The following is a 57,671-nucleotide window of genomic DNA, read 5'->3' as shown; positions in this document are numbered from 1 at the left end:
GTTTTAGCCGTAAAACTAAGCAGCAGTATGTTGCGGCAGAGAAAGAGGGTAAAGCGACCGGATGGTCAGCCTTCTTTGTCGATGGCAAATGGGTTGAAGGCAAGAAATAATCTTTCCTAACCGTAACTTACCTGTAAAAGGGCCGGATTTCCGGCCCTTTTTTATTACCTTGTTATTATTTTTTGTTCCGTACTATACAGTCAGGCTATAAATGATATAGTGGTTATAGTTAACCTGTTTCTTATTATTAAATCGTCTTAAGCGAATGACCGCATGCGCTAAATCGGATGGTCTGGCATGAAATTACAGCAGCTTCGTTATATCGTTGAGGTGGTGAATCATAACCTTAACGTCTCTTCTACCGCCGAGGGGCTATATACCTCGCAACCGGGCATCAGCAAACAAGTTCGTATGCTGGAGGATGAGTTAGGCATTCAGATCTTCGCCCGCAGCGGTAAGCATCTCACTCAGGTGACGCCTGCAGGGCAGGAAATCATCCGCATTGCGCGTGAAGTCCTCTCTAAAGTCGATGCGATCAAGTCTGTGGCGGGGGAGCATACCTGGCCGGATAAAGGCTCGCTGTATATTGCTACGACGCATACTCAGGCGCGCTATGCGCTACCCGGCGTGATCAAAGGCTTTATCGAGCGTTATCCTCGCGTCTCGTTGCATATGCACCAGGGCTCGCCAACGCAAATCGCTGAAGCCGTCTCTAAGGGGAATGCAGACTTTGCCATCGCCACCGAAGCGCTTCACCTGTATGACGATCTGGTGATGCTCCCGTGCTACCACTGGAACCGCTCTATTGTGGTGACCCCCGATCATCCCCTGGCGGGTAAAGGGTCGGTCACTATCGAAGAGTTGGCCCAGTATCCTCTGGTGACCTATACGTTTGGCTTTACCGGCCGGTCCGAGCTTGATACGGCATTTAACCGGGCAGGGTTAACGCCGCGCATTGTCTTTACCGCGACCGATGCCGACGTGATTAAGACCTATGTCCGGCTTGGATTGGGCGTGGGCGTCATCGCCAGCATGGCGGTCGATCCGGTGTCAGACCCTGACCTGGTGCGTCTTGATGCGCACGACGTTTTCAGCCATAGCACCACAAAAATTGGGTTCCGCCGCAGCACCTTCCTGCGCAGCTATATGTATGATTTTATTCAGCGCTTTGCCCCTCATTTAACGCGTGACGTGGTGGATACCGCCGTGGCATTACGCTCAAATGAAGATATTGAAGAGATGTTTAAAGACATCAAACTCCCCGAAAAATAATCACACCCGGTATCTTTCCCCCAGGGAAAGATACCGAAATAACGCCTCAAAGCTAAATTAGAATTATCATCATCTGCTTTCCCTGCCATATAATGTCATTAGCCATTTGCTTTGTAAGGTTTTAATGTCGTGAATTGGCGACAAAAGTAGAAACTAATTTACGCCTCCGCAAATTTTTCTTTTCAATAATTTATTTCTGGTCAAAAGATTGAATATTTCATACCTCCCGGTGCGTAAATTCACTGGCTTTTCGGCTAAAGTTTCTTTAGGATTTATCTCAACAGATGATTAATTGTACCAATTGTTTGGTCCTAAATGATAAGCGATGTCGATTGTATGAGGTTAGCAATGCCTTCAGGAAGTGAAGAACCGCAAAGGGATCCTGCGCTCAAGCGTAAAGCCTGGCTGGCGGTCTTTCTCGTCTCCGCCTTGTTTTGGGTGGCTGTTGCTCTCCTGGCCTGGAGATATTGGGGTTAAATATGGCAGTGACGGTACGTACCGCTTCGGTAAAACAGATGTGTCAGCATCGTGACAACGGCCACAGAGGGCGTAAAGCACCTGCAACTGTTGTACCTGCGTCCTGGAAACTGACGCCGCAGCAGCAAGCGTTTATTGATGTGTTCGCAGAAGACGAACCCAAAAAACAATAATTTAGTTTATTGCGTAATGATGCAAATAGTCTGAATATCGACTCTGCACTTTTGTACTCTTTAATAAATACACATCAGCAATATAGCACTGAGGAACAACCTCGGAATTTTTATAAATAATGCCTGGTGTCCCTATGATGAATAACATGACGTCTCACAAATACTGGTCGTGGATCGGCGTTTTTACCGTGTCGATTCTGTTCTGGAGTCAGCTCATCTGGCTGGCGCTCCACTAAATTGTAAAACCTCGCTACGGCGGGGTTTTTTGTTTCCCCCTTGTGGACCAATCCGAAATTTATCAATTTGGGTTGTTATCAAAACGTTACGACATCTTTGTGTTATCTTTAATTACAGCCCTGATGATTGTCGGGACATCTCTGTGATTAAGGAGGAGCTTATGTCGTTAACCCTACGCGAAGCCAGTAAGGACACATTACAGGCAGAAAATAAAACCTGGCATTACTACAGCCTGCCGCTGGCTGCCAGAACGCTTGGGGACACTTCGCGTTTACCCAAGTCCTTGAAAGTTTTACTTGAAAATCTCTTGCGCTGGCAGGACGGTGAATCCGTCACGCTCGATGATATACAGGCGCTGGCAGGGTGGCTTGAGAAGGCCCATGCCGACAGAGAAATCGCCTACCGCCCGGCAAGGGTGCTGATGCAGGACTTTACCGGTGTTCCGGCCGTGGTTGATTTAGCCGCGATGCGCGAAGCCGTGAAGCGTCTCGGCGGAGATACGGCAAAGGTTAACCCGCTTTCCCCCGTTGACCTCGTCATTGACCACTCCGTGACCGTTGACCACTTCGGTGATGACGATGCCTTTGGTGAAAACGTTCGTCTCGAGATGGAGCGTAACCACGAGCGCTACGTCTTCCTGAAGTGGGGACAGCAGGCGTTCAGCCGATTTAGCGTGGTACCGCCAGGCACCGGCATTTGTCACCAGGTAAACCTTGAATATCTAGGTAAAGCCGTCTGGAGCGAATTGCAGGATAAAGAGTGGGTGGCTTATCCGGACACGCTGGTGGGCACGGATTCACATACCACCATGATCAACGGTCTGGGCGTGCTGGGCTGGGGCGTCGGCGGTATTGAAGCGGAAGCCGCCATGCTCGGCCAGCCGGTATCCATGCTTATTCCGGATGTGGTGGGCTTCAAGCTGACCGGAAAGCTCTCTGAAGGCATTACCGCCACCGACCTGGTGCTGACCGTCACCCAGATGCTGCGCAAGCATGGTGTGGTAGGCAAGTTTGTCGAATTCTACGGTGACGGACTGGATTCACTGCCGCTGGCCGACCGCGCCACCATTGCCAATATGGCGCCGGAATACGGTGCCACCTGCGGCTTTTTCCCCATTGACGACGTCACGCTGGAGTACATGCGCCTCAGCGGCCGCAGCGAAGAGCAGGTCGCGCTGGTGGAAGCGTACACCAAAGCGCAGGGCATGTGGCGCAATCCGGGCGATGAGCCTGTTTTCACCAGCACGCTTGAACTCGATATGGGAAGCGTCGAAGCGAGCCTCGCGGGGCCGAAACGCCCGCAGGACAGGGTTGCGCTGACCGACGTGCCAAAAGCGTTTGCCGACAGCAATGCCCTTGAAGTGAACGTGGCGCAGAAAGACCATCGTCCCGTCGACTATGTTCTGAACGGACATCAGTATCAGCTTCCGGACGGCGCGGTTGTGATTGCCGCCATCACCTCCTGCACCAATACTTCCAACCCCAGCGTATTAATGGCGGCCGGTCTGCTGGCTAAGAAAGCGGTAGAGCTTGGGCTAAAACCTCAACCGTGGGTTAAGGCCTCGCTGGCACCGGGATCCAAAGTGGTGTCGGATTACCTGGCTCAGGCCAAACTGACGTCGTACCTGGACGAGCTGGGCTTTAATCTCGTGGGCTACGGCTGTACGACCTGTATTGGTAATTCCGGGCCACTGCCTGAACCTATCGAAACGGCGATCAAGCAGGGTGACCTGACGGTCGGCGCCGTCCTTTCAGGTAACCGAAACTTTGAAGGGCGCATTCACCCGCTGGTGAAAACCAACTGGCTTGCTTCGCCGCCGCTGGTGGTGGCTTATGCCCTAGCCGGGAACATGAATATCAACCTGGTGACCGATCCGATTGGTCACGATCGTAAGAATGATCCTGTCTATCTGAAAGATATCTGGCCTTCTTCACGTGAAATCGCGCTGGCCGTTGAGAAGGTCTCTACCGAGATGTTCCGCAAAGAGTACGCGGAAGTCTTTGAAGGCACGCCGGAATGGAAAGCCATCAACGTTGCAGGTTCGGATACCTATGGCTGGCAGGATGACTCGACCTATATTCGTCTGTCGCCGTTCTTTGATGAGATGCAGGCCGAGCCGGCGCCGCTTAAGGATATCCATGGCGCGCGTATCCTGGCCATGCTGGGGGATTCCGTCACGACGGATCATATCTCTCCGGCGGGGAGCATCAAAGCCGATAGCCCGGCAGGCCGTTACCTGCAAAGCCGGGGTGTCGAACGCCGCGATTTTAACTCCTACGGTTCGCGCCGCGGTAACCATGAAGTCATGATGCGCGGGACCTTTGCCAACATCCGCATTCGTAACGAAATGGTGCCGGGCGTGGAAGGGGGCATGACGCGCCATCTGCCGGGGACGGAAGTCGTGTCGATTTATGATGCGGCGGTCAAATACCAACAGGAAGGGACGCCGCTGGCGGTGATTGCCGGGAAAGAGTACGGTTCCGGCTCCAGCCGCGACTGGGCGGCGAAAGGCCCGCGCCTGCTTGGCGTTCGGGTGGTCATTGCCGAATCGTTCGAACGTATTCACCGTTCGAATCTGATCGGCATGGGGATCCTGCCGCTTGAGTTCCCGCAGGGCGTGACGCGTAAAACGCTGGGTCTGACCGGGGAAGAGCAGATTGATATTAGCGGCCTGCAAAACCTGCAGCCGGGTAAAACGGTGCCGGTAACGTTAACGCGGGCAGACGGGAAAACCGAGGTGCTGGATTGTCGGTGCCGTATTGACACGGCAACCGAGCTGACCTACTACCAGAACGACGGCATTTTACATTACGTGATTCGTAAGATGCTGGATTGATGAAACGAGCCCGGCACGCATGCCGGGCTCAGACTGCTGACAAAGTGCTTGATGTACGTTTCGCCCGGCGGCGCTACGCTTGCACGGGCCTACAAATTATAGTAGGCCGGGTAAGCGCAGCGACACCCGGCAAAAAACGGCTAAGTTGTCGATAACAGGGTTTGTCATCAATTTCAGGTAGCATCACTCTTTCAGCAGATGGCCCATTTTGGCGGCTTTGGTATCAAGGTAGTGGGCGTTTTTCGGGTTACGGCCGACAATCAGCGGTACACGTTCTACGATGTTGATCCCGGCTTCGGTCAGGATTTCCACTTTTTTCGGGTTATTGGTCAGCAGACGAACTTCGTCTACGCCCAGCAGCTTGAACATATCGGCGCATAAGGTGAAATCACGTTCGTCAGCGGCAAAACCGAGCTGATGGTTGGCTTCAACCGTATCGTAGCCCTGGTCCTGAAGCGCGTAGGCGCGGATTTTATTCAGCAAACCAATGTTACGCCCTTCCTGACGGTGATAAAGCAGCACGCCGCGGCCTTCTTCAGCAATGTGAGAAAGGGCCGCTTCCAGCTGGAAACCGCAATCACAGCGCAGGCTGAACAGCGCGTCGCCGGTGAGACACTCTGAATGGACGCGGGACAGCACCGGCGTCTGCCCTGAAATGTCGCCATACACCAGTGCGACATGATCCTGTCCGGTTGCCAGTTCTTCAAAACCCACCATCAGGAAATCGCCCCATGGGGTTGGCAGTTTGGCTTCTGCCACACGTTTAAGCTGCATGTGATTCTCCAGAGTAGGCTGACACGTTTCGTGCCTGTGCCCTGTTTTGCTTTCTGTATCAGTTTATTTTGCCACAAGCTCAGCAGGTTCGCCTAATGGGCACCATGCGATATGACCGTTAAAAGCACGATCCGACATCTCCACCCAGCGAACAAATTTCAGTTATGATTGTGGCGCTTAGCAAAAAGGAGAAGACATGCATTCAATCGCCAGACGTACGGCAGCAGGTGCGGCCATTTTACTGATTATGCCTTTGGCCGTATGGCTTTCAGGGTGGATGTGGCAGCCCGGGCAGAACGCCACGTGGCTGAAAACGTTATACTGGATTACGGAAACGGTCACCCAGCCCTGGGGAATTATCACCCACGTCCTCCTGTGCGCCTGGTTTCTGTGGTGCCTGCGCTTTCGTCTGCGCGCGGCGCTAATGCTCTTTGCGATCCTCGGTGGCGCTATCCTTATCGGTCAGGGCGTAAAATCCTGGGTGAAAGATCGCGTTCAGGAGCCGCGTCCTTTTGTCGTCTGGCTGGAAAAAACGCACCATGTTCCGGTGGATGAGTTCTACACTTTAAAGCGTAAAGATCGCGGCGCGCTGGTCAAAGAACAGCTTGCGGAACAGCAGGATATCCCGAAATTCTTGCGAAAACACTGGCAGAAAGAGACCGGGTTCGCGTTTCCTTCTGGCCATACCATGTTTGCCGCCAGCTGGGCGCTGCTGGGGGTTGGGCTGCTTTGGCCTAGACGTCGAACGGTCACCATCGTGATTTTACTGGTCTGGGCGACGGGAGTGATGGGCAGCCGCTTACTGCTGGGGATGCACTGGCCACGGGACCTGGTCGTCGCCACGCTCATCTCGTGGATGCTGGTGATGCTGGCGACCTGGCTGGCTGAACGATTCTGCGGCCCGCTAACGCCACCGCCGGAAGAGAAAGAAGAAATAGCCGAAAGGGACCAAACGGACGCCTGAAGGTTGATATTGCGCATTTTGCCCATAGATCCATGACTGGCGCGTCACTTTTTCCGTTTCGCGCCCGTCACTAAAATGGTAGTTTATAAGGCTGATTGCGGTAAGTTGAACATACTTTATTCGCTTGAACCACATAACGGGAAGTAATGTGAAATATTTACTCATTTTCTTACTGGTATTGGCGATTTTTGTCATTTCAGTCACATTGGGTGCACAAAACGATCAGCAGGTGACGTTTAACTATCTGCTGGCACAGGGCGAGTATCGCGTGTCGAGCCTGCTCGCGGTCTTATTTGCTGCAGGCTTTGCCATTGGCTGGCTGGTTTGCGGTTTGTTCTGGTTAAAAGTCCGTGTTTCGCTTGCGCGCGCTGAACGTAAAATCAAACGACTCGAACATCACATTGCGCCTGCGTCCGACATGCCGGAAAGCTCTGGCGTGCCGGTCGTGAAGGAATAATCGACGATGCTGGAGTTGTTGTTTCTGCTTTTGCCTGTCGCCGCAGCCTATGGCTGGTATATGGGCCGCAGAAGTGCGCAACAAACAAAACAGGATGAGGCCAACCGGCTCTCCCGCGACTACGTTGCGGGGGTGAACTTCCTCCTGAGCAATCAGCAGGACAAAGCGGTAGACCTGTTCCTCGACATGCTGAAAGAGGACACGGGGACCGTTGAAGCCCATCTTACCCTGGGGAACCTGTTCCGCTCGCGCGGCGAGGTTGACCGCGCCATTCGTATTCACCAGACCCTGATGGAAAGCGCCTCGCTGACCTACGATCAACGACTGCTGGCCGTACAGCAGTTGGGACGAGATTACATGGCTGCGGGGCTGTACGATCGCGCGGAAGATATGTTCGCACAGTTGGTGGATGAAACAGATTTCCGCATCGGCGCGCTGCAGCAGCTCCTGCAGATATATCAGGCCACCAGCGACTGGCAGAAAGCCATTGATACGGCTGAACGTCTGGTAAAGCTGGGTAAAGATAAGCAGCGCGTTGAGATCGCCCATTTCTACTGTGAGCTTGCCCTTCAGCAGATGGGCAATGACGACATGGACAAAGCCATGGCGTTGCTGAAGAAAGGTGCCGCCGCGGACCGCAACAGCGCCCGTATCTCCATCATGATGGGGCGCGTTTTTATGGCGAATGGCGACTACGCCAAAGCCGTTGAAAGCCTGCTGCGGGTTATCGACCAGGACAAAGAGCTGGTCAGTGAAACGCTGGAAATGCTGCAAACCTGCTATCAACAGCTGGACAAGCGGGAAGAGTGGGTGGCATTTCTGCGTCGCTGCGTGGAAGAGAATACCGGCGCAACCGCGGAACTGATGCTTGCTGACGTTGTTGAGCAGTATGAGGGGGGCGACACCGCGCAGGTCTATATCACCCGACAGCTTCAGCGTCATCCGACCATGCGGGTCTTCCATAAGCTGATGGATTACCACCTGAACGATGCGGAAGAAGGGCGCGCGAAAGAGAGCCTGATGGTGCTGCGCGACATGGTTGGCGAGCAGGTGCGCAGCAAACCGCGCTACCGTTGCCAGAAGTGTGGTTTTACCGCCTACACGCTCTACTGGCATTGTCCGTCCTGCCGGGCCTGGTCCACCATCAAGCCCATCCGCGGCCTGGACGGGCAGTAATTTTTTAAAAGCCTTTATTTTAGTTACAACATGCTGATGGTATTTAACGTTTTCTGAGCACCGTGCGGTTTGCCGGCCTGGCAGGCAGATAAATGGATTCTGTCAATTTGCGGCGTCGGCAGGTAGAATGCTGGCCGTTTATCTGTTCCGCGCCGCTGCGCGCCCATAGACGAAAAGGGCTGGTCATGACGTCTGTTACATCCTCCACTTCCCGCGTAATTACGGATTCTCCTGTTGTTGTTGCGCTTGATTACAATAAGCGTGACGCTGCACTGGCGTTCGTCGACGGTATCGACCCTCGCGATTGCCGCCTGAAAGTTGGCAAAGAGATGTTCACGCTGTTTGGACCGCAAATCGTTCGCGATCTGCAACAGCGCGGCTTTGACGTTTTCCTCGACCTCAAATTCCATGATATTCCGAACACCACGGCCCACGCCGTTGCTGCAGCCGCCGAGCTGGGCGTATGGATGGTCAACGTCCATGCGTCGGGTGGGGCAAGAATGATGACCGCTGCCCGTGAGGCGCTCCTGCCGTTCGGTAACGACGCGCCGCTGCTTATCGCCGTCACCGTGCTGACCAGTATGGACGAAAATGATTTACGCGACCTTGGCGTGACGTTGTCACCTGCGGAACATGCCGAACGTCTCGCGCGTCTGACGCAGCAGTGCGGCCTGGATGGCGTAGTCTGCTCCGCGCAGGAAGCGGTACGTTTCAAATCAGCGCTGGGCCAGGATTTTAAACTCGTTACGCCGGGGATCCGTCCTGCGGGCAGCGACGTGGGCGATCAGCGTCGCATCATGACGCCTGAGCAGGCGCTGGCGGCGGGCGTTGACTATATGGTTATCGGGCGTCCGGTGACGCAGTCTGCAAACCCGGCAGAGACGCTTAAGGCTATCAACGCATCGCTGAAAAAGGGGGCGTAATGACCGATTCCAACAGCCGTCTGGTCTACTCAACCGAGAGCGGGCGTATCGATGAACCGAAAACGAAAGTGGAACGTCCTAAGGGGGACGGTATCGTGCGCATTCAGCGTCAGACCAGCGGACGTAAGGGGAAAGGGGTCTGCCTTATTTCCGGTATTGATCTGGATGATGCTGAACTGACAAAGCTGGCTGCCGAGCTGAAAAAGAAATGTGGATGCGGCGGGGCCGTGAAGGACGGCATTATCGAAATCCAGGGTGATAAACGTGATTTAATTAAATCACTGCTCGAAGCCAAAGGCATGAAAGTCAAACTGGCAGGCGGCTAAAATAAATGAGCCACGGCAATTGCCGTGGCTCGTGTTATATACGTGCGTATGTCAGACCTGAAATGCGTTTAAATATCGCAATATCGAGGAAGGCTTAGATAATAGTTATTTGCCAACCTGGTGACCGATAATACCACCGACAGCAGCGCCACCTAATGTACCCAGCGTACTACCATCCGTTAATACTGCACCACCGAGAGCACCGGCACCGGCACCAATCGCGGTGTTACGGTCACGTTTAGACCAGTTAGAGCATGCGCTCAGGGACATAGCGACAGTGATTGCCAGAACAGCGGCGGCTAATTTTTTGCTGGTTAAGGTCATAATACTTTCTCCTGAATTATCGATTCACGGAAAGATGTACACGTTAAGTATAGACTAATCGAATACTTAATTCTTTTCCCCGTGAAAGCTGGTCGCGCAGGCGTTACTTCATCACGCAGGTGATAGTCACTTCCTGTTATATCGCTAATAGTAATTTTACGACTTTAGGGCAGGTTAAACAGGTAAAAACTCTTAAAGCAGGGTTAAGAATCATCTCAGAGAAAGACATGTGCGCCCGAAATACGGGCGCGGAGGGAAATCAGGCGCTGGCTTTAATAATATTGACGATCAAACCGCTCTCTTCGAGTTTATTGCGATGCGCTTCGCTCAAACGGTCATCGGTAATCACGCGGCTAAAGCGTGAAGCGGGACCCATCGTGTAAGGGTGAACGGCACCAAATTTAGAGCTGTCGGTGAGCACAATGGCTTCGCACTCTTTTTCCAGTACGGCATTCACCACGTCAGAGCGCATCATATCCCGGCCGGTAAAGCCTGTCTCCGGCTGCCAGCCGTCAATCCCGATAAAGGCCTTACTGAAATGAACCTGCTGGACGTACTGACGGGTCAGCGGGCCAACCATGCTTTCACTTTTTTTCTGATAGATGCCGCCCAGCAGAATCACCTCGCAGCGCGTCTCTTTAAGTAAATGCGCGATATAGCTGCTGACGGTGATAATGGTAACGTCTTTTTGATCGGCAAGCGTTCGCGCCAGAAGGGCATTACTGCTGCCGTTTTCAATAAAGACGGTCTCGCCGTTGTTCACCAGGGACGCAGCAAATTCCGCCAGTTCACGTTTGAGCGCGTAGTTGTTCATCATGCGCGTCTCAACGTCATCACTGTCCAGCGGGACCGCATAGCCGTGCGCGCGACGCAGGTAGCTCTGTTTTTCCAGCAGATTAAGATCCTGACGGATGGTGACTTCAGAAACGCCAGTGGTTTTAGCGAGATCGACTACGCTTACGCGTCCCTGATCGATGACCATCTGCAAAATGAGTTGTTGTCGGGAATTCATAGCATCCATTTAATAAAGCGAAACGAGGTCGGAAACGGTGGGGGTTAAACTTCCCACGGCGCTTTTGGCTGTCTGTTTTCGGGCGCATCGTCAGCGCCATTCTGAGCAAGAAGTTCAGACTTCAGGATCTCAAGATTACGGATAGCAGAGTGATAATCGCCCGCCACCAGGATATCCAGCACGGTATCAATTCGTTGTGCTACAGCTTGTGCGTCAATAGTTGACATAATCTCACCCCAGGCGCGAAAAGTTAATATTTTCAATGATGCAGAAATTGGCTTCAAAAGAGAAGGGAAAAAATGCAATAACCAAATTACATAAACGGAAGTGATAAAATTATTCCCCCTCATGCTGCGGGCTTATTGAGTGGATTAGTCTAAAACTGCGCGCAACGCGCTTTTTTATAAGAGGAATTAGACTATGACAGTTATCAATCAGCCTACCTGCACACTGTTTACCGATACTGAACGGTTCACCCAGCTGTCAGGCTATTACGAGGCAGAGCGACATACAGTCTGGATGATGTTGCGGGCTCAGCCACGTCCTTGCTTCAACCATGCGTTAATAGAGGAGATCATGAACCTTTCATGGCTCGTCCGCCAGTCTGGTTTTGCGGTCGATTTTTGGGTGACCGGATCGCTGGTGCCTGAGATGTACAATGTGGGCGGTGACCTGCAGTTTTTCGTCGAGTGCATTCAGCACGGTCGACGTGAAGCGTTACGGGCCTATGCGCGCGCCTGTGTCGATTGCGTGCATGCGGCCTCCCGGGGGTTTGATACGGGGGCCATCTCGCTGGCCATGGTCGAAGGCAGCGCGTTAGGGGGCGGGTTTGAGGCCGCTCTTGCGCACCATTTCGTTCTGGCGCAGCGCGATGCACGTTTAGGTTTTCCCGAGATTGCTTTCAACCTGTTCCCGGGCATGGGGGGATATTCCCTGGTAGCTCGCCGTTCAGGAATGAAGCTGGCTGAAGAACTCATCTACAAGGGGGAATCCCATACGGCGGAATGGTACGAACAGCATGGCCTGGTGGATCTCCTGTTTGAACCCGGACAAAGCTATGTCTCCACACGAACCTTCATCGACACGCTACGGCCAAAACTGAATGGCGTAAGAGCGATGCTGCGCGCCCGTACGCGCGTTCTGCAATTGCCGCGCAGTGAATTGATGGACATCACGGAAGACTGGGTTGACGCGGCTTTCTGCCTGGAACCGAAAGATATCGCCTACATGGAGCGTCTGGTGATGCTGCAAAACCGCCATCACGCGGCGGGGTTGCGTAAAGCCAGTTAATGCTGTTTTCGCGCCTGATATCGTTTTAGCCATCGCTCGAATGCGGCAGCGGGCATCGGCTTAGCAAACAGAAAACCCTGCCGTTCGTTGACGCCGTTCTTGGTCAGAAAGGCGTCTTCTTTTGCATTTTCGACCCCTTCGGCAATCACCTGCAGGTTTAACGCCTGCGCCACCGCGACGATGGCGCGCACCAGAGACTGGGAGATGGACTGCTTATGAATATCCCTGACGAACGATTGATCGAGTTTTATGGCGTCAATAGGGAAGCGGGCCAGCTGAGAAAGGGAGGAGTAGCCGGTACCAAAATCGTCGAGATGAATTTGCGCCCCCAGCCTGCTGAACTGCTGGATCACGGAGAGCGCCAGCTCTTCGTTCTCGATGAGACAGCTTTCGGTTAATTCAACGTCGACCGGGCAGTATTCAAAATTCAGATCCTTCAGCGCCTGCTTTAAGTCGCTAAAGATAGTCTGGTCGGCCAGCTGACGCGCAGAGACGTTCACGGCCACGCGCAGGTTAATTCCCTTATCGCGCCATTTCGCCACCTGGCGAACCACATCCAGCATCACCCAGCGGCCCAGCGGCACAATCAACCCTGACTCCTCGGCATAAGAGATAAACTCCAGCGGTGGGATCAACCCGCGTTCGGGCGATTGCCAGCGGACCAACGCTTCAAGACTTCTGACCTCGCCGCGCCAGGTGATTTTAGGCTGGTAGTGGATCAGGAGCTGGTCGTTATCCAGCGCCTTACGCAGGTTGGTATCCAGCCAGAGATACTCAAACACGCGCTGGTTCATCTCGGGCGAGAAGACGCAGAACTTGCCCCGGCCGTTCTCTTTAGCGGTGTACATGGCGGTATCGGCGTTACGAATGACGCTTTCCCGGTCGTTACCGTGCTGCGGGGCGAGGGCGATGCCCAGGGAACAGCCGGTGTAAATTTCGATCAGGCCGATTCGGAACGGCTGGCGCAGGCGGGTTAAAATGCGCGACGCCATCGCTTCCAGAGAGCCCTGAGAGGTATGGGTGGCCATGACGATAAACTCATCTCCGCCAAGTCGTGCCAGCACCTGTCCCTCATCAAGACAGCTCAAAATGGCGAGCGCGACAGCCTGTAACAGCTGATCGCCAAACATATGCCCGTAAGCGTCGTTGACCTTTTTAAAGTTATCCAGGTCGAGATACACCACGCCAACCTGCGTGTCGCCGCGGTGACTGATGGCGTCAGAGATCAGGTCGTGGATTGCATTGCGGTTTGGTAAGCCGGTGATGGTATCGGTATTGGCCAGCACGCGCAGCCGCTCCTGAGCGCGGCGTTCCTCGGTAATATCAGTACCGGAACAGATAAGGAAAATTTCATTTTTACCGCTGCCGCTGTGAACGAATTTGTTTCTGAACAGAAACAGTCGTTGCCCTTTACGCGTTTTGATCCAGCGTTCGACTTCGTAGGAGCTGCCGTTGCGGAAGAAACCGGTAATATTGCGTTTTGAGGCAGCCGCTTCGCTGCGGCTCATAAAGAGCTTAAACACGTTCTGGCCAATCACTTCTTGCTCTTTGAGGCCGGTATACTCTTCGCTCAATCGGTTAAAACGCTGAATATTGCCGTTCTGATCGAGAATAACAATCACGGAGTTAGCCTCTGACACCACCTGTTCCGCAAAAGAGAGTCCCTGAGCCAGGTCGCGCGCCACGGAGGGCGTATCGTTCCAGGCGGAAGCCGTACCGGCCCACTCATTACGGGTAATTTTACGGCCCACAAGGTGAACCGGGACATCTTCCCCAAATAACGAGAGCGTCATGGAAATGCTGGAGGTAATAACGGTTAAATGACGGATGAGATCGGCCTGATCGTCGTCCAGCGCAATCACCTGAGTGACATCGGCATTTTCACTGGCGGCAAGGTGCAGAGCGTTGCTGTCAGCTGACAAGCGCCACCATGGGCTGTGGGTTCCCATGTAGCGAAACAGCAAATTCTGCTCCAGATCGTCCATCATGTTTTCTCCCGCAGCTGTTCAGTAGCGCACCAATTATTCATTTGCAGTCGACTTTTCCGTTGAGAAGCAGCGGCAAAACCGAAGTGAACTTATTGTTTTTCCCTGAATTCTTATAATAAAACGAGTCAGATTTAAAAGGATACTGAGCGTATAAAAATTCACGTAACCGAATATAACAACACTCTTTTACTGTAGATAATTATGGCGAATTTGGGCGAGGGGAGACTGAAAATAGTAAGAAAAAATAATGATTTTGTGGCGGGGATAAAAAGAAAAATTGTCGGCCTTTCCGGAAAGGAAATGACCGACAATTGAACAGGTTATCAGGCGACAGGACGCGCGATAATACTGCGGGTTTCCATACGGACTTCAGCGATAGTGACGTCAATCACGTCGGTGACTTTGTAAACTGTTTCACCTTTAATTTGCACCGTACCGTTTTCCTGACTACAGACCATTTCATCGCGAACAGCATGCAGGAATGGCGCCGGAATAAACGCGACAGCACCGTTATCGACCAGACGGACGCGCATCCCCCCGCGGCTGATATCAATGATCTCGGCGGCGAAACGGGTATCCGTACCGGCTTTATCCTGCAGGAAGCGTGCGTACAGCCAGTCGCCAACGTCACGTTCTGCCATGCGGTTCAGACGGCGACGATCGGCCATCTGCAGCGTGGTCTCCTCCTGAGGGCGGGCAACGGTTTCGCCTTTGATAATTGCTTTCAGCAGACGGTGGTTAACCATATCGCCATACTTACGGATCGGTGACGTCCAGGTCGCATAGGCTTCGAGGCCGAGACCAAAGTGCGGGCCAGGCTCGGTGCTGATTTCAGCGAAGGACTGGAAGCGACGAATGCGGCTGTCCAGGAAGCCCGATGGCTGCGCGTCCAGTTCGCGGCGAAGCTTGCAGAAGCCCGGCAGGGTCAGCACTTCTTCCGGATCGACGTGCACGTCGTGATTTTTCAGCAGGGCCGCCAGCGCTTCGGTATTCGCCGGATCGAAGCCGGTATGGACGTTGTAAATACCAAAGCCCAGCTTGTCGCGCAGCACGCGTGCGGCACAGATGTTGGCGGAAATCATCGCTTCTTCAACGATGCGGTTCGCAATGCGTCGCGGCTCGGCCACGATATCCAGCACTTCGCCTTTCTCACCCAGAACAAAGCGATAATCCGGGCGATCTTTGAACACCAGCGCATGGGTTTGACGCCACTCGCCGCGGTTCAGACAGATGCGATGCAGCAGACGGATCTGCGCGGCAATGGCGTCTGATTCTGGTTTCCAGCTACCGGTATTTTCCAGCCAGTCGGAGACGTTATCGTAGGCCAGCTTGGCTTTCGACTCGATGGTGGCAGCAAAGAACTCGATATCGTCTTCAATCGCGCCATCTGCGGCAATGGTCATGCGGCAGGCAAGGACCGGACGCACTTCATTTGGGCGCAGCGAGCAGAGATCGTCTGACAGTTCACGCGGCAGCATTGGGATGTTGAAGCCCGGCAGGTAGTTCGTGAACGCACGGATTTTCGCCGTTTCGTCAAGCTTGCTGCCTTCAACAATCCAGGCGGTGGGATCGGCAATGGCAACGGTGAGGTGCAGTTTGCCGTCGGCGCTCTCTTCAGCGTAGAGCGCATCGTCCATATCTTCGGTGCTGGCGCTGTCGATGGTGACAAACTCCAGCGCGGTGAGATCGCGACGCATCAGACCTTCGTCCTGCATCTCGGTTGCCACGCCGTTCGGCGCTTCTTTTTCAAGATTGTGGCGTGCCAGCGTAACCCACCATGGCACGAAATGATCGGCGCCAAAGGTAATGAACTGGGTCAGTTCCGCATAAAAACCGCGATCGCCCTTCAGAGGATGACGGCGCATTTCTGCTACGGCCCAGTCACCTTCTTTAAAATCATGCTCAACGCCACGGGCGGCGCGGCAGGGAATGGCATCTTTCAGCAGAGGATGATCCGGCACGATAGAAAGACGATCGTCTTTTCGCTGCACCTTGCCCACAAAGCGGGTCAGGAACGGTTCGATCAGTTCTTCCGGCTCGGCGGACTCACGTTCCTTTTCGGTATGAATGACGGCCATGACGCGGTCGCCATGCATCACTTTCTTCATCTGCGGTGGCGGAATGAAGTAGCTTTTCTGCGCGTCAACTTCAAGGAAGCCAAAGCCCTTTTCCGTGGCTTTTACGACCCCTTCTGCACGCGGCGTCTGGGAATGCAGTTGCTGTTTAAGCTGCGCTAGCAGCGGGTTGTCCTGAAACATAATGTTCTATTTTCGTAGCCATTGAGCGGCTGACAGTTTTACGCGATTCTCACTGTCTCAGCAAGCGGTCTTTGGGTAATGAGTGGGGTTATTCCTCTTTACCAAACGCCACTTTCAGACGATTAAGCCAGCCAACAAACGCACTTTGGGTAAGCAGCGTGATGGCATATTCGCCCTGGAATCCTTGATCCGTGAGCGGGGTAAACTGCGCGGCGCTGAAGCGGTCTGGCGAGCGGGTCAGCAGTTCGACCGCTGCCGAAAGTGCGGGTGACGTCTGCGGGATCTCCGCGCGGCTGTTTAACAGGATTTCTCCGGTCAGGTCGAGCAGCGTCGGCTCATGACAAAGCACCGGCGTCAACGCCTCGAGCGCGGGTTCGGCCTGCCAGCGGGAGAGGGACTCCAGCTGATGCGCATTCGCGTAGCGCAGCTCGACGACGGGTAAAAGCGGCATCCACGCATCGTGGCTCGCGGGAAGCGTGTGCGGCTGAATATGGTGCCCCGGCAACCAGCGAACAGGGTGTCCCAACAGCGCCTGAAAAATCGCGACCACGCGCGCCTGAAAACCGATAAAGCCGATAATCTGGTTAATCACCACGATGTCGTACGTGGACAGGCCCACCTCATCAAGCTGGTTCCGGGCTTTATCATCAATGACATCAGGTGAGCTGGCGAGCTGGCGGGCATACTGGGTGATCTGTGCCAGGCGGCGGTTGCTTTCGCGCGAGGAGTCCGGGCCGGGAAGCGGGGCGAGGAGGGCGGCGTAGTGGTTACAGAGCCGCTGAACGCCGCAGGCCTGAGCAACCGTTAGCGCGGTACTGAGCCGATCGTAAGCGCTGAGCGTATGCAGTCGGTTCACGGGAATTGAGAGCGGAAACAGCTGGTGGCATAAGGCTCTGGCAGGGGTAAGCCAGCCAGAACAGGCGGCGACAATCTCATCAGGCAGGGCTAAATCGAGCAAAAAACGATCGTCGACGTTAGCGGCTTCGGGCACCAGGGGCAGAACATCCGTCTGCGCGTGGTTTGACTGGGTTTCATGATACCAGTGGCCTTTGCCGGAAAAACGGCGTTGTTCCATGTGCGTTCCTTGATCTCAAAATGGCGATCAATATCCTGGCGTAAGGCAGATAAAGGGAAAAATATTGTTAGGTGATAACAAATAGCAGAACGGAATAACGAAGGGGTGACGCGGGGGGAAATACTCTCTTCCCGGGCGGGAAGAGAGTCACAGCTTATTTAATTTCCAGCTCGTTCATTGCAGCGATGTTGAAGCCGCCGTCAACGTGAACCACTTCGCCGGAGATACCCGCGGAAAGGTCAGAGCACAGGAATGCTGCAGAGTTACCCACATCTTCAATGGTAACAGTACGACGAATCGGGGTAACCGCTTCGCAGTGTGCCAGCATTTTACGGAAATCTTTAATACCGGAAGCGGCCAGGGTGCGAATTGGACCCGCAGAGATGGCGTTAACGCGCACGCCTTCAGGACCCATTGCGTTCGCCATGTAGCGTACGTTGGCTTCCAGAGACGCCTTAGCCAGACCCATTACGTTGTAGTTAGGGATCGCACGTTCTGCGCCCAGGTAGGACAGGGTCAGCAGGGCTGCGCCCGGGTTCAGCATCGCGCGGCAGGACTTCGCCATCGCAACGAAGCTGTAGGAGCTGATGTCGTGCGCGATTTTGAAGCCATCACGGGTTACCGCGTTCACGTAGTCGCCGTCCAGCTGGTCGCCAGGCGCGAAGCCGATGGAGTGAACGAAACCGTCGAATTTCGGCCATGCTTTTGCCAGTTCAGCAAACATGCCGTCGATGCTTTCGTCTTGTGCAACGTCACATTCCAGAACAATGCTGGAACCCAGCTGCGCGGCAAACTCTTCAACACGGCCTTTCAGCTTGTCGTTCTGGTAGGTGAACGCCAGCTCAGCGCCTTCGCGATGCATTGCCTGTGCGATGCCGTATGCGATGGACAGTTTGCTGGCAACGCCAGTCACCAGAATGCGCTTACCGGAAAGAAAACCCATAGCTTTAATCCTTATATTCATTGCTTATTTTGCCTTGTAATTCATAGCGTTACAGGCAGTATTTCAAAATCATTCGAAATTAGCTCGAAATTATAGCCCACTCACGGCCCTTTGTGTCACGATATTTCTCGCACTTCTCCGAAGTCGCATGCCCCGAAGAATGCGCCGCGGACTCGCGGGGGCGCGAAATTTCAGCATTCGTCCAGTATATCACCCGGCAACAGCTTCGCCTCATCCAACCAGCGAGGAGGCGCGATCCCGCAAGGGTGTTCACGCTTTCCTGATGTTGCCGATGAAGCGCGCAATAACGATAAAGAAAACCGGTACGAAGAAGATCGCGAGAAGCGTACCGCTAATCATGCCGCCAAATACGCCGGTACCGATGGCATGCTGCGTACTGTCGCTCGCACCGGTGGCCAGCATCAGAGGAACAACTCCTAAGGTAAAGGCTAACGATGTCATCAGAATGGGGCGCAGACGCTGACTGGCGGCATGAATGGTCGCCGCCAGCAGGGGTTGCCCTTCGCGATGCAGCTGCCTGGCAAACTCCACAATCAGAATGGCGTTCTTGGCCGACAGGCCGATGAGCGTAATCAGACCGACCTTAAAGAACACGTCATTGGTCATACCGGCGACAGACACCGCTACTACCGCGCCGATAAGACCCAGTGGAACGACCAGCATGACCGCGAATGGGATAGACCAGCTCTCATACAGCGCGGCGAGCACCATAAATACGACCAGTATCGACAGGACGATCAGGCCCGGAAGCTGAGATTCCGATTTTATCTCCTGTAGCGAACTCCCGGCCCACTCGCCAGCCATACCCTGAGGCAGGCTCCTGGATAAGCCTTCCATGACCTTCATTGCGGTGCCGCTGGACTCTCCCGACGCCGCATTGCCGGTAATGCGAATAGCAGAATATCCCTGATAACGCGTCAACTGCTGCGGCGCAACGTTCCAGGAGATCGTCGCAAACGTTGATACCGGCACCATCTCACCCATCCGGTTTTTCACTGATAGTTTCAGTATCTGCTCAGGCTGCATTCGATAGGGGGCATCGGCCTGCATAATCACCTGTTGAACGCGGCCGTTGTTCGTATAGTCGTTGACGTAATTTGAGCCCAGGGTGACGGAGAGCGTCTGGTTGATATCATCGAATGAGACGCCCATCGCTTCCGCCTTTTCCCGGTCAACCTGGAGCGCAAGGCTGGTTCCTTCCGGCAGACCGTCTATATAGACATCGCTGAGTTCAGGGCGTTGATTAGCCTGCTGAACCAGCGCGTCGGCGGCCCTCTTTAGAGCCTCATAGCCCGCTCCCGCTCTGTCCTGAACGTACCAGGTGAAGCCCGAGGAGGTGCCCATATCCGAAATGGCCGGCGGGAGCAGGCTCATTGTGACGGCATCAGTGACGTTCGTCATGCTGGCCTGTATGTGGTCGGCTTCATCCTGAGCCGTCGAGCCCTGCCGATTTTTCCAGTCCTTCAGCGTGGTGAAGGCCATAGCCGAATTCGGTCCTGAACCTGAAAAGCCAAACCCCAGGATCATAATGTTGCTTTCAATGTCCGGCCGGGCCGCAATTTCCGCTTCAAATTTTTTGACCACGTCGAGGGTGCGCTGCATCGTGGCATCAGAAGGCAGCTGGATAGAGGACATAAAGTAGCCCTGATCTTCATCCGGCAGAAAGGACGACGGTAGCGAAGACAATCCAACAAACAGCGCCGTGCAGAGCGCAACGTACAGGAGCAGCATACGCCCGGTTCGCTTCAGAACGGCACCCAGCCCGGCTTCGTAACAGACGGTGAGCAAACGGAAGCGCGCGTTAAACCTGGCCGCGAACCTTCCACTTCCGCTCTTTCCTGCCTTGTGCGGCTTGAGTAACGTTGCGCACAGGGCAGGCGTTAGCGTCAGGGCCAGAAACGCGGACAGCAGTATGGAGACCGCCATAGAAATACAAAATTGTCGATAGATAATCCCGACCGAACCCTCAGCAAACCCCATGGGGATAAAGACGGCAGTCAGCACCAGCGTGATCCCGATAATCGCCGGGGCGATCTCCTGCATGGCCTGCCGGGTAGCGTCTCGTGGGGAGAGGCTTTTTTCCGCCATCAGGCGTTCGACGTTCTCCACTACCACAATCGCATCATCAACGATAATCCCTATCGCCAGCACCATGCCGAACATCGTCAGAATATTGATGGAGTATCCGCTCAATAACATCACCGTGAAGGTGCCAAGAAGTGCGACGGGAGCAACAATCGCCGGGATAAGCGTACAGCGTATCTTGTGCAGAAACAGAAGCATCACCAGGAAGACCAGGACCATCGCTTCGACAAAGGTTTGAACCACCTTCATGATAGAAAGCTTCACAAACGGCGCGGTATCGAAGGGAACCGAAAACGCCATTCCTTCCGGTAACACCTGGGAAAGCTCGTCGATGCGCGCGCGTACGCCTGAAGCCGTACTCATTGCGTTGGCACCCGGCGAGAGCTGGATTGCCGCCGCCGTTGCGGGCACGCCATTTTCGCGGATACCGAAAGCGTAACTTTGCAGGCCGGACTCAACGCGCGCGACGTCGGACAGTTTCAGCCTCGCGCCCGATGCATCTGATTTCAGGGTAATGTTTCTGAACGCCTCTACCGAAGTGAGTTGCCCCTTCACGGTGATGGGATACGTTACGCCTTGTCCCGCAGATGCTGGCTCATCTCCCGTTTTGCCGGGCGAAACCAGGGCATTTTGCTGGCCAACAGCGGTGAGAACATCGCTCACCGAGAGGCCGTAGCTGTGGAGCTTCATCGGATCCAGCCAGATACGCAGCGCTTTTTCGCCGCCAAACAGCTGAACTTTCCCTACGCCGGGCACGCGACGAAGCTCGTCACTGACGTTTCGGGCAAAATAGTCGCTTAAGTCGGCTTCCTCGAATTGACCGCTGGTGGACTTCAACCCCACCATCATTAAAAATCCAGAATTAGCGGCCTCGACGTTAATGCCGTTTTGTCTTACCGCCTGAGGAAGACGAGGCTCGACGATCTTAATCTGGTTCTGCAGATCCATCTGTGCCAGCTTGATGTCCGTGCCGGGTTTAAACGTGACGGTAATGGACGCCGAACCGGTTGTGTCGCTGGATGATTCGAAGTAGAGCAAATTATCTACGCCAGAGATTTCGCGCTCGATTAACGAAATCACCGACGTATTCATGATATCGGGGCTGGCCCCCGGGTAACTAACGGAAATAATGATGCCCGGCGGTGCCACCGCCGGATACTGCGCAACCGGCAAACGAGGAATAGACAGGAGACCCGTCAGGACGATAAACAGCGCCACAACCCAGGCGAAAATGGGACGTTCGATAAAAAAATGAGGCATTGGGTTATTTTTGTGCAAAAGAGTGAGGCAGAGACTCTACCGCGCACCTGTTTAGCGGAAGTGGGCGGTTTATGGAGGCCGTGTGGAGCAAGGGCTCAGATCATTCTCATAATGAGGTACAGCGGTGCTCCACCAAAAAAAATGATCAAATAACATTCATAGTAAAAGATCAGATCCTCAATATCGGGCATCGCGTTTAACAGCACGGTGAACGTAATAATGAGATAAACAAAAATCACCATCAGCCAGAAGGCGATGATAAGTAGCTCAATGAACGCGCCGGCTTTATTTTGTATGACCAGAAAAACCACTGACAATGCGATGCAGCCATAGATAAGGGGTGAAGAGAGCAGTGTCGAGGCGACTTTCTCATCCATTCTGTGTACCAGCACCAGCCAGGTATAAAGTAATCCCCACGACAGCAGCAGAAACAGGAAATATATGCCCAGTTTTTTAGGGGAAAAATATTTAGAAAGTTCCATGTTCATTATTTCAGCCAACTTCATAAAATCTTTAAGAAACAGTGGTAATTTGCAGCCCGCAATGCACAACGCGTTATGCCTCATTAGCGATTTTGAACGGACATTGTCGAGTCTTTATTGACTGAATGTGTAGGCTGTGTGGAGAAATAACCGGGCATTTAAATCAACCGGGAAATTTTCGTGACTACGGCACTTTTTCCCGGAGGCTGTGTCTTATTGTGCTCAAGATATCTGATAGCGTGCTTAAAGGGATTTCACCCGCGGAGATAATATGAACAAAAATACGCTGATCCTTGTTGTTGAAGATGAAGACGAAATCGCCGATATACTGATGAGCTACTTAGAGCGTTCGGGAATGAAAACGCTCAGGGCCAGGCAGGGCGAGCAGGCGATAACGCTCAATCGCCTCCATAAACCGGATCTCATCTTGCTGGACATTCACCTGCCCGTGTGTGACGGCTGGAGCGTGCTTACCACGCTTCGCCATGAAAGCGCTGTCCCCGTCATTATGGTTTCCGCTCTCGATCAGGACGTCGATAAACTTATGGGTCTGAGGCTCGGCGCGGATGATTACGTCATCAAACCCTTCAACCCTTCGGAAGTTGTCGCACGGGTTGAGGCGGTGCTGCGTAGAACAAAGCCTGCGCTTCAGCAGGCGGGGGCCCTGCCGCTCAGAACGCCATTCATTACGGTCTATCCGGATGATTTCTACGTGGAGGTTACTGCGGGGCCCGAGGTTATCTCCCCGGTCTTAACGACGACCGAATTTAAGTTGCTTTCTTACCTGGTGCGGTATCCGCGCAAGGTCTGTTCCCGTGAAGAGTTGCTCAACGCGTGTTTGCCGGAAGGCGATACGCTCGACAGAACCGTCGACAGCCATATGAGCAAGCTGCGAAAAAAACTGGAGCTGGCCGGTCTTTATGGCGTTCCCGAGAGCATCAGGGGCATGGGTTACCGGCTTGGGGAAAAGAAATGAATAAAGAGTCTGTCCTGAGTCGTCAGATCTTAACGTATATGCTATTGCTGACGTTTACGATAATTGCCATCGCCATACTGGGCTCCTGGTTTTTTTACTCCTTTATTCTGGATCATCTTCCCGGCGGCCCTGCTGCGGGCGATGACGAGCAGATGACGATGTGGGACTGGGTATGGATTGGGACCGCGACAACGATCAGCCTGATCATTGCCGTATTCTTTACGGTCAAACTTTCATCGCGAATACTCACCCCGCTAAACGCGGTCGCGTCCAGCCTGAAAAAAATTTCTCAGGGCGATCTGGACGCCAGGGCATTCTGTGCCAGTTCCCGGCTGGGAGAGATCAATCACCTGGTTACGGATTTCAATGAAATGGCAGAAAAGCTGCAAACGCTGGATATCCAGCGGAAATCCTGGAATGCTGCGATTGCGCATGAACTCAGAACCCCGGTCACCATTTTACGCGGAAGGCTTCAGGGGCTGGTTGACGGGGTGTTTACCCCGGACCCGGTGCTGTTTACTAACCTCCTCAAACAGACGGAAGGATTAACCCGTCTGATTGAAGATCTCCGGGTTATCAGTTCGGATGGCGGGGCAGGATACACGTTATACCAGGCCAGAACGGATCTGAAAGGGACAATACAGGACGCGCTCGATACCTTCATGCCCGAGTTCAACCGTAAGGCATTTACCGTCCATACCGAACTGAGGGAGCAGCAGTGCGTATTCGATCCCTTACGCATCAATCAGTGTCTGACCGTTTTATTTGACAATGCCTTACACTATTCAACTTCGCGCAAGCTCACGGTTAAAAATGGTGTTTCGGATAAAGGCAATTTTATCCTGATTCAGGATGGGGGACCGGGTATCCCCAGGGAGTTTCATGACTTCCTGTTTCAGCCCTTTCAGCGCGATAACGGCGCCAGACAGTTGAACCCGGAAGGCTGTGGTTTGGGCTTGTCGGTGGTAAAAGCCATCATGCTGGCGCATGGTGGCGATGTTACCTATACCTTATCAACGCAAAACCACTCGATATTTAAACTCACCTGGCCCGACTCGTGAGCGTCAGCGGCAGGTCAAATGTGCCTGCCGGCGGTAAATGCCATATTTTTCCTAGCTTAGCATCCCATTCCTGCGGGGTAATCGACAGTTTACCGCGTCTCGGGCTTAAGGTTATTTCACTGAAATAGATTTCATCTTTTTTTAGCATGAGGTCAACGCGGCAGTAGTCAATGCTATCCGCCAGCTCCTGGGATGCCAGCAACGCTTGTCGGAACAAGGCCGGTTCGCCTGGCGCCAACGGTGTATTCGGATATTCCATCTGAAAGGGTTGTAAGTTCCAGTACCTGTCGTAAACGTTGATGAAACCTTTGCCGCTGTCATCGGTAAAATCCGCTTCAACATAGTGGGCAACGCCATGAAAGCAATGGAACCTCAGCATTTCGGGCGCTGTGTTCCTGTCTGCATCATCGAAGAGATCGACAAACGGTTCGCAAAGTATTTTTGGCGTAATGTTTTTGTACTGCCATTCGCGCGTGGTGTAGTACATATTTTTCTTTAACGCGAGACTGAGTTTTTTACACGCTTCCCTGACGTTAAATTGCGCTTTGTTCGTACATATTATTGTGCTGCCACTGTCATGGTTGCACTTAAGGACAAATTTTTCAGGGAGCGTCGAAAAATCAATCTGGGACACCTTGCTGTATACGCCAAGTAATGGCACCGTTTTCGCACGCGTTGTTCTGGAGATTACGTATTCCCGAACGGCGAGTTTATCGGCAAGCAGGGTATAGACGTTATTGTGGTCATAAACCAGACGATGACATATTTTTTCACTCAACGTCGTGGGTGATTTAATGTCAGGGTGCTTCCCCGATGTTTTCTTGAGCCTCACAGTATGAAAATACAGGTCCGTCATTAAAAATGAACGACATTTTCTGATGAGGTACTCGGTATATTTGAGAACGTAAGTGGCGTTGTTCATTTCTTCTCCTCCATAATGTCCGGATATTCTGGAGAAGAACTGTTGATGTATTTTGCTGAGAATATGGAGCAGCTATGGAGATGAAAAAGTTAAGGATTAAACAGCGTATTAAGGCTATTTAATCCTTATTAAGCGGTGCAACGTTTGTTTACCGGTCTTTGCGCCACGCATCGGCCGTCAGTGCTTCACCGAAATGCCCGGCTATCAGCCGCTTTGTCAGCTCGTGAAGCGGGGAGGCCATCACATCCGCCGTGCTGCCGCGTTCGACCACTTCACCCTGGTGCATAACCATCACCTGATCGCTGATGTGCTTCATCATCCCCAGATGCTGGGTGACGTAGATATACGAGATGCCCTGTTTTTCCTGCAGCTCCAGCATCAGGTTAATCAGCTGCGAACGCATCGACATATCCAGCGAGGCAAGCGCTTCGTCAGCAATGATCACTTTCGGGCGCAAAATCAACGCACGCGCCAGACCCAGACGCTGTTTCTGGCCGGGAGCCAGCATGTGCGGATAGTAGCTTTCGTGATCCGGTAACAGCCCAACCATGCGCAGGGTTTCGAAGATACGCTTGCGGCGCGCCTCGGGCTCCAGGTCGGTGTTCAGACGCAGCGGAAAATCGAGGATCTGCGAAATGCGCTGGCGTGGGTTGAGCGAGGTCGACGGATCCTGGAAGATCATGCGGATGCGCTGGCTGCGGAAAGAGTAATCCCCGAACGTGAGAGGGTGATCGTCAATCAATACTTCCCCAGCCGTAGGTTCAACCATGCCGGCGAGCATTTTCGCCAGGGTGGATTTTCCGGAACCGTTCTCGCCGATGATTGCCAGGGTCTGTTTTTCACGCAGGGTAAAGCTCAGCGGTTTTACCGCGTCGACAGTTTGACGATGAAACAGCCCCGTGCGGTAGCGAAAGGTCTTACTCAGGTTGCGGACTTCCAGCAAGGTTTCGACCATTTCACTCTCTCTCCATGTTCAGCGGGAAATGACAGGCGTAAAGATGATTTTTGGCCCCGGTCAGGCGTGGCGTCTCGATACATTTACGCTGCGCATACGGGCAACGCGGCCCCAGACGACAGCCTATCGGCAACGATTCCAGCAGCGGAATCGCTCCGGGCAGGGTATTCAGGCGGCTCTTATGCGGCATGGCGCTGCCAAAATCGGGAATAGCGCGGATTAGCGCCTGCGTATACGGGTGGTGCGGCGCGGTGATCAGGTCTTCACTCGGCGCGGTTTCGACCGTTTGTCCGCAGTACATCACATCAATTTTATCCGCCCATTTGCTGAGCATTTGCAGGTCATGGCTGATCAGCAAAATGGTGGTGTTGTTGTTCTGGTTAAGACGCGACAGCAGGCGGAAAATTTGCGCCTGCGTGGTGGGTTCCATCGCGTTCGTCGGTTCATCCGCAATCAGCAGTCGCGGCTGATTGGCTAGCGCGATGGCAATCATCACTTTCTGACATTCACCGTCGGTCAGCTCGTACGGGAAGCTGCGCATTGCATCTTTGTGATCTTTGATCCCGACGCGGTGTAAAAGCTCAATGGCGCGACGCTTGCGCCAGCCCACGCGCTGCCACCAGCGGCCTTTATAGGTCCAGCCGGGGATATTCTGCATCAGCTGTTTGCCCACGCGCTCGGACGGGTCGAGACAGGACTGCGGCTCCTGGAAAATCATGGAGACGTTGTGCCCGACCAGCTTACGCCGCTCGCGGGGAGAGAGGCGCAGCAGGTCGATATCATCAAACCGCATACGGTCTGCGGTGACGCGCCAGTTATCTTTCGCCACGCCGCAGATGGCTTTGGCGATCAGGCTTTTGCCTGAGCCGGATTCCCCCACCAGCCCGCGAATTTCACCCTCCGCGAGGGTGATGCTGATGCGATCGACGGCTTTAACCCAGCCTTCACCGGTTTTGAATTCAATGGTGAGGTTGCGAATATCAAGAAGCGGCATTATTGCACCCCCGCGTTAATTGCACGGCGAATACCGTCGCCCAGCAGGTTGATCAGCAGCACGCTCACCATGATGGCCGCACCCGGCAGCATAACCGTCCACGGCGCCACGTAAATTAACTCCAGCGCGTCACCGAGCATCGCGCCCCATTCAGGCGACGGCAGCTGCGCGCCGAGGTCGAGGAAGCCGAGCGCCGCGATGTCCAGAATCGCCATCGACAGGGCGCGGGTGATCTCGGTGACCAGCCCGGACGCGATGTTAGGCAGCACGGCAAACCACAGGATATTGAAGGTGGTCGCGCCGTCCAGACGCGCAGCGACGACATACTCTTTTTCCAGCTCGTCATGCACCATGCTGTAAACCGAGCGCACGATGCGGGGCAGGATAGCCAGCCAGACGGCGAACATGGCATGCGACAGGTGCGGACCGGCAAAGGCAACCACAACGATCGCCAGCAGCAGAGACGGAATCGACAGCAGCGTATCCAGAATGTGGTTAAGCACCGCCGAGCGCAGGCCATGCGTGGATCCCGCAAAAATACCCAGCGCCAGCCCGCAGATCGTGGCCGCGAGCGTCACCACAAACGCGCCGCCCACCGTCGGGGCCGCACCGCTCAGCAGGCGGCTCAACACGTCACGTCCGAGGTCGTCCGTTCCCAGGAAGAAAGAGACCTCTCCGTAGCGCGACCAGGACGGCGGCAGCAGCTGATAGCCAAGGAACTGCTGGTCAATGCCGTACGGCGCAAACCAGGAGCCAAAGACACAGAGCAACACCAGACCGGCGCAGCCATAAAGGCCGATCATTGCCGTGGTATCACCATAGAATTTACGCCACACGGTACGCAGCACACCGGGCGTGCGCTTTTCACTGTATACGTTATCGTAGGGCATACCATTCCTTATGCTTCAACGGGTTAGCCATGGCACCCAGAATATCGGACAACACGTTAACAATAATCACCAGCGAACCAATCACCATCACCCCTGCGGAAATCGCGGCGTAGTCCTGCTGGCGGATAGCGTTAATCAGCCACCGCCCCAGGCCCGGCCAGCTAAAGACCATCTCGGTGATCATGGCCAGCGTCAGCATGGTGGAAAACTGTAATCCCAGACGCGGAATAACCGGCGGCAGCGCGTTGTGCAGGACGTTGCGGCGCAGGATGGTCAGGCGCGACAGTCCGCGCGTGGCGGCGGCTTTGACATAGTTCTGGTCAAACACCTCGATGGTGCTCAGGCGCATCAGGCGGATCACTTCGGTTGTTGGCGCAACCGCCAGCGTCAGCACCGGCAATACCATATGGCGCAGGGCGCTGACGATCATCTCATGCCGCCACACGGAATCAGACAGCCACGCGTCGATAATGGCAAAGCCCGTCACCGATTTAACCGTATAGAGCAGGTCAAAACGGCCAGAAACCGGGAGCCAGCCCATTGTCAGCGAGAAGAAAAGCGTCAGCAGCAGCGCCAGCCAGAAAACCGGAATGGAGAAGCCGAGCAGGGCGAGGGCGCTGATAAACTTATCCTGCCATTTGTTGCGATATATCCCGGCCAGCATGCCCACGGGGATCCCGACCATCAGGGCAAACCCGAAGGCCAGAATGCACAGCTCCATCGTGGCCGGGAAAACCTCTTTCAACTGCTCGGAAATAAGCTGCCCGTTAATGCTGGACACGCCGAAATCCCAGTGCAGCAGCCCGTTAAACCAGAAGAGCCAGGCATCCCACAGCGACGATCCCTGGAGCGGGGCGTGGGGCGTGAAATAGCTCAGGCTAAAGCCGACAAAGTTCAGGAAAAAGAGCGTCACCAGCAGCAAAAGGAGCCGGCGCAAGGTAAAAATAATCATGGTTTTTTCACCTCTTGTACTTTTTCGCGCGACACGCCGGCGAACGAGGCGTTGCCGAACGGGCTCAGCACCAGGCCTTTAATATCATAGCGATACGCCTGAAGGCGCAGGGAAGAGGCCAGCGGCAGCACCGGCAGTTCCTGGGCAAGGATTTTCTGCGCTTCGTCATAGGCGTCGATGCGCGAGGCCAGCTGTTGGGAAGCCAGCGCTTTTTGCAGCACGGCGTCAAACTCCCGGTTACACCAGTGGGCGTAGTTGGTCTGTGAGTTTATCGCCGCACAGCTCAGCAGCGGCCGGAAGAAGCTGTCCGGATCGTTACTGTCGGTCGCCCAGCCGGTGAGGGTTAAATCATGATTCATGTCCATCAGGCGCGCCTCCTGGAAACGGCCTTCAACCGGTACGATGATCACTTTTACGCCCACCTGCGCCATATCCGCCTGCAGCAGTTCGGCGGTCTTGAGCGGGCTCGGGTTCCACGCCTGGGAGCTGGTCGGCACCCAAAGCTGCAGCGTAAGGTTTTCTGCGCCCAGCGCTTTCAGCTGTTCGCGCGCTTTTGCCGGATTGTATTCCGTAATTTTAGCCTCACCGTCGTAGGCCCACGAGGCGCGCGGTAAAATTGAGGCGGCAGTTTCCGCCGTACCGTAGTAAATCGACTGCATCAGGCGCTGGTTGTTGATGGCCAGCGCAAGGGCGTGACGAACGGCAGGGTTATTCAACGGCGGCTTATCGGTGTTAAAGGCCAGATACGCGATGTTCATCCCCGGGCGTAGCGTCAGACGCAGGCGCGGATCGTCGCGCAAAATCGTGAGCTGGCTGGCCGCGGGCCAGGCAAGCACATCACATTCCCCGGTGAGCAGTTTTGACAGACGTCCCGTCCCGCCGGAACCCAGATCGACCACCACCTGCGGCATCAGCGGCGTACCCCGCCAGAAATGTTCGTGGCGCTGCAGACGAATATATTGCCCGGCGCGGTATTCGGCCAGCTGGAACGGACCGGTGCCGACCGGCTGACGATCGAGCAGTTCCTGACGATCTTTTTTCGTCAGCTTCGCCGCGTATTCGGCCGACATGACGGACGCATAGTGGGTTGCCAGATGCCACAGGAATGAGGCATCCGGGCGCGTCAGCGTAAATTCAACCGTGCGGTTATCCAGCTTGCGCACGCTTTTCACGGTGTCGGCAAACTGCAGGCTGTCGAAATAGGGGAAATTGCTGCCGTTAACGTTATGCCACGGGTGATTGCGGTTGAAGATACGCTGGAAGGTGAAGACCACGTCATCCGCATTCAGCTTGCGCGAGGGGGTAAACCACGGCGTACGCTGAAACGCGACATCATCGCGCAGGTGAAAACGGTAGGTTGCGCCGTTATCCAGCACTTCCCAGCTTTCTGCAAGCTCGGGCACGAGACGGTAAGTGTACGGGTCAACATCAAGCAGACGATCGTAAAGCTGCGCGGCAAGGGTATCCACAATCAGGCCGCTGCCCGCTTTTTGCGGGTTGAAGGTATCCACCTGGCCGCTTACGCAATAGACGAAGCCGCTGTCACGAATGTCAGGCTGCGGCGTTTGCCCGGGCGCGGCAAAGGCCTGGCTGCTAAACAGACCAAGTGCAAAAAAGGACGATAAAACCAGACGCATAATTTTTAAGGTTTTTAGGTTCGATCTGCAAAGTGTATCGCACTTACGCCTGCTTCGTAAAAATGTCTATGGTAAGTGCTGATATTGTCAGCGCATTTGATGCTTTTTAAGCAATGCCCTTAACTGATGGTAGGTCAAACCCAGCAGTTCAGCCGCCCGTTTCTGGTTGTATTTCGCCATCTTCAGGCTTTGCTCCAGCAGCTGTTTCTCCTGGTCGTGCTGGAACTGGCGCAAATCAAGGGGAAGAGCAGGGGCGTCGCCTGGAGACGTTGGTGCGGACGACGGCGCGCTGCGCTGAAAAGGATCGATAATGATGTTGTCCAGCTCCGTCTCGCTGCTGCCGTGGCGATAGACGGAACGCTCCACGACGTTTTTCAGCTCGCGGATATTGCCCGGCCAGTGGTACGCGAGCAGCGTCTCCCGTGCATAATCGCTGAAGCCGGGGAACAGCGGCAGTCCGAGCTCGCGGCACATCTGAATCGCAAACTGGTCTGCAAGCAGCATAATGTCGCTTATTCGCTCGCGCAGCGGAGGAAGCTGCACGACGTCAAAGGCCAGGCGGTCAAGCAGGTCGGCACGGAATGTTTCCTCCGCCACCCTCTCCGGCAGGTTGGCATTCGTGGCGCACACCAGGCGCACGTTCACCTGGAGCGGCTGGCTACCGCCGACGCGCTCCAGCTCGCCGTACTCAATCACGCGCAGCAGTTTCTCCTGCACCAGCATGGGCGCGGTGGCCAGCTCATCAAGAAACAGCGTACCGCCGTCGGCGCGCTCAAACCGTCCCGGATGGCGCTTCTGGGCGCCGGTAAACGCGCCCGCTTCATGGCCGAAGAGCTCGGTATCGAGCAGGTTTTCATTCAGCGCCGCGCAGTTAAGGGAAATGAAGGGGCCGTCCCAGCGCCCGGATAAGTAGTGCAGACGGTTGGCGATGAGTTCCTTACCCGTACCCCGCTCGCCGATAATCAGCACCGGTTTGTTGAGCGGCGCCAGGCGAGACACCTGTTCCAGCACCTCAAGAAAACTGTTTGCTTCGCCGAGTAAATTGTCTTTGTATCCGGGCATGATGAAATTAACCACTCCTTAGCGATATTCACCAGGTAAGAATAGTTCTTTACTGCATAAAAATCAATCAGTTCTTGTTAAATCAATAAGATAAAAAGTTGGCATGAGATTTGTATTATCTGTACAGCAGGGCTTCGCCCGATAACAGAACTATGAGGAGTCAATTATGGGTATTTTTTCTCGTTTTGCCGACATCGTGAACGCCAACATCAACTCACTGCTGGAGAAAGCGGAAGATCCGCAGAAGCTGGTGCGTCTGATGATTCAGGAGATGGAAGACACGCTGGTTGAAGTCCGCTCTACCTCCGCCCGCGCGCTGGCTGAGAAAAAACAGCTTACGCGTCGTATTGAACAGGCCACCGTTCAACTGAACGAATGGCAGGAAAAAGCAGAACTCGCGCTGCGCAAAGACAAAGAGGATCTGGCCCGTGCGGCGCTGATCGAAAAACAGAAGCTGGCAGACATGGTCGCGACGCTCGAGCATGAAGTGACGCTGGTGGATGACACGCTCACCCGCATGAAGAAAGAGATTGGCGAGCTGGAAAACAAGCTGAGCGAAACCCGCGCGCGTCAGCAGGCGCTGACCCTGCGTCATCAGGCGGCAAGCTCTTCCCGCGACGTGCGTCGCCAGCTCGACAGCGGTAAGCTGGATGAAGCGATGGCCCGTTTTGAGTCATTTGAGCGTCGTATCGACCAGATGGAAGCGGAAGCCGAAAGTCACGGTATCGGTAAGCAGAAGTCGCTGGATCAGCAGTTTGCTGACCTCAAGGCCGATGATGAAATCAGCGAGCAGCTGGCGGCACTGAAAGCCAAAATGAAGCAAGACAACCAATAATAATGCCTGCGGCACCTGAACGTGCCGCATCGTAAGACAAGGAGTACACATGAGCGCGCTTTTTCTGGCTATTCCCCTGACGATTTTCGTGCTGTTCGTTTTGCCGATTTGGTTATGGCTGCACTACAGCAACCGTTCCTCACGGGGCGAACTTTCCCAGAGTGAACAACAGCGTCTGATACAGCTCTCCGATGAGGCGAACAAAATGCGTGAACGCATTCAGGCGCTGGAAGCCATCCTGGATGCTGAACATCCAAACTGGAGGGACCGTTAATGTCTGGACTGAATCTGAACAAAAAGCTGTGGCGAATTCCACAGCAGGGCATGGTGCGCGGCGTCTGTGCCGGGCTGGCTCACTATCTTGACGTCCCGGTTAAACTGGTACGCGTGGTGACGGTGCTGTCGATCTTCTTCGGTCTGGCATTTATTACCCTGGTTGCGTACATCGTGTTGTCGTTTGTGCTTGACCCGATGCCGGAAGGAGAACTGGCGGCGGAAGGCGCTCCCACCAGCAGCGATCTCCTCAATGCTGTGGATGCGCAACTCGCCGCAGGTGAGAAGCGGTTACGGGAAATGGAACGTTATGTCACATCCGATACCTTTACGCTGAGAAGTCGTTTCCGTCAGCTTTAAGAGAGAAAAGAGATGAAACAACACTGGCAACAGGCCGGTCAGAAGGTAAAACCCGGCCTGAAAATCGCAGGTAAGCTGGTCCTGATGACCGCGTTACGTTACGGTCCGGCTGGGGTAGCGGGGTGGGCGATTAAATCGGTTGCCCGCAAGCCGGTCAGAATGGTACTGGCCGTGGCGCTCGAACCGCTGTTGCAAAAGGTGGCGAAACGGCTGTCACGCCGCTACTTATCCCAGTAGTTTCCGCTCGCAGCAGCCCTTTCTCTTCAAGGAGAGGGGCTGGCGATGATGACCCGCACTTCCTCATTTCACCTGCTTTCTTTGCGGCAGCTCACAATATTGCGCTGAGCTGCTTTGCAATCGCATTTTTCTCCTGCCCGGTCCGTTGACAGATATTTTTCATGGGAGTAGATTGCCATTCCGTGGGACCGCTACCATGGAAAATCAAGTGAACGAAAAAATTAAAGCACTCATTAATCTTGTTTATGGAAAAACGTTTTCTGAAGCACATCTCCATATGCTGCTGGAAAATATTGAAAAGGCCGCCTCTGTTATTACGGAAAGGCGTAAAATGGGCTGGGATGAAAAAGATATCGTTCTGATAACCTATGCCGATCAGTTTTCCGCGAAAGGGGAGAAAGCACTCCCTGTTTTTACACGTTTTTATAACAAATGGCTTTCGCATTCTTTTTCTCATGTCCATCTTTTGCCTTTTTATCCGTGGTCTTCGGACGATGGATTTTCTGTAATTGATTATCATGAAGTTGCGCCTGAAACGGGAACATGGCGAGACGTTGCTGAATTAAAACAATCAACCAGTTTGATGTTTGATTTCGTCTGCAATCATATGTCGGCCAAAAGTGCCTGGTTTGCTAATTACCTGAAGCAAATGCCGGGGTATGATGATTTCTTTATTTCTGTCGATCCTGAAACAGATTTATCCGCGGTGACGCGTCCGCGTGCCTTACCGCTTCTTACGCCTTTCACACTTCATGATGGCAGCGTGCGACATCTGTGGACCACCTTCAGTGAGGACCAGATCGATCTCAACTTCGCCTCTCCGCAGGTACTGATTGCGATGGTCGACGTGCTGCTGCATTACCTTATTGAAGGGGCGCGGTATATTCGACTGGATGCCGTTGGGTTCATGTGGAAAATACCGGGAACGAGCTGCATTCACCTTGAGCAAACCCACCAGCTCATCCAGCTTTTCCGCGCCATTACCGAGGCGGTTGCCCCCGGCACGGTGATTATCACCGAGACGAACGTTCCGCATAAAGATAACGTCTCTTACTTCGGTAACGGCGAAAATGAAGCGCAGATGGTTTATCAGTTCTCGTTGCCTCCGCTGGTGCTGCATGCTGTGCACAGCCAGGATGTCAGCACGCTGAGACAGTGGGCTGCGTCGCTGGCGTTGCCTTCCACCAAAACCACCTGGTTCAACTTCCTGGCCTCGCATGACGGCATTGGTCTTAACCCATTGCGCGGAATTTTACCGGAGTCGGAGATCCTCTCGCTTGTAGAAAAGCTCCAGACCGAAGGTGCGTTGGTTAACTGGAAAAATAACCCGGATGGCACACGAAGCCCGTATGAAATTAACGTGACCTATCTGGATGCCTTAAGTACGCGAGAAAGTCATGATAGCGAACGCATTGCCCGGTTTATTCTGGCCCATGCTGTCCTGTTAAGCTTCCCCGGTGTGCCTGCGATTTATATTCAAAGTATTCTCGGCTCCCGTAATGATTATGATGGCGTAGAGCGTCTTGGATATAACCGTGCGATAAATCGTGAAAAATATGCCGCGGGTCAAATTGATTGCGCGCTTGAAGATAAAAATAGTCTCCGTTATCAGGTTTACAGTGCGTTAAGTCAGTTAATCGTATTGCGCCGGGCGGAAAAAGCATTCCATCCTGACAGTGAGGCTTATTTCAGTACGTCAGGGAAGCATATTTTAAAAATTGTCCGCGTGGCGGATTGTGGTGAGAAAATAACAGCGCTGTTTAATTTCAGTGATAATTCTCAAACGGTTGAGTCCGATATTCACTCGGGAAGAGAATTGATTAGCGGAAAAGATATTACCGACACGACTCTGATCCTAAATCCATGGCAGGTATTGTGGATTAAAGAAAACTAAAAAGGACCTTAAACATGAAAATACCCAGAATTGTGCTGATATCAGCACTGGTTTCGTGCGCCCTGTTATCAGGCTGTAAGGATGACAAAGCGTCCTCTGTCACCATTGAGTTTATGCACTCGTCGGTAGAGCAGGAGCGTCAGGCCGTTATTACGAAACTGATCGAAAAATTCGAGAAAGAGAACCCGGGCATCACGATAAAACAGGTACCGGTAGAAGAGGATGCCTACAACACCAAGGTGATTACGCTGGCGCGAACCGGCGCGCTGCCTGAAGTGATTGAGGTCAGCCATGACTATGCAAAAGTGATGGATAAAGAACAGCTTCTGGATCGTGACGCAATCGCTGAAGCAATTAAGGCGGTGGGGGAAAACACCTTCTATGACGGCATCTTGCGCGTTGTCCGCACGGAAGACGGCGCAGCCTGGACGGGCGTGCCGATCAGCGCCTGGCTCTCCGGCGTGTGGTACCACAAAGATGTGCTGGCCGCGGCGGGCATTGAGGAGCCGCATAATTGGGAACAGCTTCTGCAAGCCAGCCAGCGCCTGAACGACCCGGCTAAAAAACATTACGGCATCGCGTTACCGACTGCGGAAAGCGTGATGACCGAACAGTCGTTCTCTCAGTTTGCCCTTTCCGGTGGCGCGAACGTGTTTGATGCAAAAGGGAATGTCGACATCGATACCCCGGAAATGGCCAAAGCGCTGGCGTTTTATAAAGCGCTGGCTGCGACCACCATGCCGGGTTCGAACGATGTTATGGAGATCAAAGACGCCTTCATGAACGGTTCTGCGCCGATGGCGGTTTACTCCACCTACATCCTGCCCGCCGTCTACAAGGACGGAAACCCTGCCAACCTGGGCTTCGTTGTCCCGACTGAAAACTCATCGGCGGTGTACGGCATGATCACCTCGCTGACGATCACCACCGGACAAACCGAAGAGGAGACCAAAGCGGCCGAGAAGTTTGTTACCTGGATGGAACAGGCTCAAAACGCGACGGACTGGGTCATGATGTCGCCGGGCGCGGCGCTGCCGGTAAACAAAGGGGTGGTGGGCACGGATACCTGGAAAAACAACGACGTGATTAAAGCGTTTGGGCAGTTGCCTTATGAGCTGATTGCACAGTTCCCGAACGTGCAGGTGTTTGGCGCGGTTGGGGATAAAAACTTCACCCGCATGGGCGACGTGACGGGCTCCGGCATTATCAGCTCCATGGTGCATAACGTCACGGTGGGGCAGAAGGACCTTAACACAACGTTAAGCAGCAGCCAGAAGCGACTGACTGATCTCATTACACAACGATAGGAGCGCTCTGCGGAAGGAAATTATGAAGACGTTGTTTTCTGGTCGTTCAGATATGCCTTTCGCCATGCTGCTGTTGGCCCCCAGCCTGATTCTGCTGGGGGGCCTGGTGGCCTGGCCAATGATTTCCAATATTGAAATCAGTTTTTTACGCTTGCCGCTCAATCCGCGCATTAGCGCCGTGTTTGTCGGCCTGGACAATTACATTCGCATCCTCGGCGATGCCGCCTTCTGGCACTCGCTGTGGATGACCTTCTGGTACACCGCGCTGGTGGTGATTGGCAGCACGGTGCTGGGGCTGGCCGTCGCCATCTTCTTTAATCGCGAGTTTCGCCTGCGTAAGACGGCACGTTCTCTGGTGATTTTATCCTACGTCACGCCGTCTATTTCGCTGGTGTTTGCCTGGAAATACATGTTCAACAACGGCTACGGCATTGTGAACTATCTGGGCGTAGACCTGTTGCATCTGTATGACCAGGCGCCGCTGTGGTTCGACAACCCGAACAGCAGCTTCGTACTGGTGGTGCTGTTCGCGATCTGGCGTTACTTCCCGTACGCATTTATCTCATTCCTGGCGATTTTACAGACCATTGATAAATCCCTGTATGAAGCGGCGGAAATGGACGGCGCGAATGCCTGGCAACGTTTTCGGATCGTCACGCTGCCCGCGATTATGCCGGTGCTGGCCACGGTGGTCACGCTTCGCACCATCTGGATGTTCTACATGTTTGCTGACGTCTACCTGCTGACCACGAAGGTCGATATTTTGGGCGTCTATCTTTACAAAACCGCTTTCGCTTTCAACGACTTGGGTAAAGCAGCGGCCATCTCTGTGGTGCTGTTCGTGATCATCTTCGCTGTGATTCTGCTGACCAGAAAAAGGGTGAACCTCAATGGCAACAAATAAACGCGTACTGAGCCGTATTGGTTTTTATCTCGGGCTGGCGGTATTTCTGATCATCACGCTTTTCCCGTTCTTCGTGATGCTGATGACGTCATTCAAGAGCGCCAAAGAGGCGATCTCGCTCCATCCGACCATTCTGCCGCAGGCGTGGACGCTGCAGCATTACATCGACATCTTTAACCCGCTGATCTTCCCGTTCGTGGATTACTTCCGAAACAGCATGGTGGTGTCGCTGACCTCATCGGTGATTGCCGTGTTTCTCGGTACGCTGGGCGCTTACGCCTTGTCCAAGCTGCGTTTTAAGGGCCGTACGACGATCAATGCGAGTTTTTACACCGTCTACATGTTCTCCGGCATCTTGCTGGTGGTGCCGTTGTTCAAAATCATCACCGCGCTGGGGATCTACGACACCGAGCTGGCGCTGATTATCACCATGGTGACGCAGACGTTACCGACGGCGGTGTTCATGCTGCGCAGCTACTTCGACACCATCCCGGACGAAATAGAAGAAGCCGCAATGATGGACGGCCTTAACCGCCTGCAAATCATCTTCCGTATTACCGTTCCGCTGGCGATATCCGGGCTCGTATCGGTGTTTGTCTACTGCTTCATGGTGGCGTGGAACGACTATCTGTTTGCGTCCATTTTCCTGTCCAGCGCCAGCAACTTCACCTTGCCGGTCGGGCTGAACACGCTTTTTAGCACACCTGATTATATCTGGGGTCGCATGATGGCGGCATCGCTGGTGACGGCACTTCCGGTGGTCATCATGTACGCCCTGTCTGAACGTTTTATTAAAAGTGGTTTGACCGCCGGTGGCGTGAAGGGCTGAGGCGGCCAATTTTAACAAGGAGTCAATCATGAAAAAATTAGTTGCGACAGCGCCACGCGTGGCGGCGCTGGTGGAATATGAAGATCGTGCTGTGGAAGCACATGAAGTGAAAATTCGTGCCCGCTTTGGTGCCCCGAAGCACGGCACTGAAGTGGTCGATTTCCGCGCCGCAAGCCCGTTTATCGATGAAGAGTTTAACGCGGAGTGGCAGATGTTCACGCCGCGTGAAGAGGGCGCAGCGCGCGGTATCGAGTTCGGTAAGTTCCAGCTGGGCAACATGATTGTTGGCGACATCATCGAATGCGGTGCGGACGTCACGGAATACCAGACTGGCGATCGCGTCTGCTGCTACGGTCCGCTGCAGGAGACGGTTATCGTGAATGCCGTCAACAACTACAAGCTGCGCAAAATGCCGCAGGGCGCCTCGTGGAAGAACGCCGTCTGCTACGATCCGGCACAGTTTGCCATGAGCGGCGTGCGTGATGCCAACGTCCGCGTGGGCGACTTTGTTGTCGTGGTCGGCCTGGGAGCCATCGGACAGATTGCGATTCAGCTGGCGAAAAAAGCGGGCGCGTCAGTTGTTATCGGCGTTGATCCGATCGAACACCGCTGCGAGATCGCCCGTCGTCACGGTGCGGACCACTGCCTGAACCCAATCGGCACAGACGTTGGTCTGGAAATTAAAAAGCTGACTGGGAAGCAGGGCGCGGACGTGATCATCGAGACCAGCGGCTTTGCCGATGCGCTGCAGTCCGCGCTGCGCGGCCTCGCCTACGGCGGCACCATCTCCTACGTTGCGTTCGCTAAACCGTTCTCAGCAGGCTTTAACCTGGGGCGTGAAGCGCATTTCAACAACGCGAAGATTGTCTTCTCCCGCGCCTGCAGTGAGCCAAACCCGGATTACCCGCGCTGGAGCCGCAAGCGTATTGAAGAGACCTGCTGGGAACTGCTGATGAACGGTTATCTGAATTGTGAAGATCTGATCGACCCGGTTGTGACCTTTACCACCAGCGCTGAAAGCTACATGAAATATGTGGATCAGCATCCGGAACTGAGCATCAAAATGGGCGTCACTTTTTAAGCTAAGGAAAGCAACTCATGAAAATCGCAACACAAAATCAGGCCTTTTTCCCGTCCAACATCCTGGAAAAATTCGAGTACATCAAGGCGATGGGTTTTGATGGCTATGAGATTGACGGCAAGCTGCTGGTGGAAAATCTCGCCGAGGTGAAAGCGGCGATTAAGGCCACCGGCCTGCCGGTCACGACCGCCTGCGGCGGATACGATGGCTGGATTGGTGACTTTATCGAAGAGCGTCGTCTGAACGGTTTAGCGCAGATTGAACGCATTCTGGAAGCCCTGGCCGAAGTGGGCGGCAAGGGCATTATCGTGCCTGCAGCCTGGGGAATGTTTACCTTCCGTTTGCCGCCGATGACCTCTCCACGCAGCCTGGAAGGCGACCGCAAAGCGGTGAGTGCGTCGCTGCGCTGGCTGGATGAGGTGGCCGCGCGCACCGGAACCACCGTCTACCTGGAGCCGCTGAACCGCTATCAGGATCACATGATCAACACCCTGGCTGACGCACGACGCTATATCGAAGAGAACGGCCTCAAGCACGTGCAGATCATCGGCGATTTCTATCATATGAACATTGAAGAAGATTCGCTGACGGAGGCGCTGCATCAGCACCGCGATCTGCTGGGCCATGTGCACATCGCCGATAATCACCGTTATCAGCCGGGAAGCGGTAGCCTCGATTTTGCCAGCCTGTTCAATCAGCTGCGTGCGGATAATTACCAGGGCTATGTGGTATACGAGTGCCGCGTACGCGCTGAGGACCCCGCTCAGGCTTACCGGGATTCACTCACTTATTTACGCGAATGCTAAGGATGACGAGCGTGATGAGTGCTTCAACAACGTCGCCACTGCGCGTCGCCATCATTGGCGCCGGGCAGGTTGCGGACAAAGTGCATGCCTCGTATTACGCCACGCGCAGTGATGTTCAGATGGTGGCTGTCATGGACAGCCGCCTCGAACAGGCACAGGCTTTTGCGGAGCGCCATGCCATACCGTCGGCGTGGCAGGACGCGTGCGCCATGCTGGAGGCGGTTAAGCCGGACGTGGTGAGCGTTTGTTCGCCAAACCGATTCCATTTTGAGCATGTGATGGCAGCGCTGGAGGCCGGCTGTCATGTGATGTGCGAAAAACCGCCTGCCATGACGCCGCAAGAGGCCGACGAGATGCGGATCGCTGCCCGCAAGGCGGGCAAAGTGCTGGCATATGACTTCCATCACCGCTTTGCGCTCGATACGCAGCTGCTGCGCGAGGCCGTGATGAACGGAACGCTGGGCGAAATCTACTTCACCTCGGCGCAGGCGCTGCGGCGCTGCGGCGTGCCGGGCTGGGGCGTCTTCACCAATAAAGCGCTGCAGGGCGGTGGGCCGCTGATTGACATTGGCATTCACATGCTGGATGCCGCGATGTACGTACTGGGTTTCCCGGCGGTGAAAAGGGTCACGGCGCACGGTTTCCAGAGGCTGGGAACCCGGAAAAGCAGCGGCCAGTTTGGCGAGTGGGATCCTGCTCAGTTTACGGTGGAAGATGCCCTGTTTGGCACCATCGAATTGTGCAACGGCGGCATTTTGCGTCTGGACACCTCGTTTGCGCTGAATATCCGCGAGCAGTCGATCATGAATGTCGCGTTTTGCGGTGAAAAAGCGGGGGCGACGCTTTTCCCGGCACATATTTATCAGGATGACGCCGGGGCGTTACAGACCCTGATTCAGCGTGAAGAGGCTGACGATCAGCGCCATTTACGCAGCATGGAGGCCTTTGTCCGCCACGTGCAGGGAGAGCCCGTAATGATTGCAGATGCTGAACAGGGGCTGGTGATTCAGCAGCTTGTCGCGGCGCTTTATCAGTCGGCAGAAACAGGAGAAAGCGTAACATTATGCTGAGCGTGTCTGTATTAACCGATCCGGGCTTTTGTCCGCACAGTCTGAATAAGTACGCGTCCATTATGGCATGCGGTAACGGCTACATGGGCATTCGCGCTGCGCATGAAGAAGATTACACCCAGCAAACCCGAGGGATGTATCTTGCGGGTTTGTATCACCAGGCGGGACGTAATGAGACCACTGAGCTGATCAATTTGCCCGATATCACCGGTATCGAGGTTGAGCTGGACGGGGTGAATTTTACCCTTCTGTCCGGGGACATTCTTGAGTGGCAGCGCGAGCTGGCATTTGCCAACGGCGAGCTGCATCGCCGCGTTGTCTGGCGCTCGCCCAACGGAAAGCGCTATCGCCTGGAGAGTCGTCGTTTTGTCTCTCTGGATCAGCTGCCGCTTGTGGCCATGCAGCTTGCGATCACCCCGCTTGACGCAGCCTCGCAGGTGGTGATGAAAACCGGTATTGATGCCACACAAACCAATACGGGCCGTCAGCATCTGGATGAAATTTCAGTCAGGGTATTCGACCAGCACTATATGCAGGGTGTGTATGAAACGCAGGACCGGGCCGCTGACGTTATTATCTCGGCTTTTTGTCAGCTATCAGCAGACAGCGAAAGCTGCTTTACCGCTAAAAATCGTCGGCTCTCTGCTCACTATTCCCTGACGATACCGCAGGGTGACACTGTCACGCTGGATAAGTTGGTCTGGGTGGCCCATCGCAGCGATAAAGCCCTGTCGCAGGAATCTTTTGCGCGCGGCGTGCTGGCGGATCTCAAGGTTTGTGCGGCAAGGGGATATGCCTCGCTGCTGGAGAGTTCAGCCTGTGCATGGGAAGACGTATGGCGTGATGCCCGGGTGGAAGTGGCTTCTGCAGCCCCTGACGATCAGATGGCGCTGGACTATGCCGTCTGGCACCTGACCACCATGACGCCAGCCCATGATGAGCGGAGCAGCATTGCCGCTAAGGGATTGACCGGTGAGGGGTATAAAGGCCACGTCTTCTGGGACACCGAAATATTCATGCTGCCTTTCCATCTTTTCACCCGTCCGCAGGTGGCCCGCAGTCTGCTGCGCTATCGCTGGCTGAACCTGGCCGGGGCCCGGGAAAAAGCCCGCCGCAACGGCTGGCCGGGCGCGCTGTTCCCGTGGGAGAGCGCCGCAAGCGGCAAAGAGGAGACGCCGGAGTTTGCAGCCATCAACATCCGTACGGGCATGCGGCAGAAAGTGGCCTCCGCCCTGGCCGAACACCACATCGTGGCGGACATTGCCTGGGCCGTTGTGGCCTACTGGCAGGCCACGCGTGATGACGCGTTTATGCGCAATGAAGGGCTGACTCTGCTGGTGGAGACGGCAACGTTCTGGATGGGCCGCGCTACGGAGATTAACGGGCGCCTGGAAATTCATGATGTGATTGGGCCGGACGAATACACCGAACATGTGAATAACAACGCCTACACCAACTATCTGGCCTGGTACAACGTGGCCAGCGCATGTCGGTTTATGTCGTTGTTTGAGCGTGAAGATGCCTGCTTCATGGAGAAGGCGACCACCTTCCTGGCCCGCTTGTGGCTGCCGGAAGCCGACGCCGGGGGCGTTATCCCGCAGGACGATTCGTTCATGGCGAAACCGGCGATCGATTTAAGCCGCTATAAAGCCAAAGCGGGTAAGCAGACCATCCTGCTGGATTACTCCCGCGCGGAAGTTAACGAGATGCAGATCCTCAAGCAGGCTGACGTGGTGATGCTTAACTACCTGTTGCCGGAGAAATTTACCCCCGCCCAGTGCGCGGCCAACCTGGCGTTTTACGAGCCACGTACGATCCATGACTCTTCGCTGAGCAAGGCTATTCACGGCATTGTGGCCGCCCGCTGTGGCGATACGGAAGGGGCCTACGCCTTCTGGCGCGCTGGCGTGGCTATCGATCTGGGCGACGATCCGCACAGCAGCGATGACGGCATTCATGCCGCTGCCACGGGGGCAATCTGGTCCGGCGTTATTCAGGGGTTTGCCGGCATGCAGATTGTTGAGGGCGAGCTGCACCTTGCGCCGAAGCTACCCGCTCACTGGCGAAAACTTGCCTTCCCGCTGCGCTGGCAGAACGCTCGCCTGCACTTCACGTTTGAAAATGACGTTTTAACCATCGAGACCACCGCGCCCGTCACGTTAACCCTGTGGGGAAAAACGGTATGCGTATCGGAGCGGCAGGCAGTGTCCCGTAGGGAATTTCTTACGTCTTTTAATGGGACCGCTACCACAGAGGCCAGCCATGAAGCCTGAAGCTGTTGTATTCGATCTTGATGGGGTCATCACCGATACCGCACATCTGCACTTTCTCGCCTGGCGTTCGGTCGCGCAGGAGATCGGCATCACCATCGATGAGGTGTTCAACGAGGAGCTGAAGGGAATTAGCCGCATGGAATCCCTGCAGCGGATCCTGCGACACGGTGGGAAAGAGGGGGCGTTTGACGACAAACAATGCCTGGCGTTGGCGGGGAAGAAAAATGCGCTCTACGTCGCATCGCTGTCGTCGTTGACCGAGGCGTCACTGCTGCCGGGCATCCGGGAGGTGCTGGCGGACATTCGGGCGGCGAAGGTCAAAATTGGGCTCGCCTCCGTTTCCCTCAACGCTCCTGGAATACTGCATGCCCTGGGTATTCATCGCGCCTTTGATTTTTGCGCTGATGCCTCCCGCATCGTCTGTTCAAAACCGGACCCGGAGATCTTCCTCGCCGCGTGTGCTGGCCTGAACGTCCGCCCCGAGGCGGCCATAGGGGTCGAAGATGCGCCCGCGGGCGTGGCGGCGATCAACGCGGCGGGCATGCTGTCGGTCGGGATTGGCTCAGGCCTGGCCCATGCGGGACTACAGCTTCATTCGACGCAGGAACTGACCTGGAAATGCCTGACCGATTTCTGGGCCTCCCGGGCGTATTGATAAGGAATTAAAAATGGCACAACTGTCACTGAAACATATTCAGAAAATTTACGATAACCAGGTCCACGTGGTGAAGGATTTTAACCTCGAAATCGAGGACAAGGAGTTTATCGTTTTTGTCGGCCCGTCCGGCTGCGGTAAATCGACGACGCTGCGCATGATTGCCGGGCTGGAGGAGATTTCCGCCGGTGAACTGGTGATCGACGGCGTTTGTATGAACGATGTGCCCGCCAAGTCACGCGACATCGCTATGGTGTTCCAGAACTATGCGCTTTACCCGCATATGACGGTCTACGACAACATGGCGTTTGGCCTGAAGATGCAGAAAATCGCTCCGGCGGTTATCGAAGAGCGCGTCAACTGGGCCGCACAGATCCTCGGCTTACGGGAGTACCTCAAGCGTAAACCCGGCGCGCTGTCCGGCGGCCAGCGTCAGCGCGTGGCGTTGGGCAGGGCGATAGTGCGGGAAGCGGGCGTGTTCCTGATGGATGAACCGCTCTCCAACCTCGATGCCAAGCTCCGCGTGCAGATGCGGGCTGAAATCAGCAAGCTTCACCAGAAGCTCAATACCACGATGATTTACGTGACCCACGATCAGACGGAAGCCATGACGATGGCGACCCGCATTGTGATCTTAAAAGACGGCATTATTCAGCAGGTCGGTGCACCGAAGCAGGTATACAACGAGCCGGCAAACATGTTTGTTGCGGGGTTCATTGGCTCGCCAGCCATGAACTTTGTCCGTGGTGCCATCGACGACCGCTATTTCGTCACGGAAACGCTGCGCCTGGCGATTCCGGAAGATAAGCTCGCTGCACTGCGAGCCGCTGGATATCAGCGTAAAGCTGTGGTCTTTGGGATCCGCCCGGAAGATATTCTCACCCAGCAGAGTAGCGGTGAAAATATCGCGGCGAAAGTCAGCGTAGCCGAACTGACCGGTGCGGAGTTCATGCTCTACGCCACCGTTGGCGGCCATGAGCTGGTGGTTCGCGCGGGAGCAGCGAATGATTATGCCGCAGGGGATAATATCGGTATCCAGTTCGATATGAATAAGTGCCATTTCTTCGACGCCGATACCGAAGCGGCTATTAGATAAGAAAGGTGTTTGCCGGAAATGCAAATTTCCGGTTTTTTGTTTGTTAATTATAAAGGGAATATTTTATGAGTACTCTACTAAAAAGTGCTGCGCTCGTGCTGTGCGCAGGGGTGAGCTGCGCACATGCAACAGAAACGGCTAAACAATGGGAATTTAATATTGGCGCGATGTATGAAATTGAAAACGTCGAAGGCCAGGGAGAAGATAAAGACGGATTATATGAACCCTCCGTGTGGTTTAATGCGACCTGGGATGCCTGGACTATTTCGCTGGCGATGTATCAGGAAGGACCGGTTGATTATAGCAGCATGACCCGTGGGACCTATTTCGACCGCCCGGAATTTGAATTACGCTATCGTTTTATTGGTACCGATGATTTCACGTTCGGTCTGACCGGTGGTTTCCGTAATTATGGCTATCACTTTAAGGATGAACACGGCGCCAGAGACGGCAGCGCAAATATGCAGCGCTACAAAATTCAGCCGGACTGGGATATTAAATTAACCGACGACTGGCGTTTCGGCGGCTGGTTTGCCATGTACCAGTTTGCCAACGATCTGGAAAAAACAGGCTATTCAGACAGCCGCGTCGAAACCGAAACGGGCTTTACCTGGACCATTAACGACACCTTTGCCGCTAAAGTGAATTACTATTTAGAGCGCGGTTTCAATATGGACGGTTCACGTAATAACGGCGAGTTCTCCACTCAGGAAATTCGCGCCTACCTGCCTATTTCATTGGGTCAGACGACCTTAACGCCTTACACCCGACTGGGGCTCGATCGCTGGTCGAACTGGGACTGGCAGGACGATCCTGAGCGTGAAGGACATGATTTCAACCGTCTGGGTATGCAGTACGCCTATGACTTCAACAACGGTTTATCCATGACGCTTGAATACGCCTACGAATGGGAAAACCATGACGAGGGTAAAAACGACCGCTTCCACTATGCGGGCGTTGGGGTAAATTACGCATTCTGACCGTGGGTCCTCCAGGGGCTAACCGCCCCTGGTTTTAGCGCAGCGAGGCCGCCAGTAAAAAATGCGTATCAACAAGCACTTTTTGCGGGGCGGGATGACCCGCGATACGCCTGAAGAGAAGATCGCAGCTCTCTTCCCCCAGTTTGCGGGTCGGGATATCAAAGCCGCCAGGTGCGGGCGTTAAAATGAGAGACAGCATCGGGTCACTGTATCCGGCTATCACCACCTGTTCCGGTATCATCAGATTTAACTCGTCCGCCGCGCGATAAAGGCCGAGTAACTTCATGCTGTCGGTAGCAAATACGGCATCAGGCGGCGTGGGTGAAGAGAGCAGTTCCAGAGCCGCCTTAAGCGCACTCTCATGGGTATAACCACCATCCATGATCCAGTCCGGGTTAATCGCAATATGGTGCTTTTCCAGACTGGCTTTATAACCCGCCAGGCGATCGATCGAAACATGATATTCAAGCGGCGCATGCAGGCAGGCAATTTTCCGGCGGCCGTTTTTGATAAAGGTTTCCGTCAGCGTGGCGCTGTCATGAAAATTATCCGTGTCGACGGAATAAATATTCTGATACTCACCTTCCACTTTGCCGATAACCACTACCGGTACGCCATACGCGTCCAGCGTGGTGAAAAAGGATTCATTTGCGGGTGAGCTCAGCATGATGATCCCTTTGATCATCTTCTGTTTTATTTTACTCACGCATTTCAGGAGATCGTCTTCACTGCTTTTTGAGGTTTGTAAAATAACATCGAATCCTTCTTCTTCCGCTTTTGCCGTAATGGCATGAAGAACATCGGAGAAAAAAGGATTGCCGGCAGTGGTTTTGGTTGAACGGGTCGAAATAACCATAATGGCATCGAATCCTGAAGAGGTCAGGGCACGGGCCAGTTTGTTGGGCTGATAATTTAATTCGTCAATCGCCTTCAGCACTTTGTCACGCGCTTCAGGAGAAATATTCGTTTGTTTATTCAGAACGCGGGAAACGGTTGATTTCGATACGCCCGCAACCCGTGCGATATCATAAATGGTGGGTGACATACACCTTACTCACTCAGGACTGACAGCAATGGCGTTCATCTTACTGGAGAAAAAACGGCAATAGCAATAAATAAGAATTGATAATCAACGATCTGCCCCCATTTATTGTATTCTGAAGCCATGCATTCAAGGCTTCCAGGCAACGAAGGACGGCGATGAAGCGACTTAAAAACGAAATCAATTCACTGGTAAACCGCGGCGTTGACCGTCATCTTCGACTGGCGGTGACGGGGTTGAGCCGAAGCGGTAAGACGGCGTTTATCACCGCGATGGTGAACCAGCTCCTGAACCTGCACGCCGGGGCGCGTCTGCCGTTGCTTGGCGCGGTGCGGGAAGAGCGTCTGCTGGGCGTTAAGCGCGTTCCACAGCGTGATTTTGGCATTCCCCGTTTTACCTATGACGAAGGGCTGGCACAGCTTTATGGCGACCCGCCCGCGTGGCCGACGCCGACGCGAGGGGTCAGTGAAATTCGTCTTGCGCTGCGTTTCCGCTCGAATGAATCCCTGATGCGCCATTTCAAGGATACCTCCACGCTATATCTTGAAATCGTCGATTACCCCGGCGAATGGCTGCTCGACCTGCCGATGCTGGCGCAGGATTACCTCAGCTGGTCACGCCAGATGACGGGATTGCTGCAGGGGCAACGCGCCGGGTGGTCGGCCAAATGGCGACAGCTGTGCGAAGGGCTGGACCCGCTTGCCCCAGCAGATGAAAACCGTCTGGCGGCCATTGCCGACGCCTGGACGGCGTATTTACACCAGTGTAAACAGGAAGGGTTACACTTCATTCAGCCGGGGCGCTTTGTTCTGCCGGGTGATTTAGCGGGCGCGCCTGCGCTTCAGTTTTTCCCCTGGCCGGATGTGGATGGGGTTGGCGAGTCGACGCTGGCGCAGGCGGATAAGCATACTAACGCCGGTATGCTGCGCGAGCGTTACCATTACTACTGTGAGAAGGTGGTCAAGGGATTCTATAAGAACCACTTTTTACGATTTGACCGCCAGATTGTGCTGGTGGATTGTCTGCAGCCGCTCAACAGCGGGCCACAGGCATTCAACGACATGCGCCTTGCCCTGACGCAGCTGATGCAAAGTTTTCACTACGGGCAGCGGACGCTGTTCCGCCGTCTTTTCTCACCGGTGATCGACAAACTGCTCTTTGCGGCCACAAAAGCCGATCACGTCACCGTCGACCAGCATGCCAATATGGTGTCGCTGCTACAGCAGCTGGTACAGGACGCCTGGCAAAACGCCGCCTTCGAAGGGATCGGCATGGATTGCCTTGGGCTCGCGTCCGTGCAGGCGACGCAAAGCGGGCTAATTGACCTTAACGGCGAGAAAATACCGGCATTACGCGGGAACCGGCTCAGCGACGGTGAACCGCTTACTGTCTACCCAGGCGAAGTGCCTGCGCGGCTGCCGGGCCAGGCCTTCTGGCAGAAACAGGGCTTTCAGTTTGAAGCCTTCCGCCCGCAGGCCATGAGCGTCGACAGGCCTTTACCGCACATCCGTCTGGATGCGGCGCTGGAGTTTTTGATTGGAGATAAATTGCGATGACGGAACCGTTAAAACCGCGCATTGACTTTACCGGAACGCTTGAGCAGAACCCTCAGGAGGCGTTCAAAACGGCGCAGACGTTCAGCGGTACCCCGGCCGATAACTTTGCCCCGGCGCTGCAGGACGACCCGGTTGTTGAGGATGGTCCGGCGGAGGCGGTCGTGGACGCCGCGCTGCGTCCAAAACGCAGCCTGTGGCGCAGGATGGTCACCGCCGGTCTGGCGCTGTTTGGCGTAAGCGTGGTGGGTCAGGGCGTGCAGTGGACGATGAATGCCTGGCACACGCAGGACTGGGTCGCGCTGGGCGGATGTGCCGCAGGCGCGCTGATTGTGGGGGCTGGCGTCGGGTCGGTTGCCACCGAATGGTGTCGACTCTGGCGTCTGCGACAGCGCGCGCACGAGCGTGATGAAGCGCGGGATCTGCTCCACAGTCACGGCACCGGGAAAGGGCGCGCGTTCTGTGAAAAGCTGGCCAGCCAGGCCGGAATCGATCAGTCGCATCCGGCGCTTCAGCGCTGGTATGCCGCCATCCATGAGACTCAGAATGACCGGGAAGTGGTGACGCTCTATTCCCACATGGTACAGCCGGTGCTGGATGCTCAGGCGCGGCGCGAAATCAGCCGTTCTGCGGCGGAATCCACATTGATGATTGCCGTTAGCCCGCTGGCGCTGGTCGATATGGCTTTTATCGCCTGGCGTAACCTGCGCCTGATCAACCGTATTGCGAACCTTTACGGCATAGAGCTGGGTTACTACAGTCGGATCAGACTGTTTAAGCTGGTCCTGCTCAATATTGCGTTTGCCGGGGCGAGTGAGCTGGTGCGCGAAGTGGGCATGGACTGGATGTCGCAGGATCTGGCGGCGCGTCTTTCTGCCCGTGCGGCTCAGGGCATCGGTGCGGGATTATTAACCGCACGCCTGGGGATTAAAGCGATGGAAGTCTGCCGTCCGCTGCCCTGGATTGACGGCGATAAGCCCCGACTGGGGGATTTCAGGCGTGAACTGATCGGCCAGCTCAAAGAGACGCTCAATAAAAAACCTTCGCCGTGAGGTTTTGTTCACTAATCGTGCTGGCTGTCAATATTTGTTGACAGCCATCTTCCCGATCACCGTGTTCTGACATATCATTTTACTGTTATTGGCTTAAAACGGTGAATTTCCCATGCGTCTTGAAGTCTTCTGTGAAGACCGTCTCGGTCTGACCCGCGAATTACTCGATCTTCTTGTTTTACGTAGCATTGATTTACGTGGCATTGAGATCGATCCTGTCGGGCGAATTTACCTCAATTTTGCCGAAATTGAATTTAATACCTTCAGCAGCCTGATGGCGGAAATCCGCCGTATCGCTGGCGTTACGGATGTACGCACCATTCCCTGGATGCCGTCCGAGCGTGAGCACCTGGCGCTGAGCGCGCTGCTGGAAGCCATGCCTGAACCGTTCCTCTCCCTGGATTTGAAAAGCAAAGTTGAGCGCGTTAACCACGCGAGCTGCCAGCTTTTCGCGCAGAGCCAGGAGAAGCTGAGCAATCATAACGCCGCGCAGCTGATCCCCGGTTTTAACTTCCAGCGCTGGCTGGACAGCAATCCGCAGAACACGCACAGCGAGCATGTGGTGATTAACGGGCAGAATTTCCTGATGGAGATCACGCCGGTCTATCTGAAAGGGGAAGGGAATACCCGCGTGTTGACCGGGGCGGTGATCATGCTGCGCTCGACGCTACGCATGGGTCGTCAGCTGCAAAACCTCTCCAGTCAGGATGTTGGCGCGTTCAGCCAGATTATTGCCGTCAGCCCGAAAATGCGCCATGTGGTTGATCAGGCGCGTAAGCTCGCAAGCCTGACCGCGCCGCTGCTGATTACCGGCGATACCGGCACCGGGAAAGACCTGCTGGCTCACGCCGTGCATCTGGCGAGCCCGCGTGCGGCTAAGCCTTATCTGGCACTTAACTGCGCCTCGATTCCGGAAGATGCCGTTGAAAGCGAGCTGTTTGGTCACGCGCCGGAGGGCAAGAAAGGGTTCTTCGAGCAGGCTAACGGCGGCTCCGTGCTGCTGGACGAGATCGGCGAAATGTCGCCGCGTATGCAGGCTAAGCTGCTGCGTTTCCTGAACGACGGCACGTTCCGCCGCGTCGGTGAGGATCACGAGGTGCATGTGGACGTGCGCGTCATTTGCGCCACCCAGAAGAACCTGGTGGAACTGGTGCAAAAGGGGATCTTCCGTGAGGATCTCTATTACCGCCTTAACGTCCTGACGCTGAACATTCCGCCGCTGCGCGATTGTCCGCAGGACATCATGCCGCTTACGGAGCTGTTCGTCGCCCGCTTTGCCGATGAGCAGGGGGTTCCTCGTCCGAAGCTGTCAGCCGATCTTGGCACGGTGCTTATGCGCTACGGCTGGCCGGGGAACATTCGTCAGCTCAAAAACGCCGTATATCGTGCGCTGACCCAGCTTGAAGGGTATGAGCTGCGCCCGCAGGATATCCTGTTGCCGGATTACGACGCCGGAACGGTATCGGTAGGGGAAGAGGCGATGGAAGGGTCACTTGATGACATCACCAGCCGTTTCGAGCGTTCTGTGCTGACGCAGCTGTACCGCAGCTATCCCAGCACCCGCAAACTGGCAAAACGCCTGGGCGTCTCGCACACCGCAATCGCCAATAAGCTACGTGAGTATGGTTTGAATCATAAGAAAGGTGACGAATAACAAAAAAGCCTCTGCAAAGAGGCTTTTTACTTTTCACTTTAGATTTATTCCTTCGCCAGCGGCGTGTTAACGATGTCTGTTTTTGTCTCGCCCTGAATCGACGCAATCCTGCTTTCAACCTCTTTCACCTGCTGCGGGCTGTGGAGCAGGGTATAGGTCAGATCAAACTGCGCGCTGGCGCCAGGCTGCAGCTGCTTAACCCGCTTCTGTTGGCGTTCAATCGTCACGGGGTAGGCGTAGCTGGTGCCCGGTTCGATGCCCGTGACATAACCCTGCTTCAGCGTATCGGTGTTTTTCCACAAGGTCAGCACGGGCAGCTGGCGCGTATCAAACTGGATTGATGCGCCTTTATCGCCGGCTTTATTGACCACCGCCGCGAGCGTTTCGTGGTTGTTGTCGGCGAGCGGCTGAATGTTAAAGACCATCTCATCAAAGCCTTTTGTCGGCCCGGCATAGGTTTGCCAGTCGTTAACGCCCGCTTTGGCGTAGTCATTGAATGGGCTTACGCTCGCCGCTGGCGCAAGGAAACGTGCGCCTTCTTCGAGGATCGGCGTCCCGAAGTTGCTGTGATAGATAATTTGGTAATCGTGAGGATAATCGGCATGGTTAGTGAGAACATCATGCAGGCTGAACTGGTTGGTTCCGGGAACGTAGCGCAGTTCGGTCATGGTCTGCAGATCCGCTTTTTTGAACGTGCTCTCTTTGATCAAACCCCGAACGCGGATCTCATGCGGGGCGGCATCCGCCACCTCAACTTCCACCTGTGATACCGGTGTATTCCCGGCTCTGCCGTGAAGGGTGTAAATTTGCCTGTCCGCCGTGACAGGGTGACCTGTCCACTCGTAGCCACAGCGCACCATCATCTCGTTGAAACCATCCAGCCAGCCGAGACCGTTTCGGCTTTCAAGATTGATATAGGCAGGATTGACGACCTCTTTGACGGGTGAATTCCATCCCAGTCGGGTGCCAAACCCTTCAACGTGCAGAAGGTTCATGCCGCGGGTCGGGCTCAGCGTAATCGTCAGGCCATCTTTACTGCTAATAATGATGACTTTACTGCCTTCCTGCTTGCCGCCATGCAAGACTTTTTGCTCAATGCTGAACGTCTGATCTTTAACTTTCAGCTCATCACTGGAAATCTTCCAGTTTCCTTTCTCTACGCTGCTTTCAGCACTTGTCAGCACCCAGGTTTTAGCCGCGGCATGGCCAGAAACCAGGACCGCCAGGAGCGTAAAAGCGAATTTGATCTTCATATTTTATCCTTTTTGCTGAAACGATTATTTACTTTCGTAAGCAAATCTAATGTTTAGACAAAAAGGGAAATGTGATGGGCTTCACTGAGGTTAAAATTAGGTGATTTTAACAATTAGAATGCGTTAATGATCACGCGGAAGTTACGTGTTGCTGCCTTTATTGCATGATTTTTGTGATCGATGAATATTTTGGCTTTAACGATTCAGCTATTTTCTAATAAAAAACCCCGCCGTGGCGAGGTTGAGAATAAGTTGTATAGAATGCTAAGGACTTATTATGCTTTCAGCACGTCCAGCGCGGCAGTGTAGTCCGGCTCGGTGGTGATTTCGTTAACCAGTTCGCTGAAAACGACAGTGTCGTTTTCATCAAGAACCAGTACAGCACGTGCTGCCAGACCCTTCAGTGGGCCTTCCGCGATGCTGACGCCGTAGTTCTCGAGGAAATCAGCGCTGCGCAGGGTGGAAAGGGTGATAACGTTGCTCAGGCCTTCGGCACCGCAGAATCGGGACTGGGCAAACGGCAGGTCAGCGGAAATGCACAGCACCACGGTGTTGTCCATTTCAGTCGCCAGCTGGTTGAATTTACGCACGGATGCGGCACAAACGCCGGTATCAATGCTTGGGAAAATGTTCAGTACTTTGCGTTTGCCCGCAAACTGAGCCAGTGTGACGTCAGACAGATCTTTAGCCACCAGAGTAAAAGCCTGCGCTTTGCTGCCAGCCTGCGGAATGGAACCTGCTACAGCAACCGGGTTGCCCTGGAAATGAACGAGTTGTGACATAGATATCTTCCTGTTTACATATAGTTAACGTCGTGGCTAGTGTATGCCATCAGCAGATAACACGGCAAACCAAATTTTTCGCCTTTCCGGGCCGCAAGGAGTCAGTGATGAGAAGCGTTAAGGTCTATGAAGAAGCCTGGCCATTGCATACCCCGTTTGTGATCTCTCGCGGCAGCCGAAGTGAAGCCAGCGTGGTCGTGGTTGAAATCGAAGAAGAGGGGTTTAAAGGCGTCGGGGAATGTACGCCTTACCCGCGCTATGGGGAAAGTCTGGCATCCGTGATGGCGCAGATCATGACCCTGGTACCTGACCTGCAAAAAGGCCTCACGCGTGACGCGTTACAGCAGCGTTTATCCGCCGGGGCGGCGCGCAACGCCATCGACTGTGCGCTCTGGAGCCTTGAAGCCGCTAAGCAGCAAAAATCGCTGACGTCATTGCTGGGCGTGGTCGTGCCGGAGTCCGTCGTGACCGCGCAAACGGTCGTGATTGGGGAGCCCGAGCAGATGGCCGCCAGTGCGAAAGCGCTCTATGACGCCGGGGCCACGCTGTTAAAAGTGAAGCTCGACGATCGTCTGATCAGCGAGAGGATGGTCGCCATTCGCTCGGCGGTGCCGTCAGCCACGCTCATTGTTGACGCCAACGAGTCGTGGCATCCCGAAGGGCTGGCCGCGCGATGCCAGCTGCTGGCCGATCTGGGCGTGGCGATGCTGGAGCAGCCTCTGCCGGCAAAAGAGGATGCGGCGCTGAAGAATTTTATCCATCCGTTGCCCGTCTGTGCGGATGAAAGCTGTCATACCCGTGAGAATTTGAGCGCGCTTAAGGGCAGCTATGACATGGTCAATATCAAACTCGACAAGACTGGCGGACTGACTGAAGCCCTGGCCCTGGCGGCGGACGCCCGGGCGCAGGGGTTCGCCCTGATGCTGGGATGCATGCTTTGCACCTCGCGGGCGATCGGTGCGGCGCTGCCGCTGGTCAATCAGGTCCGTTTCGCCGATCTGGATGGCCCGACGTGGCTGGCCGTTGACGTTTCACCGGCGCTTAATTTTACCAGCGGCGTACTTCACCTCTGAGGCTGCCAGCGCAAAAGATCCATCATAGCCTTTAAGTATTTTTCGCTGGCTTCGTCGGAGGAGATCGCCGGGAACTCAGCGGTGATGCAGGGCAGGCTCAAGTCGGCGCACCAGCTGCCGAATGAACCGGGTGTCTCATAGCCCACGCTGGTGACGAGCGGGAGGGCGAACGCCTGGGCCAGCCACGCGCCCAGGTCAGAGTGGCGCGGATCTTCAATACAGGCCAGCGGATCGTGAAAGGAGACAACCCAGGCGGGGTGGATCTTATGGATAAGCTGGCACAGCGCCTGCGTTTCCGGCTCCGAGCCGGGGTTATCGCCCGTGAGCAGCACCACGTCCCGCTCCTCGGCGGAGCTGTTCCAGCGATATACCGTTTCCCCTGCGCGCCAGTTTGCCGCAGGGAAATTACGGTTCAGGTCGATTCCTCGCGCATTCGCCCGTAATCCAAGCTGACAGCCGTCCGGATTCACGGCAAGAATCACGTGGTGACGTCGCAATGCCGGGGTCAGCGTCCGCAGCGCGCACGAGAGCGTGACGACAGACGAGTTCTCATCTCCGTGCGTGCCGGCAATAACCAAACCGCTGTCGCGATCGGCATCGGGGGCCGGGAACCAGATCAGCGATGCGCCTAAAAATGAGCGGCCATATTGTTCAGCGCCCGGAGGGAAGGCGCCGCGTTCCGCGCGGGGTCGGGTGGTTGCCATACGATATCCTGATAACGAAGTCTCTACAGGCAGTGTTGTGCAAAAGCCGCTGTTAATCAAATAGTTTCCTTAACGGCTGAGAATTGCCTTAAATCACTATTCAGGCGTAAGTTGTTTGCATTTCTTACTGTCGAAACAAATAATTACGCATCTGCTTTTTACCTGAATTTTTTAAAGGGGATCTTATGAAGCATCCTGTTTCGCGTCTTTTTGCCGCACTGTGCCTGTGCGGACTCTCTTCACTCTCATACGCTGCTGATGTGCCACAGGGCACGGTGCTGGCGCAAAAACAGGAGCTGGTCAGACACATTAAAGACGAACCGGCTTCGCTCGATCCCGCAAAAGCGGTGGGGTTGCCAGAGATTCAGGTGATTCGCGATCTTTTCGAAGGGCTGGTAAATCAGAATGAGAAAGGGGAACTGACTCCGGGCGTGGCGACGCGCTGGCAGAGCAACGATAACCGAATCTGGACGTTCACCCTGCGCGATAACGCAAAATGGTCTGACGGTACGCCGGTTACCGCGCAGGATTTTGTCTACAGCTGGCAGCGTCTGGTTGATCCGAAAACGACCTCTCCGTTTGCCTGGTTTGCGGCGCTGGCAGGCATCAGCAACGCGCAGGCCATTATTGATGGTAAAGCGGCGCCAGATACCCTGGGCGTGACGGCGGTGGATGCCAGAACGTTGCGCGTCCAGCTGGATAAACCGCTACCGTGGTTTAGCAACCTAACGGCAAACTTCGCCTTCTATCCGGTGCAAAAAGCCAATGTTGAAAGCGGGAAAGAGTGGACGCGTCCGGGAGCGCTGGTCGGTAACGGGGCCTACGTTCTGAACGCGCGCGTGGTGAATGAAAAACTGGTTGTCGTGCCGAACACCCACTACTGGGACAATGCGAAAACTGTCCTGCAAAAAGTGACCTTTATTCCGATTAATCAGGAATCGTCCGCCACGAAACGCTATCTGGCAGGGGATATCGATATTACCGAATCGTTCCCGAAAAACATGTATCAGAAGCTCCTGAAGGATATTCCTGGCCAGGTGTATACGCCGCCTCAGCTCGGGACCTATTACTACGCGTTTAACACGCAAAAGGGGCCGACGGCCGATGCCCGGGTTCGTCTTGCCCTGAGTATGACTATCGATCGCCGCATTATGGCGGAAAAGGTACTGGGTACCGGCGAGAAACCGGCCTGGCATTTTACCCCTGACGTGACGGCGGGCTTCACGCCTGAACCTTCACCGTTCGAGCAGATGTCCCAGCAGGAGCTGAACGCTCAGGCCAAAACCTTGCTCCAGGCCGCAGGCTACGGCCCTCAGCGTCCGCTGAAGCTGAACCTGCTGTACAACACGTCGGAAAACCACCAGAAAATCGCCATTGCGGTGGCGTCCATGTGGAAGAAAAATCTCGGTGTGGATGTCAAGCTGCAAAACCAGGAGTGGAAAACCTACATCGACAGCCGCAACACCGGCAATTTTGATGTGATCCGCGCGTCATGGGTGGGGGATTACAACGAGCCCTCGACCTTCCTGTCCCTGCTGACCTCTACCCACAGCGGCAATATCTCGCGTTTCAACGACCCGGCTTACGATAAAATAATCCACCAGGCGACGCTCGAAACCACGGCGAAAGCGCGTAACACGGACTACAACATGGCGGAGAAAATCCTCATGGAGAAAGCGCCGATCGCGCCTATTTACCAGTACACCAACGGTCGTCTGATTAAGCCGTGGGTGAAAGGGTATCCGATTAATAACCCGGAAGACGTGGCGTATAGCCGGACGATGTATATTGAGAAGCACTGATGGTTAATGCGAACTGGCGCACGTGAGCGCCAGTTTTGCCATGGATGATACCGCGCTGTGCTTTTCGGTAGCGATAAGACCGGAACGTATTATTCTAACAACGCATTAAACTTCGCCAGCCACTGCGGATGGGCGGGCCACGCGGGAGCCGTCACCAGATTGCCGTCGACATGTGCCTGATCGATGCCGATCGAGGCGTAGTGTCCCCCCGCGAGACGGACCTCAGGAGCACAGGCCGGGTAGGCGCTACAGGTACGGCCTTTCAGGATGCCCGCGGCAGCGAGCAGCTGCGGGCCATGGCACACCGCCGCAATCGGTTTGCGCGCGGCGTCAAACGCCTGTACCAGCTTTAAC

General features: G+C 54.7%; 56 protein-coding genes (2 of these 56 cut by a window edge). 34 read left to right on the top strand and 22 right to left on the bottom strand.

All coding sequences use genetic code 11. The features are described 5' to 3' along the window. The 6 genes from topA to acnA all read left to right on the top strand — a co-directional run. Positions 1-110, top strand: partial view of a type I DNA topoisomerase gene (gene topA, locus C6A40_RS10240; RefSeq protein ID WP_023292242.1) — the end only. The gene continues 2,488 nt to the left of window position 1, outside the view; 110 of the gene's 2,598 nt are visible here — the last part of the coding sequence; its start codon lies beyond the left edge, outside the window; its stop codon occupies positions 108-110. A 187-nt stretch (positions 111-297) separates the two neighbouring features. Beyond that, positions 298-1,272 (top strand): HTH-type transcriptional regulator CysB, encoded by a 975-nt coding sequence (gene cysB, locus C6A40_RS10235; protein WP_008502814.1) that lies wholly within the window; start codon positions 298-300, stop codon positions 1,270-1,272. 336 nt (positions 1,273-1,608) lie between these two features. Next, entirely contained in the window at positions 1,609-1,749 is a 141-nt protein-coding gene (locus tag C6A40_RS10230; RefSeq protein ID WP_213374860.1) for a YmiA family putative membrane protein, read from the top strand. Between the two features lie 2 nt (positions 1,750-1,751). Continuing rightward, entirely contained in the window at positions 1,752-1,922 is a 171-nt protein-coding gene (locus C6A40_RS25100; protein ID WP_021240301.1) for a hypothetical protein, read from the top strand. 137 nt (positions 1,923-2,059) lie between these two features. Beyond that, positions 2,060-2,158 carry a small membrane protein YmiC gene (gene ymiC / locus C6A40_RS25260; RefSeq protein WP_032623144.1) on the top strand — a complete coding sequence of 33 codons (99 nt, stop codon included), beginning with the start codon at positions 2,060-2,062 and terminating at the stop codon, positions 2,156-2,158. Positions 2,159-2,319: 161 nt separating this feature from the next. Then, positions 2,320-4,995, top strand: a complete 2,676-nt coding sequence (acnA, locus tag C6A40_RS10225; protein ID WP_114191275.1) for an aconitate hydratase AcnA — start codon at positions 2,320-2,322, stop codon at positions 4,993-4,995. 183 nt (positions 4,996-5,178) lie between these two features. Here acnA and ribA read toward each other — a convergent pair whose 3' ends face one another. After that, a complete protein-coding gene (gene ribA / locus C6A40_RS10220) occupies positions 5,179-5,769 on the bottom strand; it encodes a GTP cyclohydrolase II (RefSeq protein ID WP_008501210.1) in 591 nt (196 codons plus the stop codon). 196 nt (positions 5,770-5,965) lie between these two features. Between ribA and pgpB the strand changes: the two genes are divergently transcribed. From pgpB to yciH, 5 genes are all read left to right on the top strand, one after another. Then, positions 5,966-6,733 (top strand): phosphatidylglycerophosphatase B, encoded by a 768-nt coding sequence (pgpB, locus tag C6A40_RS10215; protein WP_021240298.1) that lies wholly within the window; start codon positions 5,966-5,968, stop codon positions 6,731-6,733. 148 nt (positions 6,734-6,881) lie between these two features. Next, positions 6,882-7,190: a LapA family protein gene (locus tag C6A40_RS10205; RefSeq protein WP_008501212.1), complete on the top strand. Its 309-nt coding sequence runs from the start codon at positions 6,882-6,884 to the stop codon at positions 7,188-7,190. Between the two features lie 6 nt (positions 7,191-7,196). Next, positions 7,197-8,366 carry a lipopolysaccharide assembly protein LapB gene (gene lapB / locus C6A40_RS10200; RefSeq protein ID WP_023617208.1) on the top strand — a complete coding sequence of 390 codons (1,170 nt, stop codon included), beginning with the start codon at positions 7,197-7,199 and terminating at the stop codon, positions 8,364-8,366. Between the two features lie 185 nt (positions 8,367-8,551). After that, positions 8,552-9,289, top strand: a complete 738-nt coding sequence (gene pyrF / locus C6A40_RS10195) for an orotidine-5'-phosphate decarboxylase (RefSeq protein WP_008501214.1) — start codon at positions 8,552-8,554, stop codon at positions 9,287-9,289. Further along, positions 9,289-9,615 carry a stress response translation initiation inhibitor YciH gene (gene yciH / locus C6A40_RS10190; RefSeq protein ID WP_008501215.1) on the top strand — a complete coding sequence of 109 codons (327 nt, stop codon included), beginning with the start codon at positions 9,289-9,291 and terminating at the stop codon, positions 9,613-9,615. The genes pyrF and yciH overlap by 1 nt, the downstream gene beginning before the upstream one ends. Before the next feature lie 105 nt (positions 9,616-9,720). Here yciH and osmB read toward each other — a convergent pair whose 3' ends face one another. The 3 genes from osmB to C6A40_RS10175 form a co-directional block, all read right to left on the bottom strand. Further along, entirely contained in the window at positions 9,721-9,939 is a 219-nt protein-coding gene (osmB, locus tag C6A40_RS10185; protein ID WP_008501216.1) for an osmotically-inducible lipoprotein OsmB, read from the bottom strand. Positions 9,940-10,198: 259 nt separating this feature from the next. Beyond that, positions 10,199-10,951: a DNA-binding transcriptional regulator YciT gene (gene yciT, locus C6A40_RS10180; RefSeq protein ID WP_021240295.1), complete on the bottom strand. Its 753-nt coding sequence runs from the start codon at positions 10,949-10,951 to the stop codon at positions 10,199-10,201. Positions 10,952-10,995: 44 nt separating this feature from the next. After that, positions 10,996-11,178: a YciZ family protein gene (locus tag C6A40_RS10175; protein ID WP_021240294.1), complete on the bottom strand. Its 183-nt coding sequence runs from the start codon at positions 11,176-11,178 to the stop codon at positions 10,996-10,998. Between the two features lie 193 nt (positions 11,179-11,371). Here C6A40_RS10175 and C6A40_RS10170 point away from each other — a divergent pair, with 193 nt between their 5' ends. Further along, positions 11,372-12,241, top strand: coding sequence for a crotonase/enoyl-CoA hydratase family protein (locus C6A40_RS10170; protein WP_008501218.1), 870 nt, complete (start codon positions 11,372-11,374; stop codon positions 12,239-12,241). Here C6A40_RS10170 and pdeR read toward each other — a convergent pair. The 6 genes from pdeR to crrC form a co-directional block, all read right to left on the bottom strand. Beyond that, complete coding sequence (gene pdeR / locus C6A40_RS10165) at positions 12,238-14,229, bottom strand: cyclic di-GMP phosphodiesterase (RefSeq protein WP_021240293.1); 1,992 nt, start codon at positions 14,227-14,229, stop codon at positions 12,238-12,240. The genes C6A40_RS10170 and pdeR overlap by 4 nt on opposite strands. Before the next feature lie 323 nt (positions 14,230-14,552). After that, a complete protein-coding gene (locus tag C6A40_RS10160) occupies positions 14,553-16,487 on the bottom strand; it encodes an exoribonuclease II (protein WP_045334884.1) in 1,935 nt (644 codons plus the stop codon). A gap of 88 nt (positions 16,488-16,575) precedes the next feature. Next, on the bottom strand, positions 16,576-17,562 hold the full coding sequence (locus C6A40_RS10155) for a CMD domain-containing protein (RefSeq protein ID WP_021240292.1): 987 nt from the start codon (positions 17,560-17,562) through the stop codon (positions 16,576-16,578). Positions 17,563-17,716: 154 nt separating this feature from the next. Beyond that, the gene (gene fabI / locus C6A40_RS10150; protein WP_003856831.1) at positions 17,717-18,505 is read right to left on the bottom strand and encodes an enoyl-ACP reductase FabI; all 789 of its coding nucleotides are present in this window, start codon (positions 18,503-18,505) and stop codon (positions 17,717-17,719) included. Positions 18,506-18,775: 270 nt separating this feature from the next. After that, positions 18,776-21,871, bottom strand: a complete 3,096-nt coding sequence (locus tag C6A40_RS10145; RefSeq protein WP_045334882.1) for a multidrug efflux RND transporter permease subunit — start codon at positions 21,869-21,871, stop codon at positions 18,776-18,778. A 95-nt stretch (positions 21,872-21,966) separates the two neighbouring features. Beyond that, positions 21,967-22,353, bottom strand: coding sequence for a colistin resistant protein CrrC (crrC, locus tag C6A40_RS10140; protein ID WP_044597947.1), 387 nt, complete (start codon positions 22,351-22,353; stop codon positions 21,967-21,969). A 271-nt stretch (positions 22,354-22,624) separates the two neighbouring features. Between crrC and C6A40_RS10135 the strand changes: the two genes are divergently transcribed. Next, entirely contained in the window at positions 22,625-23,329 is a 705-nt protein-coding gene (locus tag C6A40_RS10135) for a response regulator (RefSeq protein WP_008501224.1), read from the top strand. After that, entirely contained in the window at positions 23,326-24,390 is a 1,065-nt protein-coding gene (locus tag C6A40_RS10130; protein ID WP_021240288.1) for an ATP-binding protein, read from the top strand. Before C6A40_RS10135 ends, C6A40_RS10130 begins: the two co-directional genes overlap by 4 nt. On the opposite strand, the gene C6A40_RS10125 is transcribed toward C6A40_RS10130, so the two are convergent. The 7 genes from C6A40_RS10125 to pspF all read right to left on the bottom strand — a co-directional run bounded on the left by C6A40_RS10125 (position 24,371) and on the right by pspF (position 31,802). Continuing rightward, entirely contained in the window at positions 24,371-25,312 is a 942-nt protein-coding gene (locus tag C6A40_RS10125) for an ATP-grasp fold amidoligase family protein (RefSeq protein ID WP_045334880.1), read from the bottom strand. The two genes, C6A40_RS10130 and C6A40_RS10125, sit on opposite strands and share 20 nt — an antisense overlap. A 148-nt stretch (positions 25,313-25,460) precedes the next feature. After that, entirely contained in the window at positions 25,461-26,267 is an 807-nt protein-coding gene (gene sapF, locus C6A40_RS10120; RefSeq protein WP_008501227.1) for a putrescine export ABC transporter ATP-binding protein SapF, read from the bottom strand. Between the two features lies 1 nt (position 26,268). Then, positions 26,269-27,261: a putrescine export ABC transporter ATP-binding protein SapD gene (gene sapD / locus C6A40_RS10115; protein WP_008501228.1), complete on the bottom strand. Its 993-nt coding sequence runs from the start codon at positions 27,259-27,261 to the stop codon at positions 26,269-26,271. Next, a complete protein-coding gene (gene sapC, locus C6A40_RS10110; RefSeq protein ID WP_025913072.1) occupies positions 27,261-28,151 on the bottom strand; it encodes a putrescine export ABC transporter permease SapC in 891 nt (296 codons plus the stop codon). The genes sapD and sapC overlap by 1 nt, the downstream gene beginning before the upstream one ends. Next, positions 28,138-29,103, bottom strand: a complete 966-nt coding sequence (sapB, locus tag C6A40_RS10105) for a putrescine export ABC transporter permease SapB (protein WP_008501230.1) — start codon at positions 29,101-29,103, stop codon at positions 28,138-28,140. The genes sapC and sapB overlap by 14 nt, the downstream gene beginning before the upstream one ends. Next, entirely contained in the window at positions 29,100-30,740 is a 1,641-nt protein-coding gene (sapA, locus tag C6A40_RS10100) for an ABC transporter substrate-binding protein SapA (protein WP_045334875.1), read from the bottom strand. The genes sapB and sapA overlap by 4 nt, the downstream gene beginning before the upstream one ends. 87 nt (positions 30,741-30,827) lie before the next feature. Then, positions 30,828-31,802: a phage shock protein operon transcriptional activator gene (gene pspF / locus C6A40_RS10095; RefSeq protein ID WP_045334872.1), complete on the bottom strand. Its 975-nt coding sequence runs from the start codon at positions 31,800-31,802 to the stop codon at positions 30,828-30,830. Between the two features lie 166 nt (positions 31,803-31,968). Here pspF and pspA point away from each other — a divergent pair, with 166 nt between their 5' ends. The 15 genes from pspA to C6A40_RS10020 all read left to right on the top strand — a co-directional run bounded on the left by pspA (position 31,969) and on the right by C6A40_RS10020 (position 46,402). Continuing rightward, positions 31,969-32,637, top strand: a complete 669-nt coding sequence (gene pspA / locus C6A40_RS10090; protein ID WP_023292259.1) for a phage shock protein PspA — start codon at positions 31,969-31,971, stop codon at positions 32,635-32,637. A 49-nt stretch (positions 32,638-32,686) separates the two neighbouring features. Further along, a complete protein-coding gene (pspB, locus tag C6A40_RS10085) occupies positions 32,687-32,911 on the top strand; it encodes an envelope stress response membrane protein PspB (protein WP_008501236.1) in 225 nt (74 codons plus the stop codon). Beyond that, positions 32,911-33,270, top strand: a complete 360-nt coding sequence (gene pspC / locus C6A40_RS10080; protein WP_008501237.1) for an envelope stress response membrane protein PspC — start codon at positions 32,911-32,913, stop codon at positions 33,268-33,270. The genes pspB and pspC overlap by 1 nt, the downstream gene beginning before the upstream one ends. Positions 33,271-33,282: 12 nt before the next feature. After that, a complete protein-coding gene (gene pspD, locus C6A40_RS10075) occupies positions 33,283-33,507 on the top strand; it encodes a phage shock protein PspD (protein WP_023292260.1) in 225 nt (74 codons plus the stop codon). A gap of 196 nt (positions 33,508-33,703) precedes the next feature. After that, positions 33,704-35,401, top strand: a complete 1,698-nt coding sequence (locus C6A40_RS10070; protein ID WP_045334869.1) for a sugar phosphorylase — start codon at positions 33,704-33,706, stop codon at positions 35,399-35,401. Between the two features lie 14 nt (positions 35,402-35,415). After that, entirely contained in the window at positions 35,416-36,708 is a 1,293-nt protein-coding gene (locus C6A40_RS10065; RefSeq protein WP_023292262.1) for an ABC transporter substrate-binding protein, read from the top strand. A 22-nt stretch (positions 36,709-36,730) separates the two neighbouring features. Next, entirely contained in the window at positions 36,731-37,612 is an 882-nt protein-coding gene (locus C6A40_RS10060; RefSeq protein WP_008501242.1) for a carbohydrate ABC transporter permease, read from the top strand. Continuing rightward, on the top strand, positions 37,599-38,441 hold the full coding sequence (locus C6A40_RS10055) for a carbohydrate ABC transporter permease (RefSeq protein WP_008501243.1): 843 nt from the start codon (positions 37,599-37,601) through the stop codon (positions 38,439-38,441). Before C6A40_RS10060 ends, C6A40_RS10055 begins: the two co-directional genes overlap by 14 nt. 28 nt (positions 38,442-38,469) lie before the next feature. After that, positions 38,470-39,522: a zinc-dependent alcohol dehydrogenase gene (locus C6A40_RS10050; RefSeq protein ID WP_023327617.1), complete on the top strand. Its 1,053-nt coding sequence runs from the start codon at positions 38,470-38,472 to the stop codon at positions 39,520-39,522. Positions 39,523-39,539: 17 nt separating this feature from the next. Then, complete coding sequence (locus C6A40_RS10045) at positions 39,540-40,328, top strand: sugar phosphate isomerase/epimerase family protein (RefSeq protein WP_021240278.1); 789 nt, start codon at positions 39,540-39,542, stop codon at positions 40,326-40,328. A gap of 11 nt (positions 40,329-40,339) precedes the next feature. Then, positions 40,340-41,398 carry a Gfo/Idh/MocA family protein gene (locus C6A40_RS10040; protein WP_102135179.1) on the top strand — a complete coding sequence of 353 codons (1,059 nt, stop codon included), beginning with the start codon at positions 40,340-40,342 and terminating at the stop codon, positions 41,396-41,398. Beyond that, positions 41,392-43,671 (top strand): glycoside hydrolase family 65 protein, encoded by a 2,280-nt coding sequence (locus C6A40_RS10035; RefSeq protein ID WP_045334867.1) that lies wholly within the window; start codon positions 41,392-41,394, stop codon positions 43,669-43,671. Before C6A40_RS10040 ends, C6A40_RS10035 begins: the two co-directional genes overlap by 7 nt. Next, positions 43,661-44,326 (top strand): beta-phosphoglucomutase, encoded by a 666-nt coding sequence (pgmB, locus tag C6A40_RS10030; RefSeq protein WP_045334865.1) that lies wholly within the window; start codon positions 43,661-43,663, stop codon positions 44,324-44,326. Before C6A40_RS10035 ends, pgmB begins: the two co-directional genes overlap by 11 nt. Before the next feature lie 13 nt (positions 44,327-44,339). Further along, positions 44,340-45,422, top strand: coding sequence for an ABC transporter ATP-binding protein (locus C6A40_RS10025; protein ID WP_045334863.1), 1,083 nt, complete (start codon positions 44,340-44,342; stop codon positions 45,420-45,422). A gap of 65 nt (positions 45,423-45,487) precedes the next feature. Continuing rightward, entirely contained in the window at positions 45,488-46,402 is a 915-nt protein-coding gene (locus C6A40_RS10020) for an OmpG family monomeric porin (protein WP_008501250.1), read from the top strand. A gap of 34 nt (positions 46,403-46,436) precedes the next feature. Here C6A40_RS10020 and C6A40_RS10015 read toward each other — a convergent pair whose 3' ends face one another. Then, positions 46,437-47,447: a LacI family DNA-binding transcriptional regulator gene (locus C6A40_RS10015; protein ID WP_008501251.1), complete on the bottom strand. Its 1,011-nt coding sequence runs from the start codon at positions 47,445-47,447 to the stop codon at positions 46,437-46,439. 155 nt (positions 47,448-47,602) lie between these two features. Between C6A40_RS10015 and C6A40_RS10010 the strand changes: the two genes are divergently transcribed. The 3 genes from C6A40_RS10010 to tyrR all read left to right on the top strand — a co-directional run bounded on the left by C6A40_RS10010 (position 47,603) and on the right by tyrR (position 51,703). Continuing rightward, a complete protein-coding gene (locus C6A40_RS10010) occupies positions 47,603-49,000 on the top strand; it encodes a YcjX family protein (RefSeq protein WP_021240275.1) in 1,398 nt (465 codons plus the stop codon). Further along, a complete protein-coding gene (locus C6A40_RS10005) occupies positions 48,997-50,049 on the top strand; it encodes a YcjF family protein (RefSeq protein WP_045334861.1) in 1,053 nt (350 codons plus the stop codon). Before C6A40_RS10010 ends, C6A40_RS10005 begins: the two co-directional genes overlap by 4 nt. A 112-nt stretch (positions 50,050-50,161) precedes the next feature. Beyond that, on the top strand, positions 50,162-51,703 hold the full coding sequence (tyrR, locus tag C6A40_RS10000) for a transcriptional regulator TyrR (RefSeq protein ID WP_032652110.1): 1,542 nt from the start codon (positions 50,162-50,164) through the stop codon (positions 51,701-51,703). Positions 51,704-51,747: 44 nt separating this feature from the next. Here tyrR and C6A40_RS09995 read toward each other — a convergent pair whose 3' ends face one another. Together C6A40_RS09995 and tpx are read right to left on the bottom strand one after the other, a co-directional pair. Beyond that, the gene (locus C6A40_RS09995; protein ID WP_045334858.1) at positions 51,748-52,956 is read right to left on the bottom strand and encodes an aldose 1-epimerase family protein; all 1,209 of its coding nucleotides are present in this window, start codon (positions 52,954-52,956) and stop codon (positions 51,748-51,750) included. 275 nt (positions 52,957-53,231) lie between these two features. Further along, positions 53,232-53,738: a thiol peroxidase gene (gene tpx, locus C6A40_RS09990; protein ID WP_008501256.1), complete on the bottom strand. Its 507-nt coding sequence runs from the start codon at positions 53,736-53,738 to the stop codon at positions 53,232-53,234. Between the two features lie 107 nt (positions 53,739-53,845). Between tpx and ycjG the strand changes: the two genes are divergently transcribed. Beyond that, positions 53,846-54,811 (top strand): L-Ala-D/L-Glu epimerase, encoded by a 966-nt coding sequence (ycjG, locus tag C6A40_RS09985; protein ID WP_045334856.1) that lies wholly within the window; start codon positions 53,846-53,848, stop codon positions 54,809-54,811. On the opposite strand, the gene mpaA is transcribed toward ycjG, so the two are convergent. Beyond that, complete coding sequence (gene mpaA / locus C6A40_RS09980; RefSeq protein WP_023327608.1) at positions 54,802-55,515, bottom strand: murein tripeptide amidase MpaA; 714 nt, start codon at positions 55,513-55,515, stop codon at positions 54,802-54,804. The genes ycjG and mpaA overlap by 10 nt on opposite strands. A 185-nt stretch (positions 55,516-55,700) precedes the next feature. Between mpaA and C6A40_RS09975 the strand changes: the two genes are divergently transcribed. Then, positions 55,701-57,317, top strand: coding sequence for a peptide ABC transporter substrate-binding protein (locus C6A40_RS09975; protein ID WP_045334853.1), 1,617 nt, complete (start codon positions 55,701-55,703; stop codon positions 57,315-57,317). 89 nt (positions 57,318-57,406) lie between these two features. On the opposite strand, the gene C6A40_RS09970 is transcribed toward C6A40_RS09975, so the two are convergent. Then, positions 57,407-57,671, bottom strand: partial view of a DJ-1/PfpI family protein gene (locus C6A40_RS09970; protein WP_072204995.1) — the end only. It continues 299 nt past the right edge of the window; the window shows 265 of its 564 coding nt (coding positions 300-564); its start codon lies off the right edge, out of view — the gene reads right to left on this strand; it ends in the stop codon at positions 57,407-57,409.

Source organism: Enterobacter sp. GER_MD16_1505_Eko_090 (genome assembly GCF_003331015.1).
In the GTDB taxonomy this organism is placed as follows: Bacteria; Pseudomonadota; Gammaproteobacteria; order Enterobacterales; family Enterobacteriaceae; genus Enterobacter; species Enterobacter roggenkampii.
The sequence above is the reverse complement of the archived record's forward strand: the minus strand, read 5'-3'. Positions and strand labels throughout refer to the sequence as shown.

Bases quoted from the DNA above. Each gene is read 5' to 3' on its own strand.
- C6A40_RS10175 (WP_021240294.1), bottom strand. From the start codon at position 11,178: ATGTCAACTATTGACGCACAAGCTGTAGCACAACGAATTGATACCGTG.
- ymiC (WP_032623144.1), top strand. From the start codon at position 2,060: ATGAATAACATGACGTCTCACAAATACTGGTCGTGGATCGGCGTTTTT.
- sapA (WP_045334875.1), bottom strand. From the start codon at position 30,740: ATGCGTCTGGTTTTATCGTCCTTTTTTGCACTTGGTCTGTTTAGCAGC.
- osmB (WP_008501216.1), bottom strand. From the start codon at position 9,939: ATGACCTTAACCAGCAAAAAATTAGCCGCCGCTGTTCTGGCAATCACT.
- sapC (WP_025913072.1), bottom strand. From the start codon at position 28,151: ATGCCCTACGATAACGTATACAGTGAAAAGCGCACGCCCGGTGTGCTG.
- C6A40_RS10170 (WP_008501218.1), top strand. From the start codon at position 11,372: ATGACAGTTATCAATCAGCCTACCTGCACACTGTTTACCGATACTGAA.
- cysB (WP_008502814.1), top strand. From the start codon at position 298: ATGAAATTACAGCAGCTTCGTTATATCGTTGAGGTGGTGAATCATAAC.
- C6A40_RS10060 (WP_008501242.1), top strand. From the start codon at position 36,731: ATGAAGACGTTGTTTTCTGGTCGTTCAGATATGCCTTTCGCCATGCTG.
- C6A40_RS09995 (WP_045334858.1), bottom strand. From the start codon at position 52,956: ATGAAGATCAAATTCGCTTTTACGCTCCTGGCGGTCCTGGTTTCTGGC.
- C6A40_RS10125 (WP_045334880.1), bottom strand. From the start codon at position 25,312: ATGAACAACGCCACTTACGTTCTCAAATATACCGAGTACCTCATCAGA.
- pspD (WP_023292260.1), top strand. From the start codon at position 33,283: ATGAAACAACACTGGCAACAGGCCGGTCAGAAGGTAAAACCCGGCCTG.
- tpx (WP_008501256.1), bottom strand. From the start codon at position 53,738: ATGTCACAACTCGTTCATTTCCAGGGCAACCCGGTTGCTGTAGCAGGT.
- C6A40_RS10230 (WP_213374860.1), top strand. From the start codon at position 1,609: ATGAGGTTAGCAATGCCTTCAGGAAGTGAAGAACCGCAAAGGGATCCT.
- acnA (WP_114191275.1), top strand. From the start codon at position 2,320: ATGTCGTTAACCCTACGCGAAGCCAGTAAGGACACATTACAGGCAGAA.
- pgpB (WP_021240298.1), top strand. From the start codon at position 5,966: ATGCATTCAATCGCCAGACGTACGGCAGCAGGTGCGGCCATTTTACTG.
- pdeR (WP_021240293.1), bottom strand. From the start codon at position 14,229: ATGATGGACGATCTGGAGCAGAATTTGCTGTTTCGCTACATGGGAACC.
- ribA (WP_008501210.1), bottom strand. From the start codon at position 5,769: ATGCAGCTTAAACGTGTGGCAGAAGCCAAACTGCCAACCCCATGGGGC.
- C6A40_RS25100 (WP_021240301.1), top strand. From the start codon at position 1,752: ATGGCAGTGACGGTACGTACCGCTTCGGTAAAACAGATGTGTCAGCAT.
- fabI (WP_003856831.1), bottom strand. From the start codon at position 18,505: ATGGGTTTTCTTTCCGGTAAGCGCATTCTGGTGACTGGCGTTGCCAGC.
- pspF (WP_045334872.1), bottom strand. From the start codon at position 31,802: ATGCCCGGATACAAAGACAATTTACTCGGCGAAGCAAACAGTTTTCTT.
- C6A40_RS10020 (WP_008501250.1), top strand. From the start codon at position 45,488: ATGAGTACTCTACTAAAAAGTGCTGCGCTCGTGCTGTGCGCAGGGGTG.
- C6A40_RS10130 (WP_021240288.1), top strand. From the start codon at position 23,326: ATGAATAAAGAGTCTGTCCTGAGTCGTCAGATCTTAACGTATATGCTA.
- crrC (WP_044597947.1), bottom strand. From the start codon at position 22,353: ATGGAACTTTCTAAATATTTTTCCCCTAAAAAACTGGGCATATATTTC.
- sapF (WP_008501227.1), bottom strand. From the start codon at position 26,267: ATGGTCGAAACCTTGCTGGAAGTCCGCAACCTGAGTAAGACCTTTCGC.
- yciH (WP_008501215.1), top strand. From the start codon at position 9,289: ATGACCGATTCCAACAGCCGTCTGGTCTACTCAACCGAGAGCGGGCGT.
- C6A40_RS09975 (WP_045334853.1), top strand. From the start codon at position 55,701: ATGAAGCATCCTGTTTCGCGTCTTTTTGCCGCACTGTGCCTGTGCGGA.
- C6A40_RS10050 (WP_023327617.1), top strand. From the start codon at position 38,470: ATGAAAAAATTAGTTGCGACAGCGCCACGCGTGGCGGCGCTGGTGGAA.
- C6A40_RS10065 (WP_023292262.1), top strand. From the start codon at position 35,416: ATGAAAATACCCAGAATTGTGCTGATATCAGCACTGGTTTCGTGCGCC.
- sapD (WP_008501228.1), bottom strand. From the start codon at position 27,261: ATGCCGCTTCTTGATATTCGCAACCTCACCATTGAATTCAAAACCGGT.
- C6A40_RS10025 (WP_045334863.1), top strand. From the start codon at position 44,340: ATGGCACAACTGTCACTGAAACATATTCAGAAAATTTACGATAACCAG.
- yciT (WP_021240295.1), bottom strand. From the start codon at position 10,951: ATGAATTCCCGACAACAACTCATTTTGCAGATGGTCATCGATCAGGGA.
- C6A40_RS10005 (WP_045334861.1), top strand. From the start codon at position 48,997: ATGACGGAACCGTTAAAACCGCGCATTGACTTTACCGGAACGCTTGAG.
- pspB (WP_008501236.1), top strand. From the start codon at position 32,687: ATGAGCGCGCTTTTTCTGGCTATTCCCCTGACGATTTTCGTGCTGTTC.
- tyrR (WP_032652110.1), top strand. From the start codon at position 50,162: ATGCGTCTTGAAGTCTTCTGTGAAGACCGTCTCGGTCTGACCCGCGAA.
- C6A40_RS10055 (WP_008501243.1), top strand. From the start codon at position 37,599: ATGGCAACAAATAAACGCGTACTGAGCCGTATTGGTTTTTATCTCGGG.
- pgmB (WP_045334865.1), top strand. From the start codon at position 43,661: ATGAAGCCTGAAGCTGTTGTATTCGATCTTGATGGGGTCATCACCGAT.
- C6A40_RS10135 (WP_008501224.1), top strand. From the start codon at position 22,625: ATGAACAAAAATACGCTGATCCTTGTTGTTGAAGATGAAGACGAAATC.
- C6A40_RS10070 (WP_045334869.1), top strand. From the start codon at position 33,704: ATGGAAAATCAAGTGAACGAAAAAATTAAAGCACTCATTAATCTTGTT.
- C6A40_RS10155 (WP_021240292.1), bottom strand. From the start codon at position 17,562: ATGGAACAACGCCGTTTTTCCGGCAAAGGCCACTGGTATCATGAAACC.
- C6A40_RS10015 (WP_008501251.1), bottom strand. From the start codon at position 47,447: ATGTCACCCACCATTTATGATATCGCACGGGTTGCGGGCGTATCGAAA.
- mpaA (WP_023327608.1), bottom strand. From the start codon at position 55,515: ATGGCAACCACCCGACCCCGCGCGGAACGCGGCGCCTTCCCTCCGGGC.
- C6A40_RS10045 (WP_021240278.1), top strand. From the start codon at position 39,540: ATGAAAATCGCAACACAAAATCAGGCCTTTTTCCCGTCCAACATCCTG.
- pyrF (WP_008501214.1), top strand. From the start codon at position 8,552: ATGACGTCTGTTACATCCTCCACTTCCCGCGTAATTACGGATTCTCCT.
- C6A40_RS10160 (WP_045334884.1), bottom strand. From the start codon at position 16,487: ATGTTTCAGGACAACCCGCTGCTAGCGCAGCTTAAACAGCAACTGCAT.
- lapB (WP_023617208.1), top strand. From the start codon at position 7,197: ATGCTGGAGTTGTTGTTTCTGCTTTTGCCTGTCGCCGCAGCCTATGGC.
- pspC (WP_008501237.1), top strand. From the start codon at position 32,911: ATGTCTGGACTGAATCTGAACAAAAAGCTGTGGCGAATTCCACAGCAG.
- ycjG (WP_045334856.1), top strand. From the start codon at position 53,846: ATGAGAAGCGTTAAGGTCTATGAAGAAGCCTGGCCATTGCATACCCCG.
- C6A40_RS10010 (WP_021240275.1), top strand. From the start codon at position 47,603: ATGAAGCGACTTAAAAACGAAATCAATTCACTGGTAAACCGCGGCGTT.
- pspA (WP_023292259.1), top strand. From the start codon at position 31,969: ATGGGTATTTTTTCTCGTTTTGCCGACATCGTGAACGCCAACATCAAC.
- C6A40_RS10145 (WP_045334882.1), bottom strand. From the start codon at position 21,871: ATGCCTCATTTTTTTATCGAACGTCCCATTTTCGCCTGGGTTGTGGCG.
- C6A40_RS10035 (WP_045334867.1), top strand. From the start codon at position 41,392: ATGCTGAGCGTGTCTGTATTAACCGATCCGGGCTTTTGTCCGCACAGT.
- sapB (WP_008501230.1), bottom strand. From the start codon at position 29,103: ATGATTATTTTTACCTTGCGCCGGCTCCTTTTGCTGCTGGTGACGCTC.